The 48,971-nt window shown below is 70.1% G+C and carries 53 protein-coding genes; 29 read left to right on the forward strand and 24 right to left on the reverse strand.

Features of this window, described 5'->3' with window-relative positions; all coding sequences use genetic code 11:
• Positions 1–113: 113 nt before the first annotated feature.
• From ABTX24_RS26895 to dapE, 6 genes are all read right to left on the reverse strand, one after another.
• Positions 114–1,652: a leucyl aminopeptidase family protein gene (locus ABTX24_RS26895; RefSeq protein ID WP_350844023.1), complete on the reverse strand. Its 1,539-nt coding sequence runs from the start codon at positions 1,650–1,652 to the stop codon at positions 114–116.
• Complete coding sequence (locus tag ABTX24_RS26900) at positions 1,653–1,826, reverse strand: DUF3117 domain-containing protein (RefSeq protein ID WP_008358749.1); 174 nt, start codon at positions 1,824–1,826, stop codon at positions 1,653–1,655. It abuts the gene before it with no gap.
• Positions 1,827–1,972: 146 nt separating this feature from the next.
• Positions 1,973–3,712, reverse strand: a complete 1,740-nt coding sequence (locus tag ABTX24_RS26905; RefSeq protein WP_350844025.1) for a DUF1097 domain-containing protein — start codon at positions 3,710–3,712, stop codon at positions 1,973–1,975.
• Positions 3,713–3,727: 15 nt separating this feature from the next.
• Complete coding sequence (locus tag ABTX24_RS26910; RefSeq protein ID WP_160024763.1) at positions 3,728–4,066, reverse strand: DivIVA domain-containing protein; 339 nt, start codon at positions 4,064–4,066, stop codon at positions 3,728–3,730.
• Positions 4,067–4,069: 3 nt separating this feature from the next.
• Entirely contained in the window at positions 4,070–4,789 is a 720-nt protein-coding gene (locus ABTX24_RS26915; RefSeq protein WP_160024764.1) for an LOG family protein, read from the reverse strand.
• Positions 4,786–5,871 (reverse strand): succinyl-diaminopimelate desuccinylase, encoded by a 1,086-nt coding sequence (dapE, locus tag ABTX24_RS26920; protein WP_350844028.1) that lies wholly within the window; start codon positions 5,869–5,871, stop codon positions 4,786–4,788. Before dapE ends, ABTX24_RS26915 begins: the two co-directional genes overlap by 4 nt.
• A 137-nt stretch (positions 5,872–6,008) precedes the next feature.
• Here dapE and metX point away from each other — a divergent pair, with 137 nt between their 5' ends.
• From metX to ABTX24_RS26950, 6 genes are all read left to right on the forward strand, one after another.
• On the forward strand, positions 6,009–7,082 hold the full coding sequence (gene metX / locus ABTX24_RS26925; RefSeq protein ID WP_350844030.1) for a homoserine O-acetyltransferase MetX: 1,074 nt from the start codon (positions 6,009–6,011) through the stop codon (positions 7,080–7,082).
• A complete protein-coding gene (locus tag ABTX24_RS26930) occupies positions 7,079–8,401 on the forward strand; it encodes an O-acetylhomoserine aminocarboxypropyltransferase/cysteine synthase family protein (protein ID WP_350844032.1) in 1,323 nt (440 codons plus the stop codon). Before metX ends, ABTX24_RS26930 begins: the two co-directional genes overlap by 4 nt.
• Entirely contained in the window at positions 8,401–8,895 is a 495-nt protein-coding gene (locus tag ABTX24_RS26935; protein WP_350844034.1) for a CoA-binding protein, read from the forward strand. Before ABTX24_RS26930 ends, ABTX24_RS26935 begins: the two co-directional genes overlap by 1 nt.
• A gap of 72 nt (positions 8,896–8,967) precedes the next feature.
• Positions 8,968–9,489, forward strand: coding sequence for an OsmC family protein (locus ABTX24_RS26940; RefSeq protein ID WP_350844036.1), 522 nt, complete (start codon positions 8,968–8,970; stop codon positions 9,487–9,489).
• Positions 9,490–9,544: 55 nt separating this feature from the next.
• Positions 9,545–10,099: an OsmC family protein gene (locus ABTX24_RS26945; protein WP_160024770.1), complete on the forward strand. Its 555-nt coding sequence runs from the start codon at positions 9,545–9,547 to the stop codon at positions 10,097–10,099.
• 2 nt (positions 10,100–10,101) lie between these two features.
• Entirely contained in the window at positions 10,102–11,340 is a 1,239-nt protein-coding gene (locus ABTX24_RS26950) for an NAD(P)-binding domain-containing protein (protein ID WP_350844038.1), read from the forward strand.
• Here the strand turns inward: ABTX24_RS26950 and ABTX24_RS26955 are convergent.
• Entirely contained in the window at positions 11,337–12,107 is a 771-nt protein-coding gene (locus tag ABTX24_RS26955) for a TetR/AcrR family transcriptional regulator (protein ID WP_350844040.1), read from the reverse strand. The two genes, ABTX24_RS26950 and ABTX24_RS26955, sit on opposite strands and share 4 nt — an antisense overlap.
• Positions 12,108–12,206: 99 nt before the next feature.
• Here ABTX24_RS26955 and ABTX24_RS26960 point away from each other — a divergent pair, with 99 nt between their 5' ends.
• The 3 genes from ABTX24_RS26960 to ABTX24_RS26970 are packed head-to-tail and all read left to right on the forward strand — an operon-like array spanning position 12,207 to position 14,418.
• Positions 12,207–12,662, forward strand: coding sequence for a nitroreductase/quinone reductase family protein (locus tag ABTX24_RS26960; protein ID WP_350844042.1), 456 nt, complete (start codon positions 12,207–12,209; stop codon positions 12,660–12,662).
• A complete protein-coding gene (locus tag ABTX24_RS26965) occupies positions 12,659–13,621 on the forward strand; it encodes an ATP-binding cassette domain-containing protein (RefSeq protein WP_350844044.1) in 963 nt (320 codons plus the stop codon). Before ABTX24_RS26960 ends, ABTX24_RS26965 begins: the two co-directional genes overlap by 4 nt.
• Positions 13,618–14,418: an ABC transporter permease gene (locus ABTX24_RS26970; protein ID WP_350844046.1), complete on the forward strand. Its 801-nt coding sequence runs from the start codon at positions 13,618–13,620 to the stop codon at positions 14,416–14,418. The genes ABTX24_RS26965 and ABTX24_RS26970 overlap by 4 nt, the downstream gene beginning before the upstream one ends.
• A gap of 62 nt (positions 14,419–14,480) precedes the next feature.
• On the opposite strand, the gene ABTX24_RS26975 is transcribed toward ABTX24_RS26970, so the two are convergent.
• A complete protein-coding gene (locus tag ABTX24_RS26975; protein WP_350844048.1) occupies positions 14,481–14,957 on the reverse strand; it encodes an aromatic ring-opening dioxygenase LigA in 477 nt (158 codons plus the stop codon).
• Between the two features lie 173 nt (positions 14,958–15,130).
• Between ABTX24_RS26975 and ABTX24_RS26980 the strand changes: the two genes are divergently transcribed.
• Positions 15,131–15,601, forward strand: coding sequence for a DUF6069 family protein (locus ABTX24_RS26980; RefSeq protein WP_160024777.1), 471 nt, complete (start codon positions 15,131–15,133; stop codon positions 15,599–15,601).
• A gap of 14 nt (positions 15,602–15,615) precedes the next feature.
• Here ABTX24_RS26980 and ABTX24_RS26985 read toward each other — a convergent pair whose 3' ends face one another.
• Positions 15,616–16,296 carry a class I SAM-dependent methyltransferase gene (locus ABTX24_RS26985; RefSeq protein ID WP_350844050.1) on the reverse strand — a complete coding sequence of 227 codons (681 nt, stop codon included), beginning with the start codon at positions 16,294–16,296 and terminating at the stop codon, positions 15,616–15,618.
• Positions 16,297–16,373: 77 nt separating this feature from the next.
• Here ABTX24_RS26985 and ABTX24_RS26990 point away from each other — a divergent pair, with 77 nt between their 5' ends.
• Positions 16,374–16,856, forward strand: coding sequence for a hypothetical protein (locus tag ABTX24_RS26990; protein ID WP_350844052.1), 483 nt, complete (start codon positions 16,374–16,376; stop codon positions 16,854–16,856).
• A 56-nt stretch (positions 16,857–16,912) separates the two neighbouring features.
• Here ABTX24_RS26990 and ABTX24_RS26995 read toward each other — a convergent pair whose 3' ends face one another.
• From ABTX24_RS26995 to ABTX24_RS27010, 4 genes are all read right to left on the reverse strand, one after another.
• Positions 16,913–17,863, reverse strand: a complete 951-nt coding sequence (locus ABTX24_RS26995; protein ID WP_350844054.1) for a hypothetical protein — start codon at positions 17,861–17,863, stop codon at positions 16,913–16,915.
• Positions 17,864–17,973: 110 nt separating this feature from the next.
• A complete protein-coding gene (locus tag ABTX24_RS27000; RefSeq protein WP_350844056.1) occupies positions 17,974–18,762 on the reverse strand; it encodes a class I SAM-dependent methyltransferase in 789 nt (262 codons plus the stop codon).
• 197 nt (positions 18,763–18,959) lie between these two features.
• The gene (gene ileS / locus ABTX24_RS27005; protein ID WP_350844058.1) at positions 18,960–22,205 is read right to left on the reverse strand and encodes an isoleucine--tRNA ligase; all 3,246 of its coding nucleotides are present in this window, start codon (positions 22,203–22,205) and stop codon (positions 18,960–18,962) included.
• A 242-nt stretch (positions 22,206–22,447) separates the two neighbouring features.
• The gene (locus ABTX24_RS27010; RefSeq protein ID WP_350844060.1) at positions 22,448–22,738 is read right to left on the reverse strand and encodes a GNAT family N-acetyltransferase; all 291 of its coding nucleotides are present in this window, start codon (positions 22,736–22,738) and stop codon (positions 22,448–22,450) included.
• A gap of 214 nt (positions 22,739–22,952) precedes the next feature.
• Between ABTX24_RS27010 and ABTX24_RS27015 the strand changes: the two genes are divergently transcribed.
• The 4 genes from ABTX24_RS27015 (at position 22,953) to ABTX24_RS27030 (ending at position 26,799) form a co-directional block, all read left to right on the forward strand.
• Complete coding sequence (locus ABTX24_RS27015) at positions 22,953–23,723, forward strand: enoyl-CoA hydratase/isomerase family protein (protein ID WP_350844062.1); 771 nt, start codon at positions 22,953–22,955, stop codon at positions 23,721–23,723.
• A gap of 41 nt (positions 23,724–23,764) precedes the next feature.
• Positions 23,765–24,334 carry a DinB family protein gene (locus ABTX24_RS27020; protein ID WP_160024784.1) on the forward strand — a complete coding sequence of 190 codons (570 nt, stop codon included), beginning with the start codon at positions 23,765–23,767 and terminating at the stop codon, positions 24,332–24,334.
• A gap of 90 nt (positions 24,335–24,424) precedes the next feature.
• The gene (locus ABTX24_RS27025; protein ID WP_350844064.1) at positions 24,425–26,605 is read left to right on the forward strand and encodes a carbon starvation CstA family protein; all 2,181 of its coding nucleotides are present in this window, start codon (positions 24,425–24,427) and stop codon (positions 26,603–26,605) included.
• A complete protein-coding gene (locus ABTX24_RS27030) occupies positions 26,602–26,799 on the forward strand; it encodes a YbdD/YjiX family protein (RefSeq protein WP_350720724.1) in 198 nt (65 codons plus the stop codon). Before ABTX24_RS27025 ends, ABTX24_RS27030 begins: the two co-directional genes overlap by 4 nt.
• A 4-nt stretch (positions 26,800–26,803) precedes the next feature.
• On the opposite strand, the gene ABTX24_RS27035 is transcribed toward ABTX24_RS27030, so the two are convergent.
• The gene (locus ABTX24_RS27035; RefSeq protein ID WP_350844066.1) at positions 26,804–27,094 is read right to left on the reverse strand and encodes a hypothetical protein; all 291 of its coding nucleotides are present in this window, start codon (positions 27,092–27,094) and stop codon (positions 26,804–26,806) included.
• 68 nt (positions 27,095–27,162) lie between these two features.
• Between ABTX24_RS27035 and dapD the strand changes: the two genes are divergently transcribed.
• The gene (dapD, locus tag ABTX24_RS27040) at positions 27,163–28,092 is read left to right on the forward strand and encodes a 2,3,4,5-tetrahydropyridine-2,6-dicarboxylate N-succinyltransferase (RefSeq protein WP_350844068.1); all 930 of its coding nucleotides are present in this window, start codon (positions 27,163–27,165) and stop codon (positions 28,090–28,092) included.
• Between the two features lie 26 nt (positions 28,093–28,118).
• Entirely contained in the window at positions 28,119–28,967 is an 849-nt protein-coding gene (locus tag ABTX24_RS27045) for a hypothetical protein (protein WP_350844070.1), read from the forward strand.
• A gap of 123 nt (positions 28,968–29,090) precedes the next feature.
• Here ABTX24_RS27045 and ABTX24_RS27050 read toward each other — a convergent pair whose 3' ends face one another.
• The 3 genes from ABTX24_RS27050 to fdxA are packed head-to-tail and all read right to left on the reverse strand — an operon-like array spanning position 29,091 to position 31,589.
• Positions 29,091–30,122, reverse strand: a complete 1,032-nt coding sequence (locus tag ABTX24_RS27050) for a VldE C-terminal domain-containing protein (RefSeq protein ID WP_350844072.1) — start codon at positions 30,120–30,122, stop codon at positions 29,091–29,093.
• A gap of 37 nt (positions 30,123–30,159) precedes the next feature.
• The gene (dapC, locus tag ABTX24_RS27055) at positions 30,160–31,266 is read right to left on the reverse strand and encodes a succinyldiaminopimelate transaminase (protein ID WP_350720716.1); all 1,107 of its coding nucleotides are present in this window, start codon (positions 31,264–31,266) and stop codon (positions 30,160–30,162) included.
• Entirely contained in the window at positions 31,266–31,589 is a 324-nt protein-coding gene (gene fdxA, locus ABTX24_RS27060; protein ID WP_008358813.1) for a ferredoxin, read from the reverse strand. Before fdxA ends, dapC begins: the two co-directional genes overlap by 1 nt.
• A 79-nt stretch (positions 31,590–31,668) precedes the next feature.
• On the opposite strand from fdxA, the gene ABTX24_RS27065 reads away from it, so the two are divergent.
• Together ABTX24_RS27065 and ABTX24_RS27070 are read left to right on the forward strand one after the other, a co-directional pair.
• Positions 31,669–32,559 carry a GNAT family N-acetyltransferase gene (locus ABTX24_RS27065; protein WP_350844074.1) on the forward strand — a complete coding sequence of 297 codons (891 nt, stop codon included), beginning with the start codon at positions 31,669–31,671 and terminating at the stop codon, positions 32,557–32,559.
• 57 nt (positions 32,560–32,616) lie between these two features.
• Positions 32,617–32,775: a hypothetical protein gene (locus ABTX24_RS27070; RefSeq protein ID WP_160024790.1), complete on the forward strand. Its 159-nt coding sequence runs from the start codon at positions 32,617–32,619 to the stop codon at positions 32,773–32,775.
• 60 nt (positions 32,776–32,835) lie between these two features.
• Here ABTX24_RS27070 and ABTX24_RS27075 read toward each other — a convergent pair whose 3' ends face one another.
• Both ABTX24_RS27075 and ABTX24_RS27080 read right to left on the reverse strand, forming a co-directional pair.
• On the reverse strand, positions 32,836–33,225 hold the full coding sequence (locus tag ABTX24_RS27075) for a VOC family protein (protein ID WP_350844076.1): 390 nt from the start codon (positions 33,223–33,225) through the stop codon (positions 32,836–32,838).
• 20 nt (positions 33,226–33,245) lie between these two features.
• On the reverse strand, positions 33,246–34,076 hold the full coding sequence (locus tag ABTX24_RS27080) for an esterase/lipase family protein (RefSeq protein WP_350844078.1): 831 nt from the start codon (positions 34,074–34,076) through the stop codon (positions 33,246–33,248).
• A gap of 243 nt (positions 34,077–34,319) precedes the next feature.
• On the opposite strand from ABTX24_RS27080, the gene aspS reads away from it, so the two are divergent.
• Positions 34,320–35,609: an aspartate--tRNA(Asn) ligase gene (gene aspS / locus ABTX24_RS27085; RefSeq protein ID WP_350844080.1), complete on the forward strand. Its 1,290-nt coding sequence runs from the start codon at positions 34,320–34,322 to the stop codon at positions 35,607–35,609.
• Between the two features lie 77 nt (positions 35,610–35,686).
• Here the strand turns inward: aspS and ABTX24_RS27090 are convergent, their stop codons facing one another.
• The 4 genes from ABTX24_RS27090 to ABTX24_RS27105 form a co-directional block, all read right to left on the reverse strand.
• The gene (locus ABTX24_RS27090; protein WP_350844082.1) at positions 35,687–37,966 is read right to left on the reverse strand and encodes a VanW family protein; all 2,280 of its coding nucleotides are present in this window, start codon (positions 37,964–37,966) and stop codon (positions 35,687–35,689) included.
• A 62-nt stretch (positions 37,967–38,028) separates the two neighbouring features.
• Complete coding sequence (locus ABTX24_RS27095; protein WP_350844084.1) at positions 38,029–38,382, reverse strand: hypothetical protein; 354 nt, start codon at positions 38,380–38,382, stop codon at positions 38,029–38,031.
• Positions 38,379–39,290: an N-acetyl-1-D-myo-inositol-2-amino-2-deoxy-alpha-D-glucopyranoside deacetylase gene (gene mshB / locus ABTX24_RS27100; RefSeq protein ID WP_350844086.1), complete on the reverse strand. Its 912-nt coding sequence runs from the start codon at positions 39,288–39,290 to the stop codon at positions 38,379–38,381. The genes ABTX24_RS27095 and mshB overlap by 4 nt, the downstream gene beginning before the upstream one ends.
• Entirely contained in the window at positions 39,287–39,997 is a 711-nt protein-coding gene (locus ABTX24_RS27105) for a (deoxy)nucleoside triphosphate pyrophosphohydrolase (RefSeq protein ID WP_350844088.1), read from the reverse strand. The genes mshB and ABTX24_RS27105 overlap by 4 nt, the downstream gene beginning before the upstream one ends.
• 112 nt (positions 39,998–40,109) lie before the next feature.
• On the opposite strand from ABTX24_RS27105, the gene ABTX24_RS27110 reads away from it, so the two are divergent.
• Complete coding sequence (locus ABTX24_RS27110) at positions 40,110–41,756, forward strand: M15 family metallopeptidase (protein WP_350844090.1); 1,647 nt, start codon at positions 40,110–40,112, stop codon at positions 41,754–41,756.
• A gap of 34 nt (positions 41,757–41,790) precedes the next feature.
• On the opposite strand, the gene ABTX24_RS27115 is transcribed toward ABTX24_RS27110, so the two are convergent.
• Entirely contained in the window at positions 41,791–42,618 is an 828-nt protein-coding gene (locus ABTX24_RS27115; protein WP_350844092.1) for a thioesterase family protein, read from the reverse strand.
• Between the two features lie 45 nt (positions 42,619–42,663).
• Between ABTX24_RS27115 and ABTX24_RS27120 the strand changes: the two genes are divergently transcribed.
• The 8 genes from ABTX24_RS27120 to ABTX24_RS27155 all read left to right on the forward strand — a co-directional run bounded on the left by ABTX24_RS27120 (position 42,664) and on the right by ABTX24_RS27155 (position 48,824).
• Positions 42,664–43,041, forward strand: a complete 378-nt coding sequence (locus tag ABTX24_RS27120; protein WP_160024799.1) for a YidH family protein — start codon at positions 42,664–42,666, stop codon at positions 43,039–43,041.
• A gap of 58 nt (positions 43,042–43,099) precedes the next feature.
• Positions 43,100–44,155, forward strand: a complete 1,056-nt coding sequence (locus tag ABTX24_RS27125; protein WP_350844094.1) for an acetamidase/formamidase family protein — start codon at positions 43,100–43,102, stop codon at positions 44,153–44,155.
• Positions 44,152–45,687, forward strand: a complete 1,536-nt coding sequence (locus tag ABTX24_RS27130; protein WP_350844096.1) for an AtzH-like domain-containing protein — start codon at positions 44,152–44,154, stop codon at positions 45,685–45,687. The genes ABTX24_RS27125 and ABTX24_RS27130 overlap by 4 nt, the downstream gene beginning before the upstream one ends.
• A 76-nt stretch (positions 45,688–45,763) precedes the next feature.
• On the forward strand, positions 45,764–46,258 hold the full coding sequence (gene uraD, locus ABTX24_RS27135; RefSeq protein WP_350844102.1) for a 2-oxo-4-hydroxy-4-carboxy-5-ureidoimidazoline decarboxylase: 495 nt from the start codon (positions 45,764–45,766) through the stop codon (positions 46,256–46,258).
• Complete coding sequence (gene uraH, locus ABTX24_RS27140) at positions 46,255–46,569, forward strand: hydroxyisourate hydrolase (RefSeq protein ID WP_350844098.1); 315 nt, start codon at positions 46,255–46,257, stop codon at positions 46,567–46,569. Before uraD ends, uraH begins: the two co-directional genes overlap by 4 nt.
• Positions 46,569–47,444, forward strand: a complete 876-nt coding sequence (gene pucL / locus ABTX24_RS27145; protein ID WP_350844100.1) for a factor-independent urate hydroxylase — start codon at positions 46,569–46,571, stop codon at positions 47,442–47,444. The genes uraH and pucL overlap by 1 nt, the downstream gene beginning before the upstream one ends.
• Before the next feature lie 5 nt (positions 47,445–47,449).
• Complete coding sequence (locus ABTX24_RS27150) at positions 47,450–48,283, forward strand: MurR/RpiR family transcriptional regulator (RefSeq protein ID WP_160024804.1); 834 nt, start codon at positions 47,450–47,452, stop codon at positions 48,281–48,283.
• 61 nt (positions 48,284–48,344) lie between these two features.
• On the forward strand, positions 48,345–48,824 hold the full coding sequence (locus ABTX24_RS27155) for a nucleoside deaminase (RefSeq protein ID WP_160024805.1): 480 nt from the start codon (positions 48,345–48,347) through the stop codon (positions 48,822–48,824).
• Positions 48,825–48,971 lie beyond the last annotated feature (147 nt).

Here is a 48,971-nt window from a genome sequence, read left to right on the forward strand (position 1 = left end):
GGCGAAAGCTCATCCGACCACAGCACCGAGGCGTCCTCGATCGGCATCCGCTCGACGTCCACACACAGCTGGGCTCGCAGGTCGTACTCGGCGCCGGCGCGGGTGACGTCTCGTCAGGAACCTACGCCGGAGAGCGGGTCCGAGCTCGCCAGCCAGCTGAGGAGGACCCGGGCGCCGAATCCGGTGGGGCCGGGTGTGAGCTCGTGAACGTCGGCGTACGCATCGCCGCAGGCGACGTCGATGTGGGCCCACGGGATGCCACCGGTGAAGTGGTGCAGGAAGAGCGCGGCAGTGATGGCGCCGGGCCCGCCGGGTGCGTTGTCGGCGTCGGCGACCTTCGAGGAGAGCTTGTCCTCGTAGTCGGCGACCAGAGGCATCCGCCACAGCGTCTCACCGGAGACCTCGGACGCCTCGGCCAGCAGCGTGGCCAGCGCGTCGTCGTCGGCGAAGTAGCCGGCCATCGTCTGCCCGAGCGCCACCCGCATCGCACCGGTGAGGGTGGCGATGTCGACCAGGGCGGCCGGCTTGAGCTTGTCCACGGCGTACGCCATCGCGTCGGCCAGCACGAGGCGGCCCTCCGCGTCGGTGTTGGTGACCTCGGAGGTGCGGCCGCCGTAGTGGGTGACCACGTCGCCGGGGCGCAGAGCCGAGCCCGAGATGGCGTTCTCGGCGGCGGCGATGAGGCCGACCACCTTGACCGGGCAGCCGATCTCGGCCAGCGCCGACATCACCGCGAGCACCACCGCACCGCCGGTCATGTCGCGCTTCATGTTGAGCATGCCGTCGCCGGGCTTGATGTTGAGCCCGCCGGTGTCGAAGGTGATGCCCTTGCCGACCAGCACCACCGTCGGCACCGTCTTCAACGAGTTCAGCCGCCCCGTCTTGCGGGGCGTGTAGTCGAGCCGGATCAGCCTCGGCGGGGTAGCCGAGCCCTGGCCGACCGCGACGATGCCTCCGAAGCCCTCGGCCGCGAGCTGGTCCTCGTCCCAGACGGTGACCTTCAGGCCGGTCTCGGCCGCCAGTGTCGTGGCCTGCTCCGCGAGCCAGGCCGGGTTCTTCAAGTTGCTCGGGACCGAGGAGAAGAACCGCGCGCGCCAGCTGGCGCGCGCGATCGCCTGGGCCCGGTCCAACGCTGCCGCCTGGTCGTCGCCGAGGTCGGCCAGAGTGATCGTCTCCACCGGTTTCCACGGCGCCCCCTCGGAGCGCCAGTGGAAGAGGAAGGACCCCAGCGTCGCACCGGCCACGAACGGCTCCAGCCCGACCTCCGGGTCGGCCGCCGGGATGGTCGTGACCACCTCGGACCGATCCCGCACGGCGCGAGCCAGCGCGGCTCCCGCCCGCCGGAAGTCGTCGCGACGTTGCGCGCCGACACCGATCAGGAGGATCTGTCGCAGGGTGCCGGAGCCGGTGACGGCGTACGTCGTCACCTCACCGGCACTGCCGGTGGCACCTTCGAACTCGAGATGACCCAGGAGGTCGTGTTGGTCGCCGAGGTCGACGGCGCCGGGGCCGATGACCAACTCGTCCTCGCCCGGGATGACCGGGAGCGCGATGATCTCGGCGTCCAGGCTCTCCGGGCCGAGCGGATTGAGCGTGAAGGTGGGCGGCCCGACCTGCGACGGCAGGGCCGGTGACGGCAGCGTTGTGGTCATCTACGCGTTCAGCCCAAGGCCTTTGATCTCTTCGCCGAGCGCGGCGGCCTCTTCGGCGTTCAGTTCGACGACCAACCGGCCACCACCTTCGAGCGGGACGCGCATCACGATGCCCCGACCTTCCTTGGTGACCTCCAGCGGACCGTCTCCCGTCCGCGGCTTCATCGCCGCCATGCGGCACCTTCTTCCGTGTCTCGCGTGTCGGCGCTCACCTGCCGGATGGCCTCGGAGCGCGCATTGCACGTCCATTATCCCTCATCAGGTCAGCAGACCTGACGGCAAGGTGCGAGTTTCGGCGGGTTGACCTGCCTTCGAACCTGTCAGATGACCGAGGTTCCGTAGGCCCAGGTCAGCCAGATCGCGAGGATCACCAGCGTGAGGTGCACCACGATGGCCGCTCCGGAGGACTCGTGGAAGGCTCCGTCCGGGTCCCGACGGTCGCCTCCAACGGGCCGGTCGTAGGCGTCGTCGTAGCGCTCGTCGTAGCGATCGTCATAGCCACGGTCGTAGGCCTCGTCGTAGTCGTAGCCCTGTGCGTACGCCTGGTCGTAGCCCTGGTCGTAGCCCTGCTCGTAGCCCGCGTAGGCCGGCTCGTCGTAGCCCTGGTCCCGCTGCCGTCGACGCGGCTGCGCCTCGGGCGCGGGCGGGGTCGGGGCAGGGGGCTCGGACCGGTCGCGGCCCCGGTCACGGTCCCGGGTTCCGTAGGACTCGAAGGAGTAGGGGTCGTACGTCTCGGTCCGCTGCCCCGGCTGGCGGCCGGCGGGCCGGCTCGGCGCGGGCGGCGGCGCAGGCGCGGGTGCGGGCTGGGGCGACGGTTGGGGCGCGGGCCGGGGTGCGGGGCGCGGTGCGCGCGGCGGGCTCGGCTGCTGCTGGCCCGGGTAGTCGGAGTAGCTGCTGTCGCGCCGGTAGCGACGATCGGCGAACTCGTCGTGGCTGTCGTTGCGGCGGTCGTCGTAGCGATCGTCGTAGCCGCGCGAGCGGCGCTGCGGCGGCTCCTGACGGCGACCCCACGGGTCCTGGCCGCTCCGGCCCGGCTCGCCCTGGCTCGGCTGGGGCTGCTCGGGCGCCGGCCGCTGAGGAGCCGGACGCTGAGGGGCGGGACGCTGAGGCGCCGGGCGCTCGCGCATCGGCTGCTCCGGGGCTCGCCGCTCCTGCGCCGGTCGCGCGGGAGCAGGGCGGTCCTGCCGCGGCCGGGCAGGACCCGCCGGGGCCGGCGGCTGGGGCACGGGCTGGTGACGTACGGGCTGCTGCTGCGGCTGGGGCGCCGGCGGCTGGGGTGCGGCTGCCCGCCGAGGAGGCCGCTGCGGAGACGGCTGGGGCTGCGGTGCCGGCTGCGGTGCGGGCTGTGGAGCGGGCGGGGGCGGTGTCTGCCGCCCGGCCACGCGGCGACCGATCTGCCCGTCCCGCGTCGGAGCGGGGGCCGGAGCCGGAGCAGGCGCCGGAGCGGGGGCCGGAGCAGGCGGCGGCGCAGGCGAGGGGTCGCGCTCGATCGGCGCCATCACCGCGGTCTCGTCGACACCCGAGGCTGCTCGCCGGGGCTCGGGCCGGCGTTCGACCGGACGTCCCTGCTGGGCGACCGGCTGAGGAACGGGCTGCTGGACCGGTCGGCGCGGGTCCGCGTAGCCCGCCCGGCCGTCAGGCTCGGCGTAGTCGTCGTAACCGGGCTCGGCATAGCCGGCCTCGTCGTAGCCGTAGCCGTCCTCTGCGTACTCCTCGGCGTAGTCGTCGTAGTCGTCGTCATAGCCGTAGTCGTCGTGGCCGGAGGCTGCGGCGCGCTGCTCCTTGAGCCGGCGGGCGAGCAGGTAGAGGCCCGCGATCGCGGCGAGCCAGATCCCGAAGAGCCCGATCACCCCCGGGATGTCGCCGCCGAGGAAGAACGACGACGGCGAGGCGAGGAAGAGGACCCAGACCAGGAGGCCGGCTGCACCGGCGTACAGGTGGATCTTGGACGGCAGCCCCGCCTCCTGCGACTGCAGGAGATGTGGCTTCAGATAGGTGAGCGCGACGATCACCGCGACCAGGGCGGTCACGGCGTAGACGAGTACGGCAGCGAAGCTCACGGCAGCGATTCTGTCCTAGACGTCGGGCGAGCCCGAATCGGGCTCGGGCGTATGTGGTCTGAGTCCCCCGACTCCGACCTCGGCACCGGCATCCCCGGCCGCGGTCGACTCACGCCATTCTGCCTCCTCGGCAAGGCGGGCGATCAGAGCGTCCACCTCGTCCATCCGGTAGCCGCGGAAGGCCACCGAGAAACGTACGTGACGCAGGTCTGCCGCCTCCAGGACGCGGTCGCGGGGCACCAGAGCGTCGGGCTGGTCGCCGTACTCCTCCCCCATCGGCGCGCCTGTCCCGGCGGCTACGAGGGCGACTCCTCCGAGAGCCAGCACGATGAGTGCCGCGAAGATCCAACCCATGCGTCAGTCACGCGCCTTCAACATCAGCTCGACCGCCTCGTCCACGTCGTCGGTGAGGGTGATCATGTCCAGGTCGCTCTGCTTGATCCGGCCGTCGGCCAGCATCGTCTCGCGCATCCAGTCGAGCAGCCCCTCCCAGTGCTTCACGCCCATGAGCACGACCGGGAACTGGGTGATCTTCTTGGTCTGGGAGAGCGTCATCGCCTCGAAGAGCTCGTCCATGGTGCCGAGACCGCCGGGCATGACGACGTAGCCCTGGGAGTACTTCACGAACATCATCTTCCGCACGAAGAAGTAGCGGAAGTTGAGCCCGAAGCTGACGTAGTCGTTGAGCCTGGCCTCGAAGGGCAGCTCGATGCCGAGGCCGATCGACTCCCCACCGGCCTCGAGGGCGCCCTTGTTGGCCGCCTCCATCGTGCCCGGACCGCCGCCGGTGATCACCACGAAGCCCGCTTCCGCCAGACCTCGGCCGACAGCCTCGGCCTGCGCATAGGTCGGGTGGTCCTTCGGCGTGCGCGCCGACCCGAAGACCGAGACCGCCGGGCCGACCTCGGAGAGGTCGTTGAACCCCTCGACGAACTCGGCCTGGATCTTCATGACCCGCCACGGATCGGTGTGGACCCAGTCGCCGTGGCCGGAGCTGTCCAGCAGTCGCTGGTCGGTGGTGCTGCCGGCGGGGCGCCCCTTGGTGGGGCGCGGGCCGGAGCCGCTGCGTCGGGTCATGCGGTCAACCAATCACGAAGGGCCTGCTCGCACGCGGTGATCTCGGAGATCCGCACGTGCTCGTCGGCTTTGTGGGCGAACATCGGGTCACCTGGACCATAGTTGACCGCCGGTATGCCGAGAACCGTGAACCGCGCCACATCGGTCCAGCCGAACTTGGGTCCGACCTCACCACCGACCGCCTCGATGAACGCGTTGGCCGCCGGGCGGTCGAGACCGGGCAGCGCGCCCGGGGCCGAGTCGGTCAGGGTGACGTCGTAGCCCTCGAAGAACTCGGTCACGAACGCCAGCGCCTCCTCCTCGCTCCGGTCCGGCGCGAAGCGGTAGTTGACCGTCACCACGCACTCGTCGGGGATCACGTTGCCCGCCACTCCCCCGGCGACGAAGACCGCGTTGAGGCCCTCGTGATACTCGAGCCCGTCGATGACCGGCTTGCGCGGGACGTACGACTCCAGGCGGCGGAGCACCTCGCCGGCCTTGTGGATCGCGTTGACGCCGCGCCAGGAACGGGCACTGTGGGAGCGCTCGCCGGTGGTGCGTACCTCCACCCGCAGCGTGCCCTGGCAGCCGGCCTCGACGCCGGCGTTGGAGGGCTCCATCAGGATCGCGAAGTCTCCGGCGAGCAGGTCGGGCTCGCTGGCCGCGAGCTTGCCGAGACCGTTGTGGACGGCCTCGATCTCCTCCGCGTCGTAGAAGACGTACGTCACGTCGCGGTTGGGCGTCCGGAGGGTCGCGGCGAGCTTGAGGATGACCGCGTCGCCCGACTTCATGTCGCACGCGCCGAGGCCGTGCAGGATGCCGGCGGCCTCGTCGAGGCGGCTCGGGAAGTTGCCGTTGACCGGCACCGTGTCGAGGTGGCCGGCGATGACCACGCGCTCGGGGAGGCCGAGGTCGGTGCGCGCCACGATCGAGTTGCCCCGCCGCTCGACGACGAGGTGGTCGTACGCAGCCAGCGCCCGCTCCACGGCGTCGGCCAACTCGAGCTCGTTGAGGCTCACCGAGTTGATGTCCATCAGCTGCCGGGTCAGCGTCACCACGTCGGTCGTCAGGTCGATCTCGGGAGTGTCAGGACTGGTTGTCACAGGCGCTAGTCAACCAGCCGTCCATGAGAGATCACGCGGGGGACCTGACTGCCTGGATGCCGGACATCCATCCGCGGGCTCGACACGCACGCTACATTCTGTAGTTAACGACTCGACTTAATGGAGAGAGGGTGTCGATGACCACCGTGCGGCACGCCCGCCTCTTCGACGAGGCCGACCCGCTACACCTGTCCGGCGGCGACACACTGGGACCCGTCGACGTCGCCTACGCCACCTACGGCGAGCTGGCACCGGCCCGCGACAACGTCGTCTTCATCGCCCATGCGCTCACCGGCGACGCCGAGGTCACGGAGTGGTGGCCGACGATGGTGGGCCCCGGGAGACCGGTCGACACGGACCGGTTCTTCGTGGTCTGCGCCAACCTCCTCGGCGGCTGCCGGGGCACCACCGGCCCGTCCTCGACCGATCCCGCCACCGGCCGTGCCTGGGGGCTCGACTTCCCACTGATCTCGGTCGCCGACCTGGTCACCGTCCACCGCCGGCTGCTGGCCCACCTCGGCATCGAGAAGCTCCACGCCGCCGTCGGCGGATCGCTCGGCGGCATGCAGGTACTCCAATGGGCCGCCGACGCCCCCGGCCAGATCGAACGGGCGGTCCTGGTCGCCGCCTCAGCCCGGTTGAGCGCTCAGAACATCGCGCTCTCGAACGTCGCCCGGCAGGCGATCCTGCGCGACCCCGACTTCCGCGGCGGACGCTACCCGGACCACGGCGTGATCCCCGCCGACGGCCTCTCGGTGGCGAGGATGCTGGGCCATGTCACGTACGTCTCCGAGCCCGGGCTGGAGGAGAAGTTCGGCCGGTCGCGGCGCAGCGCCACCCCGGGATTCGGCATCGACTTCGAGGTGGAGAGCTATCTCGACCACCAGGCGAGCTCGTTCGTCGACCGCTTCGACGCGCTCTCCTACCTCTATCTCTCCCGCCTCCTCGACTACTTCGACCCGTTCGCCTCGGCGGGTTTCGCCGAGCGGATCCGCGACACCCGGTTCCAGGTCATCTCCTTCGACTCCGACTGGCGCTTCCCCACGTCCCACTCGGTCCTGATCGAGAAGGAGCTGCGCTGCGCCGGCGTCGACGTCGAGCGCCACGAGATCGCCTCGACCTGGGGTCACGACTCGTTCCTGCTCGACCCGCCCGGCTATCTCGACCTCGTCCGGAGCTTCCTCACCGATCGAACTGGAGTTGGTTCATGAGTGACCACGCGTACGGCTTCAACACCCGTGCGATCCACGCCGGCAACATCCCCGACGGCGTCAGCGGCGCCCGGGCGCTGCCGATCTACCAGACGGCGTCGTTCGTCTTCGACGACACCGCCGACGCCGCGGCGCGCTTCGCGCTGCAGAAGTACGGCAACATCTACACCCGCGTCGGCAACCCGACCGTGGCCGCGTTCGAGGAGCGGCTCGCCTCCCTGGAAGGGGGCATCGGGGCGGTCGCGACCGCCTCAGGCCTCTCGGCCGAGTTCGTCACCTTCGCCTCCCTCGCCGGCGCCGGCGACCACATCGTCGCCTCCGCCCAGCTCTACGGCGGCTCGGTCACCCAGCTCGACGTCACCCTGCGCCGCTTCGGCGTCTCCACGACCTTCGTCTCCTCGACCGATCCGGAGGCGTACGCCGCGGCGATCCGCCCCGAGACCAAGCTCGTCTTCGCCGAGACCGTCGCCAACCCGTCCGGCGACATCGCCGACCTGGAGGGGCTGGCCGACGTCGCGCACGCGCACGGGGTGCCGTTCGTCGTCGACTCGACGATCCCGACGCCGTACCTGTCTCGGCCGATCCAGTGGGGCGCCGACATCGTGGTGCACTCGGCCACCAAGTTCCTCGGCGGACACGGGACCACGCTCGGCGGAGTCGTCGTCGAGTCCGGCCGGTTCGAGTATTCGCCGGAGCGGTTCCCGCTCTTCCACGAGCCGGTCGAGCACTACGGCGGGCTGTCGTGGTGGGGCAACTTCGGCGAGTACGCCTTCCTCACCCGACTCCGCGCCGAGCACCTCCGCAACGTCGGCGCGACACTGAGCCCGCAGTCCGCCTGGCAGCTCGCCCTCGGCGTCGAGACCCTGGCGCTGCGGGTCCAGCGGCATGTGGAGAACGCACGGGTCGTCGCCGAGTGGCTCGATGCCGACGACCGGGTCGAGAACGTACGCTGGGCCGGCCTGCCCTCGCACCCGCACCATGCGCGGGCGCAGAAGTATCTACCCAAAGGTCCCGGCAGCGTCTTCTCCTTCGACGTCCGGGGCGGTCGCGCCGCCGGCGAGCGGTTCATCGAGTCGGTCGAGCTCGCCAGCCATCTGGCCAACATCGGCGATGCCAAGACCCTGGTGATCCACCCCGCCTCGACGACCCACCGCCAGCTCAGCGAGTCGCGGCTGGCCGAGGCCGGCGTCGCCCCCGGGCTGGTGCGGATCAGCGTCGGAATCGAGGACGCCGACGACATCATCTACGACCTCGACCAGGCGCTGACCGCCGCCGTACCAACGGTTTCGGGCTTCGCTTCGACCACGAAGGAGATCTGATGGCCATCCCACAGATTCCGCACGAGCCGAGCGCACGCGAGCGGCAGGGTCTGCTGCAGGCCACGAGGTCGATCGCGATCGTCGGCTTCTCCTCCAACACCGCGCGGTCGAGCTACTACGTCGCCACCTACCTCACCCAGGACACCGACTATCGGCTCTACTTCATCAACCCGAACGCCGCGGGTCGTGAGGTGCTCGGCCAGCCGGTCTACTCGAGCCTGGCGGATCTCCCGGAGACTCCCGATATCGTCGACGTCTTCCGGCGCGCGAGCGACCTGCCCGCGGTCGTCGACGAGGTGGTCGCGCTGGGCTCGCCGGTCGTGTGGTTCCAGCTCGGGCTGACCAACGACGAGGCCGCGGAGTCGGCGCGCGCGGCGGGGTTGACCGTCGTCCAGAACCGCTGCCTCAAGATCGAGCACGCCCGCTTCCACGGCGGCCTGCACCTGGCCGGGTTCGACACCGGGTTGATCACCTCACGCCGGACCGCGCGGTGAGATCCCTTCGTTAGTCGAGTTAGTTAGTCTAATATCTCGACTAAGCCGTTCCCTCGACTCCGGAGTGTTCCCATGAGCATCGATTCAACGACACAGCTCAACGACGTCGACCTCGCCGCCGTCGGCAACCTCGTCCAGGCGATCCAGGACGATCCCGCCAAGGCGCGCACCACCTGGGCCGCACACGTGACCTGGAAGGGCGCCTTCGCGTCCGAAACGAAGATCCGATCCTTCGAGCCCACGCAGTCCGACGAGCCCTCAGGTCTGGGCGGCGGCGACACCGCCGCCAATCCCGTCGAGCAGCTTCTCGGCGCCCTGGGCAACTGCCTCGCCGTCGGCTACGCCGCGAACGCCTCGGTGGCCGGGATCGAGCTCGACGACCTGCGCATCGACCTCAAGGGCGACGTCGACCTCACGGTCTTCCTCGGCCTCGCAGAGGGCCACGCCGGCTTCGACACGATCGATGCCGTGGTCACCATCGCGTCCGAGGCATCCCGCGAGGAGCTCGAGTCGCTCCACGCCAAGGTGCTCGCCAGCTCGCCCGTCGGCCACACGCTCCGCAGCGCGGTCCCGGTCAACGTCTCGCTGGCCTGACTCGCCTCCACCGCCCATCCACGCCCATCCACACCCATCGAAACGAGGAACCAACATGACAGAGACCACCGTCGACAACGGCGTCAACGTCGCCGCACTGCTCGGCGCACGCGCCGCCCTCCAGGAGACCCCGGAGGCGGCCAAGTTCACCTGGCGCGCCACCAACACGTGGATCAAGGGCACCCACTCCAAGAGCAAGGTCGAGGGCTTCTTCGGCCTCGGCGAGGAGCAGGAGTCCGAGCGGTCGTTCGAGTCCGACGGCGACCACCCGCCCCAGTTCGCCGCCGACAACCAGGGCCCCACGCCGGTCGAGACAGTCCTGGTCGCGCTCGGTGGCTGCCTGACGGCCGGCGTCGCCGCCGTCGCCCAGCAGCGGGGCATCCAGCTCAATTCCGTCACCGCGACCATCGAGGGCGACCACGACATCCGTGGCATCCTCGGCGCCGATGCGGACGTACGCAACGGCTTCACCGGCGTCCGCGTGAACTACTCGATCGACGCCGACGCCTCCCCCGAGGACGTCGAGGCGCTGGTCGCGCAGTCGCAGAAGCGCTCGGCCGTCTTCGACATCCTCACCAACCCGACCGCGGTCAGCGTCTCGGTCTCGTGAGGATGAGTGCCTCGTCTCGCCGCACCACCGTCGCGGTGATCGGGGCGGGGCACAGCGGCCTCGCAGTGAGCCACCGACTCAGCGCCGAGGGGATCGACCATGTCGTCCTCGAGCGCGGGCAGGTCGCTCACTCGTGGCGCACCCAGCGCTGGGACTCGCTCCGCCTGCTGACCCCGGGCTGGATGAACCGACTTCCCGGGCTCGCCGACCCGCTGCTCGGCCCCGCCGAGGCCGACGAGTTCCTCACCGCCGCCCAGGTCGCCTCGCTGGTCACCGGCTATGCCGACGTGATCGCGGCGCCGGTGCACGAGAACGTCGAGGTCAACCGCCTCTCCCCCAGCCGGAGCGGCTTTCTGGTCGAGACCTCCGCGGGTCCGTGGTCGGTGGAGCAGGTCGTGCTCGCCACAGGCTCCGTACGCGGCGTCGTGCCCGCCCCCGCCGCCGAGCTCCCACCGGGACTGCCCTCGGTACACGCCATCGACTACCGGCGCCCCTCGCAGCTCCCGCCCGGCGGCGTGCTGGTGGTCGGGGCGGCAGCCAGCGGCGTACAGATCGCGGCGGAGCTGCAGGCATCGGGTCGCCAGGTCACCCTCGCGGTCGGCGAGCACGTTCGGGTGCCGCGCCGCTACCGTGGGCGCGACATCTTCGCCTGGATCGAGGAGGCCGGCATCCTCGACGAGCGCTGGGACGAGCTCGATGACATCACTCGCGCTCGACGGCTCTCCTCCTTCCAGCTCGTCGGCGGCACCACCACGCTCGACCTCAACACACTGCAGGACGCCGGCGTACGCGTTGTCGGCAAGCTGGCCGCGCTGCGCGACGGCGAGGCGCTCTTCTCGGGCTCGCTGACCAACATGGCGGCTCTGGCCGATCTCAAGGCCAACCGACTGCTCAACGGCATCGACCATGCCTTCGGCGGCTCCGGCGAGCGGCTCGAGCCGACCCGCGTGCCCGAACCGCTGCTGTCGCTATCGCTGACCTCAGGCGAGATCGGCTCCGTCGTCTGGGCGACCGGCATCAAGCCCGACCACCGCTTCCTCGACGCTGACGTCTTCGACCACAAGGGCGCGATCCGCCACGACGGCGGCGTCACAGACATGCCCGGCCTCTACGTCACCGGGCTCCCGGTGCTGCGGCGCCGGCGCTCGACCTACATCGACGGCGCTCGCGACGACTCCGCCGACCTGGTGGCCCACCTGTCGCAGCGGCTCGCCGACCCTGCCCGCCGCAGCGTCGGCTAACGGCCGACGTGCGCGAGCACCCCGTCGATGATCCGGGCCAGCCCGTAGTCGAGCTCGCGGGCGGGGTCGCTGGCCGCCTGATAGGCCTCGCCGGCGGCGGTGCCGACGCGGTTGGCCAGCGGATAGTGGCTGCCCGCCATGACCTCGTTCAGCGTGTCGTAGTTGGCCTCCCACCACTCTGCCTCGGTCATCCCGGTGACCTGCTCGGCGCGGCGTTTCATGAGCTCGCTGCGGGCGATGTTGCCCGCGAAGCCGACCAGCACGGCGACCGTCTGGTCCATCTCCAGGTCCGAGAGCCCGAGACCGTCGACGGCCCGTAGCTGCCACTCGTAGCGTTCGCTCATGTTGGGACCCAGCCAGGGGCGTACGTCCTGCACCTCGAGTAGCCACGGATGGGCCCGGAGCTCGTCGTGCGTGTGGTTGGCGACCAGCTCGAGGCGCTTGCGCGGATCCTCGGGTAGCTCCGGCAGCTCGGCGCGGCCGGTCACCTGGTCGGCCATGAGGACCAGCAGCGCGTCCCGGTTGGGCACGTAGGAGTAGAGCGTCATCGCCCCCAGACCGAAGCGCTGGGCGATCGCACGCATGGTGACAGCGGCCAGACCCTCGGCGTCGGCGAGGTCGATCGCGGCGTCGACGATCTCGTCGACGCTCACCTTCTGCTTCGGGCCGCGCTTGGTCTTCGGCTCCTCGCGCGCACCCGCCCGATGGCGCCACAGCAGGCGCAGGGAGGGGTCCGACTGGTCTGGCTGGTCCGGCACGTCGCTCATCGTAACCTCCTCCGAAATAATTTCGTACATCGTACGGAACACATGCTACAGTCACTCCGTTGACATCTTCGTACAACGTACGAAATTGGAGGAACGTGTATGCCGAACGACGCGAAGCCGGTCCCGCCGCGCTGGCTCAAGCCGATGAACAAGGTCTTCATGACCCTGTCGAAGACCGGGCTCGGGATGAAGGAGCTGCCGGTGCTCACCGTGCCTGGCCGCGCGAGCGGCAAGCCCCGCAGCACTCCGCTCTCGGTCCTGGACCTGGACGGACACCGCTATCTGCTCGAGGGATTTCCGGGAGCCGACTGGGCCCGCAACGTACGTGCCGCCGGCGGCCGAGCCACTCTCCGGATCGGCAAGGCCACCGAGGAGGTGCATCTTGTGGAGGTGGAGCGCGAGGAGGCGCTGACCGTGCTCTGCGCCTGGCCGGAGCGGATGACGGACGGCGCGAAGATCATGCTCGACGCCGGTGTGGTCACGGCGGTGACGCCGGAGGCGTTCGAGGCGGTCGCCGGCCGCTGCGGCGTGTTCCGGATCGAGGTGGGCCGATGACCTCGACTCCCCTGTCCGCGCGCGGCGTGCGCAAGCGCTACCGCGACACCCAGGCGCTCGACGGCCTCGACCTCGAGGTCGCCGCCGGCACCGTGCACGCACTCCTGGGGCCCAACGGCGCCGGCAAGTCGACCGCGGTGAACGTCTTCGCGACCCTGACCCTGCCCGACGCCGGTGAGGTGCGCGTCGGCGGCCACGATGCCGTACGCCACCCCGCCCGGGTCCGCTCCACGATCGGCCTGGTCGGGCAGAGCGCCGCGCTCGACGAGGCACTTCACGGCCGGGAGAACCTGGTGATGTTCGGCCGCCTGCACGGCCTCTCGAAGCCTGATGCCGTACGCCGCGCCGGGGAGCTCCTCGACGCGTTCGGCCTCACCGAGGCCGGCGACCGGAAGGTCTCGGGATACTCCGGCGGGATGCGGCGGCGCCTCGACATCGCCGCCGGCCTGGTCACCCGTCCGCGGATCCTCTTCCTCGACGAGCCGACCACCGGGCTGGACCCGCGCGGCCGTCACGAGGTCTGGGAGATGGTGCGGCAGGTGGTCGCCGACGGGACGACGGTGTTGCTGACCACGCAGTACCTGGACGAGGCCGACCAGCTCGCCGGCATGGTCACCGTGCTCGGCGCGGGCCGGGTGATCGCCGAGGGCACCCCGTCGGCGCTCAAGAGCGACCTGGGCGGCGACCGGGTGATCATCACCGCGACCGGCCCGGACGACCTCGCCCGGATGGCCGGCGTCCTCGGCTCCGCCGCCGTCGTCGATCCCGACCGGCACGAGGTCACCGTCGAGGCGGGCGCGGCCGGCGGCGGTGCCGCGGTCGTGGAGGTCGTACGCACTCTCGACTCCGCCGGCATCACGGTCGACGACGTGCTGCTGCGCCGACCGACCCTGGACGAGGTGTTCCTCCACCTGACCGCCCCCGGCCACGTACCCGATCCTGAAGGAGCCGCCCGATGACCGCCATCGCCTCCACCCTGCGACAGACCGCGACCCAGACCTGGGTGATCACGCTCCGCGACCTCAAGCACTGGCAGCGCGAGCCGTGGGGACCGGTCTTCGGGATCCTGTTCGCGATCATGATGCTGCTGATCTTCGGCTACCTGTTCGGCGGCGCGATCGAGATGCCGGGCGGCGGGTCGTACCTGCCCTATCTGCTGCCCGGAGTGCTCGCGCTGACGATGATGTTCGGCATCGACGGCACCATGGCCGTGGTCACCGAGGACACCAAGCGCGGGGTCACCAACCGGTTCCGGTCACTGCCGATGAGCGGTCTCGCGGTGCCGCTGGGGCGGGCGATCGCCGACCTGGGCAACTCCGCGGTCCAGCTGGGCGTCCTCATGCTCGGCGGGCTGCTCATCGGGTGGCGGATCGAGGGCACCTTCCTCGAGGCGGTCGCCGCGGTCGGGCTCCTGCTCTGGCTGCGGCTGGCGATGCTGTGGCTGGGCATCTTCCTCGGCCTGACCCTGCGGATGGAGGGTGCGCTGACGATGGTGCAGGTGCTGGTGTGGCCGCTGGGGTTCTGCTCGAGCCTGTTCGTCTCGCCCGAGACGATGCCCGGATGGCTCGGCTTCCTGGCCGCCTGGAACCCGGTCTCGGCGACCGCCACCGCCTGCCGCGACCTCTTCGGCAACCCGACCGGGATCACCTCCGGCGTGCTCGCCGACCACGCCACCCTGTTGGCGCTCGCCTGGCCGGCCGTCCTGCTGGCGATCTTCGTCCCGCTCTCCGTCCGCGCGTTCCGGCGCCTGGGCTGAGAACGGGAGAACGGGCCCGGGAAGGCGATGCCTTCCCGGGCCCGTTGGCGAATGGGTGGGGGTCAGGCGGTGGCTGGTTCGAGGCCGTCGGTCTCGTCCGTGGCCTTCTCCTTCACCGGCGCGAAGGCCCGGGTCAGCGACCCGAGTGCGAAGGCGACGAAGAGCAGGACGACGCCCAGGCCCGCGACCAGCGCCGAGAGGCCGAAGGCGGTGACTGCGGTCAGCAGGGAGGCGCGTACGAACGACGACTCCGCCGCGACCGCGCGGATCGGGTCCTCCTGGTCCAGCTCGGCGTACGTCTTGCCCTTGGTGATCCCGAGGGCGTGCTTCTCGACGGTGGCCGCCTGGGCGTAGGCCGAGAACGGGCCGTCGACGTTGTCTCCGGCGAGGAAGGAGGCGTCGTCGGCGACGGTGATCTCCTGCGCCTTCAGCTGGGTGTGGGCCATGTAGTAGGTGGCAGCGCCACTGGCGATGAACAGGAGGCCGAACAGCCCGATCAGGGGGCTCAGCAGCTTCGCGATCCGAGGTTTGCGGGTCATGCCGACCAAGGCTCACTTGGTTTACGTTTGAATCATAGACATGACGGGTGTGATCTTCGTCGTGCAGAACTTTTTTCGCGGAACCTGTCGGATCGGTGTCGAGCCGTTCGTGGAGTGAGTGAGAAGCGGCCGTACGGACCGCGACACACCACCACCGGACGAGAGGCACCATCATGAGCACCAGCACCTACACCCAGGCCACGACCACCTCCCGCGGTCAGTTCGCTGCGCGGATGCCGGTCTGGCTCGTCAGCGTCACCGCCGTCCTCGTCGGCGCCCTGGTCACCGGCGTCTACGAGTTCATCGCCCGCGCGGTCGGCGTGCCGTTCAACGTCGCACTGCCCGGCACCGGAGTCGATCCCGCCGCGATCCCCGCGACCGGACTCGCTTGGGCCGTCGCCGAACTCGGCCTGATCGGCATCCTCATCGCCGTCTGCCTGGCCCGCTTCGCCAAGCGTCCGCGCTCGACCTGGAAGCGCACCGCCTGGACCCTGACCGCGCTCTCGCTGGTGCCCAGCCTGGTCGCCGTCACCGACTCCTACGCCACCAACATCATGCTGGTGATCTCCCACCTCATCGCCGCGGTCGTGATCGTCCCCGTCATCGCCGCCCGGCTGGCGGAGCGCAACCCGCGCCGCGCCTGAGGTGTCCGCGGACGTCAGCCCGGTGGTCGGCGAGCGATGATCAGCTCGCCGACGCCGGGCATCGGCGTCGTCTCGACCATGAACCCGGCGTTGGCCAGGTCGGCGAAGAGCGCCGGCCTGGGATGGGTTCGGTAGTACATGACGAACTTCGGCCGCCACACCGCGTTGCGCACCCGCATCACCAGGTCGAAGCCGGAGAGCAGCCAGTACGCCGGGTGGGTCGGCCCCGGCGCCCGACTGACCGGCAGCGCGAACACACCGCCCGGCCGCAGCGCCCGATGGATGCCGTCGAAGAGCTCCGGCCGCTCCTCCGGCAGGAAGTGCCCCAGCGCCCCGAAGCTCACCACCAGGTCGTACGCATCCTCGAACGGCAACGCGCGAGCATCCGCCCGCACCAGGTCCGCGTCGGGGTGCGCTACCCTGGCCTGCTCGAGCATCCCCACGCTGAAGTCGACCCCTGTCGGCCGCTCCGTGGTCGCCTCCGCGAGCATCTCCAGCCCCGCCCCGGTGCCGGTGCACACGTCGAGCCCTCGCTCGAACGGCCCGTACTCCCGCAGCGCGGTGATCGTCGCGGCCAGCATCCAGTCCGGCGTCCGGAACGGCGTCGCGTCGAACTTGGGCGCCAGCAGGTCGTAGCCGCGCTCCACCGACGACAACGCCTGGATCGCCAGCTCACGAAACGTCGGCCCCTGCATACCCCGACCGTAGCGTCCGGACGGTCTGAGTGTCCGAACTCATGCGAGCCCGCGCCCGGTTGCCGGACACTGGTGGCGTGACCCCGACCCAGCGAGCCTTCACCTTCGCGTCCTACTGGATCATCGGCGTCGTCGTCTTCGCCGTGCTCCTGGCGCCGTACGAACTCACCTGGCGCGCTCACGCGGACCTTCCTGCCACTCTCACCACCGCACCGGGCGCAGGATCGGAATCGCTCGGCTGGGTGGTCTACGCGGTCGTCACCGTCGCCATCCCGCTCGTCGGCGGCACCATCGGCGGTCGAGTGGTCGCGACGCTCTCCTCCGGCGCACCCAGCTCAGCCGGCACCCAGCTGGCCGCGTACGCGGGTGGTGCAACCGTGTCGATCTGCGCCGGATGGGTGACTCTGATCGCCAGCACCCTGACCTTCTCCGCCATCCCGCCCGCGACGACTCTGGCAGATGCGACCTACGCCTTCCTCGTCTGGACCGCCTACTCAGCGGTCGCCCTCGCAGTAGCGAAGTCCGCAGCCCGGCGCAACGCCGGGCTCGCAACGGCGTGAGCCGTGTCTCGCTTGAGCCTTAGGAGGCTCAGTCACAGCACGTGTGCCTGAGCCTCCTAAGGTTTCCGCGCTATCAGGCAGGCGTCGTCGCACGCCGTCGGCGACCCCGTCCAGCCGCGCGAAGCCAGGACCTTCGCGATACCCAGTGCGGTCCGGCACGACGTTTCGAAGACCTGGTGCCAGCGCAGTCGCGCGGTGACAGTGCCGGTGGTGGCGAGGTCGTCGAGCACCCGATCGGCATCGCGGGCCTGGTCGCGCCAGGTGTCATGACCCAGCGCTCCGTCGAGCTCGACGACCAGGCCGTACGCCGCATACTCCACGTCTCGGAACTGATTGCCCTCGGGCGTCGCTCGCACCGTCTGTCGCTCGGAGCGTGGCAGCGCGTGGGCGCGCTCGATCTTGGTGAGATAGCCGTGCTCGAGCACGGAGTTCGTACCGGACTCCAGGTCATCGATGATCTTGGCGATCCAGGCGCGGCGGCGCAGGGACGGGAACCGACTCAACGCCGCGCGGAGCGAGTCGGCGGTGACATAGGCACGCCCAGTGACATCGGCGAGACTGGCGATCGCGTCGATCTCCGAGCGGGCGTCATGCGCCATCGCCAGCGCATTGTCCTCCAGCTTCAGGCGAGGCGGGACACCGCCGTGGGCATGGGTCTCGAGGTTGGTGAGGCGGTGGATCACGATGCCGGGTTGAGGCGCGACCCTCCGGGTCTGGTCGATGGCGACATGGATCGGGTCGGGCACCACCCCGGGCACCATCGGCCGCTCCGTGCGGGGTGCCTCGACACTCGGGCCGCACACGTAGGCCGGGGCCGCGTACAGGACGGCCGCCCAGGCGCGCTGGTGCCAGGTGAGCGGCCCGGTGTGATCGACGTACACCCGCGGATGCACGCGCACGATCTCCTTGCGCCGCTGCATCCTGATCATGTCAGCGCGCGTCAGCCCACCGGCCGCGAGCTGCGCATGGCTGAGCACGCCATCCTGCTGACGTCGGTGCGCCTCCATCAGTCGCACCGCATGCTCTCGATCCCATGCCGCCTTCTGCTCACCGCCAGGTTCCGAGATGTCCACGTCACAGTCATCGCACGCGACGACCCAGAACGGGAGACACCTTCCTAAGGTCGTCGTCCGGTGCCGAGGAGATGGTTCGAGAGATCCTGAACACCCTTCTGCCCACCTACTGCACGCGCCATGGTCAGCGCGGCCCGGTGGAGTTCTTCATCGACCTCGGTCATCTGTTCCAACGCCAAGCCCGCAGGCCCCTCGACGCCCACCACCTCGACCTCCAGCAACCCCGTATCGCTCAACTCCGCTGACAGTTCGGCACTGGTGTGGAAATGCCCGCCCGGGAACCGTCCTCCTGCAGGCGGAGCTCCATGCTCGATCAGGTCTTCCCATCCTCGCGGCACTCCGGCCCCACCGGACAACGCGGCGAGCCTTGCCAGTCTCGGGATCGCCGCGCCGAAGATCCACCCACCCGACCGCACCACCCTGATCGCCTCGCGCAGCACCCGCAGCCGTTCCTCACGGTCGGCAAGGTGGTAGAGCGGACCGAGGAGCAGCGCCACGTCCAGACTGCTGTCCTCAAAGGGCAGATCCCGCGCGTCGCCGACCAGAGCCTCGAAAGTGCCGAACGACCGAGCTCGATCGACCTGCTCGACGACCGGGTCCAGAAGCGTGACCTGGTGCCCAGCATCCGCAAGCGCCGCGGCATGGACCCCGGTCGCGCCGCCGATATCTGCGATCCGTGATCCCGCTGGGATCCGCTCGGCTATGAGTTCCTGCGTACGTTCGAACTCCAGGACCCCTTGGGCCGACCTGCTGGTCAGCCGGGCTCCCTCGTCCCAGTCGAGGCCTCCGTAATAGGCCCGGATCTGCCGATCGATCTCCTCCTGGCTGGCCACGATCGCACCGTACCGGCAGTCAGCTCCAACGCGAGCGAACCGTAGGAGGGTGAGTCACAGCCAGCGTGACTCACCCTCCTAAGCTTCAGCAATGCTGGACGGATCTCGACCCGCTTCGCGGGTTCGCAGGCTCACCCGCTGCGCTCGCTCGATCTCTTCGCGTTGCGACCCTGCTCCTTCGTCGCAGGGTCGCAGGCTCAGACCTTGGTGACCGCGATCTGGGCCTTTTCGCCGTCGCCCAGGTCGACCGGGTTGCCCTCGAGCGAGTCGACCACGTCGTACGTCGTGGCGAGGGTCTCGCGGGAGATGAGGTCGGCGTGGGTAGTGGCTGCCTGGCGTACGGTCTCGGAGCCGGTCACCGAGAGGGTGATGCGGTCCTCGACGTTGAGGCCGGAGTCCTTGCGGGCCTGCTGGACCGCTCGGATCAGGTCGCGGGCGAGACCCTCGGCGGCGAGCTCGGGGGTGACGACCGTGTCCAGGACGATGAAACCGCTGGGCAGCATCGAGACGGCGATGTCGTCGGAGGCGGCACCGGCGACGGTCTCCAGGGTGTACTCACCCTCGACCAGCGCCAGGCCACCGGCGACGACCTCGCCGGACTCGGAGACCGACCAGTCGCCGGACTTGGAGCCCTTGATGGCCTTCTGGACGTCCTTGCCCAGCCGCGGACCGGCGGCGCGGGCGTTGACGGCGAGCCGCTGCTCGATGCCGTAGGTGCCGGCCTCCTCCGAGTCGGCGGCGAGCAGCCGTACGGACTTGACGTTGACCTCGTCGGCGACGATCTCCTCGAAGCCCGCGATGTCGGCACCGACGACCGTCAGGCCACCGAGCGGCAGGCGGTTGCGGAGCTTGCGCGCCTTGCGCAGGGCGGAGGTCGAGGAGCAGACCGTGCGCACCGCGTCCATCCGGGCGACGAGATCGGCGTCGGCCGGCAGGTCCTCGACGACCGGGTAGTCGGCCAGGTGCACCGAGCGGCCACCGGTCAGACCGCGCCAGATCTCCTCGGTGGTCAGCGGCAGCAGCGGGGCGACCAGGCGGGTCACCGTCTCCAGCACCGTGTAGAGGGTGTCGAAGGCGGCCTTGTCCTCGTTCCAGAACCGCTCCCGGCTCCGTCGGATGTACCAGTTCGTGAGCACGTCGATGAACCGCTGGGTCGCCTCGCAGGCCTCGGCGACGTAGTAGTCGTCCATCGCCGAGGTCATCTCGCCGACGTAGTCGCGCAGCTTGGCCAGGACGTAACGGTCCAGCGGGTCCTCGGACGCCGTCGAGCCGGTGGTCTCCAGGCCGGCCGCGTTGGCGTAGAGCTGGAAGAAGTACCAGCTGTTCCACAGCGGGATCATCACCTGGCGTACGGAATCCCGGATGCCCTGCTCGGTGACGACCAGGTTGCCGCCGCGAAGGATGGGCGAGGACATCAGGAACCAGCGCATCGCGTCGGCGCCGTCGCGGTCGAAGACCTCGTTGACGTCCGGGTAGTTGCGAAGCGACTTGGACATCTTCTGCCCGTCCGAGCCCAGCACGATGCCGTGGCTGATGCAGCTCGAGAACGCCGGGCGGTCGAAGAGCGCGGTCGCCAGGATGTGCAGGGTGTAGAACCAGCCGCGGGTCTGACCGATGTATTCGACGATGAAGTCGCCCGGGAAGTGGTGCTGGAACCACTCCTCGTTCTCGAACGGGACGTGGTTCTGGGCGAACGACATCGACCCGGAGTCGAACCAGACGTCGAGGACGTCGGAGACCCGGCGCATCATCGACTTGCCCGTCGGGTCGTCCGGGTTGGGACGGACCAGGTCGTCGACGTACGGACGGTGCAGGTCGGGATTGCCCTCGGCGTCCTTGGGAAGAGTGCCGAAGTCGCGCTCCAGCTCCGCGAACGAGCCGTAGACGTCCAGGCGCGGGTAGGCCGGGTCGTCGGACTTCCACACCGGCACCGGCGAGCCCCAGAAGCGGTTGCGGGTGATCGACCAGTCGCGGGCGTTCTCCAGCCACTTGCCGAACTGGCCGTCCTGGATGTGCTCGGGCACCCAGCGGATCTGCTGGTTGAGCTCGAGCATCCGGTCCTTGATCTTGGTGACCTCGACGAACCAGCTCGAGACGCCCTTGTAGATCAGCGGCTGACGGCAGCGCCAGCAGTGCGGGTAGGAGTGGTTGTAGGACTCGCGGCGCAACAGGATCGTGCCCGCGGTCACCGATCCCCCGGCCTCGCCGCGGGTGACCGCCTTGAGGTGGTCGATGATCTGCAGGTTGGCGTCGAAGACCTGGACACCGGCGTAGTCGACCACCGGCGCGGTGAAGCGCCCGTCCTTGCCGACAGGCATGACCGCCTCGATGTTCTCGCGGTCGGTCACCTCCTTGTCGACCTCACCGAACGCACCGGCGGTGTGGACGACCCCGGTGCCGTCCGTGGTGGTGACGGCGTCGTCGGCGGCCACGATCCGGAAGGCGTTCTGGTGACCGGCGTAGTAGGAGAACGGCGGCTGGTAGGTGCGGCCGAGCAGCTCGGCGCCCTTGTATCGTCCGAGGATCGTCGGCTCGTCGGCGTCGCCCTCCTTATCGGGCAGAGCGAGCTCCTTCTGGTACGCCGCGAGGCGAGCCTCCGCGAGGAGGTACTTGGCCGTCTTGTCGGTGCCCGGGACCGGGCCCTCGACCACGACGTAGTCGATCTCGGAGCCGACCATGACGGCGAGGTTGGACGGCAGGGTCCAGGGCGTGGTGGTCCAGATCAGGATGTGGGCGTTGTCGAGGACCTCGTCCTCACCGGTGGCATCGAGCGCGTAGCCGACGGTGACCGCCGGGTCCTGGCGGTCCTTGTAGACGTCGTCGTCCATCCGCAGCTCGTGGTTGGACAGCGGGGTCTCGTCCTGCCAGCAGTAGGGCAGGACGCGGAAGCCCTCGTAGACCAGGCCCTTGTCGTAGAGCGTCTTGAAGGCCCAGATCACCGACTCCATGTAGTCGGGGTTGAGCGTCTTGTAGTCGTGGTCGAAGTCCACCCAGCGCGCCTGGCGCGTGACGTAGTCGCGCCACTCGCCGGTGTACTTCAGCACCGAGGCGCGGCTGGCCGCGTTGAACTTGTCGATGCCCATCTCGACGATCTCGTCGGTCGTCTTCAGGCCGAGCTGGCGCATCGCCTCGAGCTCGGCGGGCAGGCCGTGCGTGTCCCACCCGAAGCGCCGCTCGACGCGCTTGCCGCGCATCGTCTGGTAGCGCGGGACGATGTCCTTCACGTACCCCGTCAGCAGGTGGCCGTAGTGCGGCAGGCCGTTGGCGAACGGCGGGCCGTCGTAGAAGACGAACTCGTTCTCGCCGTTCTCGCCGGCGTCACGGTTGTCGATGCTCGCCTGGAAGGTCCCGTCCTTCTTCCAGTAATCGAGAATCTGCGTCTCGATCTCCGGGAAGCGTGGGCTGGCCGGGACTGTGGCTGAGTTGACCTTCGGATAGGCCATCGACGCATCTCCTGCTGGGTGGTAGTGGGTTTGTCTTCACCACAGGGACGATCTTTCGACCGCGGTACCACCCTGCTTGTCCTGCCGGACCACTTCGTTACGGCTGTGACGGGCCACTCCCGCCGGGTTCTACTTGCCTTCGATCTACCTGGAGGCTTTCTTCCCGGGGCTCGCCGCTGATGACGGCTCGAACGCCTGTAAGGAAGAGAGTACGCCGCCCGGCGCCCGCCGCGCGAACCCGATTACACCGCGCGCCACATCCGCACGTGCGGACCGATCTCCGGGTCGTCCCACGGCTCGCCGATCTCGACGAACCCGGCCCTCTTGTAGAACGGCACCGCCGGCGTACGCGCGTTGCACCAGACCAGCCCACCGCCTCTGGCCGCGACATGGTCCAGCGCCGCCCGCAGCACCTCGGCCCCGACGCCCTTGCCGCGCCACCCGTCCGCCGTCGCCATCCCCCGGATCCGCCACCCCTTCCCGGGGTGTTCGGCGAGGTCAGGGCATGCTTCCGGGAAGAGCCCCCGACGCACCCGATCAGACTCCCGTCCATGTCCACCGCCGCGTACGTAGCGACCTCGGGACCGTCGTCCCCCGGCACTCTCGCCGCCTCCGGCGGCCCTCCGTTGCGCAACACCTTCGCCCGCAACGGATACGTCTCCTCAACCGCCACCCGGCGCACCGTGATCACATCGCGACCATATCGGTGTGCGGACACCTCGTCGGGGCACCTGGCAGGATGCGCGCATGAGCCTGATTCGCTACGAGTACGCCGACGGTTGCGCGCGCATCACGATGACCAACCCGGACCGGGGAAACGTCTTCACGCCCGAGGCGGGCGCGGAGATGCTGGCGGCGATCCTGCGCGCGAAGGCAGACTCGGCGCGGGTGATCGTGCTGGCGGCGGAGGGGAAGTACTTCTCCGTCGGGGGTGACCTGGCCGGGTTTGCCGCCGCCGACGACCTGGGACCGTTCATCCTCGAGCTCGCCGAGGGCGCCAACCGGATCATCACCGAGCTCGTCCGCTGCGACGCGATCGTGGTCAGCGCCGTCCAGGGCACCGCTGCGGGGGTCGGCTTCCCGCTGGCGGCGGCCGCCGACATCGTGATCGCCGCCGGCAGGGCGAAGTTCAGCCTCGCCTACGCCAAGGTCGGGCTGTCGGTCGACGGCGGCGGGTCGCTCCTCGTGCACACCCTGGGCCTGCACCGGGTGCTCCGGCTGACCCTGCTGGGCGACATGCTCAGCGCGACCGAGGCGCTCGAGGCCGGCCTGGTCGCCCGCGTCGTACCGGCCGAGGAGCTCGCCGCCGCGGTCGACGAGGTCGTCGCGACCCTCCTCGCCGGCTCCCCCGAGGCGCTGGCGAGCACCAAGCACCTGATCCGCGACGTCGCCGACCCCAACCCCGAGTCGGGGCTGCGCCGCGAGGCGCAGTCGATCTCCGCGCTCGGTGGCTCGACCTCCGGCCGCGAGGGCATCAACGCGTTCCTGGAGAAGCGGCCGCCCAGCTTCACCGGCTGAAATCATTGGCCGAAAGGCGCTCGTTCCGCGAGGGTGAGCCCATGAGCAGTGATCAGCGACAGGTGGGCTTCGACGGAATCTGGCTTCCCGAGGGCGAGGATCCACGCCACCAGGACCAGCAGGCCGTCGGCGAGCTGGCGACGTACCGGGACTACCTGCGCCACTACCGGCTCACCCTCGAGCTCAAGTGCCAGGACCTCGGTCCGGAGGACCTGGTCAAGCAGAGCGTGCCGCCGAGCGACCTGAGCCTGCTCGGGCTGATCCGGCACATGGCGCGGGTCGAGCACGGCTGGTTCGAGCGCGTACTCAAGGAGAACCTCGAGCTCCCCCGCCTCGACGCCGACGACCCCACCGGTGGGTTCCACAAGGTGGAGCCGACCCAGGAGTCGGTCGACGAGGCGTTCGCGAGCTGGCGTGAGCAGGTCGCGGCGGCCGACGAGTGGCTCGACTCGATCGACGACACGATGCTCGGCGAGACCCGAGACCTCGGCCGCGGCGACGAGTCGACCAGCATCCGCGACATCCTGGTCCACATGATCGAGGAGTACGCCCGCCACGCAGGTCACGCCGACCTGCTGCGCGAGGTCATCGACGGGCGTACCGGGCAGTAGCCCCTCCCCCGCCCACCAGGCGGTTTCCTGAGACTAGGCTGAGACAGCGGTCACAACGACCGTTACCGCGCGCTGAATCAGAGGGAGACCATGTCGACGTCGACCGCCAACCCCACCAGCCCGGGCCCACGGACCGGGCCCAACGTGAAGTCTGTTGTCATCTGGACCGCCGTCGCTGTCGTCGGCGCCGTCTGCTGGGCCGTGCTCGCCCTGTCCCGAGGCGAGGAGGTCTCGGCGCTGTGGATCCTGTTCGCCGCGCTGGCCTCGTACGCGATCGCCTACCGGTTCTACTCGAAGTTCATCGCCAACAAGGTGCTGAAGGTCGATGACACCCGGGCCACCCCGGCCGAGCGGCTGGAGAACGGGCAGGACTTCGACGTCACCGACCGGCGCGTGCTCTTCGGGCATCACTTCGCCGCGATCGCCGGCGCCGGCCCGCTGGTCGGCCCGGTGCTGGCCGCGCAGATGGGTTACCTGCCGGGCACGATCTGGATCATCGTCGGCGTCATCTTCGCCGGTGCCGTGCAGGACATGGTCGTGATGTTCTTCTCGATGCGCCGCGACGGCAAGAGCCTCGGTCAGATGGTGCGCGAGGAGGTCGGCACCGTCGCCGGCGTGGCCGCGCTGATCGCCGTCTTCGCGATCATGATCATCATCCTGGCAGTGCTCGCGCTGGTCGTCGTCAATGCGCTCGCGGAGTCGCCGTGGGGTGTCTTCTCGATCGGCCTCACCATCCCGATCGCGCTCTTCATGGGCTTCTACCTGCGCTACCTGCGTCCCGGCCGCGTCAGCGAGGTGACCGTCATCGGCGTCGCGCTGCTGCTGCTGGCCATCATCGGTGGCGGGTACGTCGAGGAGATGGGCCTGGCAAACGCCCTCACCCTCTCCCACGAGACGCTGGTGATCTGCCTGGTCGTCTACGGTTTCATCGCCTCGATCCTCCCGGTGTGGATGCTGCTGACCCCGCGTGACTACCTCTCCACCTTCATGAAGGTGGGCGTCATCGTGCTGCTGGCCGTCGGCCTGATCCTCGCCGCTCCGGTGCTGCAGAACGAGGCCGTCACCGACTTCGCCACCAACGGCGAGGGTCCGGTCTTCGCCGGCAAGCTGTTCCCGTTCGTCTTCATCACCATCGCCTGCGGCGCCCTCTCCGGCTTCCACGCGCTCATCTCGTCCGGCACCACGCCGAAGATGGTCGCCAAGGAGAGCCACGTCCGGATGATCGGCTACGGCGGCATGCTGATGGAGTCGTTCGTGGCGATCTCGGCACTCATCGCGGCCTCGGTCATCGACCAGGGCATCTACTTCTCGATGAACGCCGCCGCCGGCGCGACCGGCGGCACCCCGGAGACCGCAGCCGCCTTCGTCAACGGGCTCGGCTTCACGATCACCCCGGCCGAGCTCGAGGCAGCCGCGGCCAGCGTGGAGGAGACGATCATCTCCCGCACCGGTGGCGCCCCGACCCTGGCGTTCGGGATGTCGCTGATCTTCAGCGAGGCGTTCGGTGGCGGCCTGGCCGCCTTCTGGTACCACTTCGCGATCATGTTCGAGGCGCTCTTCATCCTGACCGCCGTCGACGCCGGCACCCGCGTAGGCCGGTTCATGCTCCAGGACACGATCGGCAACGTCTGGAAGCGCTACGCCGACACCTCCTGGCGGCCGGCAGCGTGGTCGGCCTCCGCGCTGGTCGTACTGGCCTGGGGCTACATGCTCTGGATCGGCGTCGGTGACCCGCTCGGCGGGATCAACCAGCTGTTCCCGCTCTTCGGCATCGCCAACCAGCTGCTCGCCGCCGTCGCCCTGACCCTGGCCACGGTGCTGATGTTCAAGCACGGTCTGGCCAAGTTCGCCTGGGTGCCCGGCATCCCGCTGGTCTGGGACCTCATCGTCACCATGACGGCGAGCTGGCAGAAGGTGTTCAGCGACAACCCCGCGATCGGCTACTTCGCCCAGGCCTCTGCCGCGCGCGAGGCACGCGACGCCGGTGAGCTCTACGGGGTTGCGAAGACCCCCGAGGACGTCGACCAGATCATCTACAACTCGACCCAGAGCGGCATCCTGCAGGCAGCGTTCGCGCTGCTGGTGATCGTGATCGTCGCCGGTGCCGTGGTGACTGTGGTCAAGTCGATCCGCGCCGGTGGTTCGCTGCCGACCACCGAGGTCCCGAAGGTCGAGTCGAAGATCGTCGCGCCTTCCGACTTCTTCGCCACCAAAGAGGAGAAGGAAGCCGTACGCGAGTGGGAGGCGTCCCAGAAGACGCCGGTCTCATGAGCCTGCTCACCGAGCGTGTCTCCGATCGCTTCTCCGGCGCCTGGCGGCTGCTCCGCCAGGCGACCGGGGAGGCGAAGTGGGACGAGTACGTCGCCCGGTGCGAGCGCGAGGGCGTCGAGCCGATGACCCGGCGCGCGTTCGAGCGCCACCGGGCCGACGAGAAGGAGCACAACCCGCAGGCCCGCTGCTGCTAGCGGACTAGCGGGGGCTGTCGTCGGCGAAGGCGGCGTCGAGCCAGGCGTACACCTGCGAGTCACCTCGGGTGACGAGCAGGACCACCTGCTTCTCGGCGTCGCTCACCGGCTTGCCGTTGATCCAGCTGCGGACGATGTCGGAGGCGGCGCGGCGGACGACCTCCACACCCTTCGCCATCGCCCACTCCGGCGCCGGGTGCCCCTTGCTGGTCGCCACCCCCGGGATCTCCAGGGTCCAGGTGCCGTCGTCGGCCTGGAGGAGCTGGGGCATCGGCGGCGCAGTCTTCTTGCTCACCTCCACATGTTCGCACGTCGAGACCGTCGATAAGGGACCGCTCAGGCTCGGCCACTAGACTGCGCCCCGTGACGAATGCAGCTTGGGGCTTCGGCCTCGTGACGTACGCCGCCGACAACTCTGTGCTCGACGTGTGGTTCCCCGCGCCGCAGCTGGGCGAGAAGCCCGCCGACGCGGCCGCGCCGGCCGAGCTGACCGCGCTCGAGGGCGCCGACGAGGTGCGTCAGGTCACCCAGCGGGTCGCCCTCGTCGAGGTCAAGGACCTCGACACGGCGCCCGAGACCACCGAGGACGTCTGGCTGCGGCTTCACCTCCTCTCCCACCGTCTCGTGCAGCCGCACGGGCAGAACCTCGACGGCATCTTCGGCCTGCTCACCAACGTGGTGTGGACCAGCGCCGGCCCCTGCGCCGTCGAGGGCTTCGAGCTCACCCGCGCCCGGCTGCGCGCCGCGGGCCAGCACGTGACCGTCTACGGCGTGGACAAGTTCCCGCGAATGGTCGACTACGTCGTCCCGAGCGGCATCCGGATCGGTGACGCCGACCGCGTCCGCCTCGGCGCCCACCTGGCCTCCGGCACCACCGTGATGCACGAGGGCTTCGTCAACTTCAACGCCGGCACCCTCGGCGCCTCGATGGTCGAGGGCCGGATCTCCGGCGGTGTCGTCGTCGGCGACGGCTCGGACGTCGGCGGCGGCGCATCGATCATGGGCACCCTCTCCGGTGGCGGCAAGGCCGTCATCTCCATCGGTCAGCGCTGCCTGCTCGGTGCCAACTCCGGTATCGGCATCTCGCTGGGCGACGACGCCGTCGTCGAGGCTGGGTGCTACGTGACGTACGGAACCAAGGTCACGCTCCCCGACGGCACCGTGACGAAGGCCGGCGAGCTCTCCGGCGCCTCCAACATCCTCTTCCGCCGCAACTCCGTCAGCGGCGCCATCGAGGCAGTTCCGTGGAAGGGCGAGGGCATCGAGCTCAACGCCGCCCTCCACGCCAACTGACACTCACCGAAGAGCAGAGTGCCGATTTGAAGAAGCTCCTCACCGCCGTGGTGGTGCTCAGCGTGATCGCCGGCGGCATCTACTGGGTCGTCCAGGCCGCGACGGACAAGCTGGACTCGATCCTGCCCGACCTGCAGCAGTGCACGGCGGTCGCGGGCGAGTACGAGGCGCGCTTCGACCCCGAGCAGATGGGCAACGCCGCCGTGATCACGGCGCTCGGGCTCAAGCGCGGCCTGCCCGCGCGGGCGGCCACGATCGCGATCGCGACCGCGATCCAGGAGTCGAAGCTCTACAACATCAGCCACGGTGACCGGGACTCGCTCGGCCTCTTCCAGCAGCGCCCGTCGATGGGCTGGGGCACCGAGGAGCAGGTTCAGGACCCCGTCTACGCCACCAACAAGTTCTACGACGCGCTGGTGAAGATCGAGGGCTACGAGGACATGGTGGTCACGGAGGCGGCGCAGGAGGTGCAGCGCTCGGCCTACCCCGAGGCGTACGCCGACCACGAGGGCGAGGGCCGCGCGATCGCCTCCGCCATCAGCGGCTACTCGCCCGCCGCGCTGACCTGCCGGATCGACGAGCCCGAGGCCGGCTCCGGTAAGCCCCAAGCGACCAAGACCGAGGTCAACCAGCTGCTCGGCCAGATGGTCGGCCGCGCCCGGGTCGAGGGCAGCACGGTGGTCATCCCCGTCGACGCCGGCGAGACCGGCCAGCGCAACGGCTGGGCCGTCGCCCACTACGTACTCGCCCGGGCCAGCGAGTTCGGCGCCACCTCCATCGCCTACGACGGCCGTACCTGGTCCGCCGGCAAGGACGAGGAGTGGGCCGACACTCCCAAGGTCACCAACGACCAGATCGTCGTCACCCTCGCCTGACCCCACCCGCCGAGGCGTCACCCCGGTCGGCCGAGGCGTCACCCCGGTCGGCCGAGATGGCATCGGGGTGCCCACTCGGCCGACGCGAGCGACCTCTCGGCCGACGTACGTGACGCCTCGGCGTCAGTCGGCTACGTCGACGTGAACGTGGTCGCGGTGCTCGAGGATGGCTTGGTCGCCGCCACGGGGCGGGACCTCGTAGTCGCGCCAGCCGGCGCCGGAGCGGAACTTGGTCCAGATGCGGTCGTCGTAGATGACGGTCTCGATGTCGAGGCGGTCGGCGTTGGCGACGAGGTACTGCGCCAGGGACCAGCCCCTGATGTTGTTGGGGGCGTTGATGGGGCGGAAGAAGTAGTCGACCGCGCGGCCCTCGTAGTGGGCCGAGCCGACCATGTGTCCGGTCGTCACGCCGCCGGGCTGGAAGCCGCCTTCGGGGAGGCCCCCGTAGACATTGCGTACGTCCTCGCGCAGCGCCTCCGCGCGCGAGGTGAGTCCGGCGCCGCTGAGCCTGTCCGGGACCTCCTCGGCACCGCCCTTGACGACGCAGGAGAATGCCTCGGGCGTGTTGCCGGTCAGTGCCGAGGCCAGGGCCCGTGCCTCGGGCTCGGCGTCGCGGTAGCCGTCACGCGAGCCGTCGCTGATCTGCTGGGCGACGCCCGGGACGGACTGCTGGCGATAGTCGGCGACCCCGGAGAGCCGGTCGTAGAGGCCGGCCGCCTTCGCCGGATCCCGCTCGAGCGAGTGGTCGGCGAGCTCGACCGCCAGTACGACGGAGGCCGCGCGGGCGGGGAGGCCGCGGCGTACGGCCTGGGCGGCGATCGCCGAGGCACGTTCGGCCTGCTCGGAGGAGAGGTCGTAGGTCTCGCCCTCGGAGGTGACGGTGCAGGCCTCGCGGGCGAGGACCGGGATGCCGCCGACCCCGACACCAAGGAGCCGCATGCCCGCGAAGACCAGGGCGACGGCGATCACGACGCCGAGGACGATGAGGTGCTTGCGTACCGGCCGCAGCTGTTTGCGGGCTTCCCGCGCCGACTTCCGCAGCGCCTCGCGCGCCGGCTCGGGGAGTCTCGGCCCGTGAGGGCCCGGCGCGGGAGGGCGCGGACCCGGGGGCGGGATGGTCGGCGGGCCCGTCGGGGTCCCCGGCTGTGCGCTCACTCCACCAATCTTCACGTATGGGGCAAACCCCGCCCGGCTACGCCGAGAGGCGGGCGACGGCGGCGTCGACGCGCTCGTCGGTGGCGGTGAAGGCGATGCGTACGTGCTGGCTGCCGGCGCGGCCGTAGAAGACGCCGGGCGCGGCGAGGATGCCGCGCTCGGCGAGCCATTCGACGGTGGCCCAGCAGTCCTCGTCGCGGGTCGACCACAGGTAGAGGGACGCCTCGGAGTGGTCGATGCGGAAGCCGGCCGACTCCAGCGCCGCCTTGAGCTTGGTGCGCCGGGCGGCGTACCGGGCGTGCTGCTCCTTGGCGTGCTGGTCGTCGCCGAGCGCGGTCACCATGGCGGCCTGCTGCGGGCCCGGCATCATCAGGCCGAGGTTCTTGCGGACCGCAAGGAGCTCGCCGAGGACCGAGGCGTCACCGGCGACGAAGGCCTCACGGTAGCCCGCGAGGTTGGAGCGCTTGGAGAGCGAGTGGACGGCGAGGATGCCCTCGTAGGAGCCACCACAGACGTCGGGGTGCAGCACCGAGATCGGTTCGACGTCCCAGGCGCACTCGATGTAGCACTCGTCGGAGATCAGCAGCGTGCCGCGCTCGCGCGCCCACTCGACCGTCTTGCGCAGGTGCTCGACCGGGAGCACCCGGCCGCTCGGGTTGGAGGGCGAGTTGATCCACAGGATCTTCGGCGCCTTCGGGCCCAGCGCGACCAGCGAGTCGGTGGCCACGGTGTCGGCGCCGACGAGAGCCGCGGAGACCTCGTAGGTCGGGTAGGCGAGCTCCGGGTAGGCGATCAGGTCACCCTGCCCGACGCCGAGGTGCAGCGGCAGTGAGCCGATCAGTTCCTTGGAGCCGATCACCGGCAGCACGTTGTCCAGCCCGAGGCCGTCGACGCCGTGGTTGCGGGCGAGCCAGTCGATCGCGGCCTGACGCACCGCGGGCGTGCCGATCGTGGTCGGGTAGCCCGGCGAGTCCGCCGCCGCGGCCAGGGCCTTCTGCACCACGACGGGAGTCGGGTCGACCGGAGTCCCGATCGAGAGGTCTACCAGCCCGTCAGCGTGCGCGGACGCCTTCTCCTTGAACGGAGCGAGCTTGTCCCAGGGGAAGTCAGGCAGCCGCTGCGAGACCGGGATCGAGGCCGGCATCAGTCCTGGTTCTGCGGGGGCAGCGCGGCGACGAACGGGTGGTCCTTGTCGATCTCACCCATGCGGGCGGCACCACCGGGCGAACCGAGGTCGTCGAAGAACTTGACGTTGGCGTCGTAGTACTCCTTCCACTCCTCCGGGGTGTCGTCCTCGTAGAAGATCGCCTCGGGCGGGCACACCGGCTCGCAGGCGCCGCAGTCGACACACTCGTCGGGGTGGATGTAGAGCATCCGCTTGCCTTCGTAGATGCAGTCCACCGGACATTCGTCGACGCAAGCCTTGTCCTTCACGTCAACACAGGGCTGGGCGATGACGTACGTCATTCGGGGCTCCTCCAAGCGGGGTATCACGAAAGTCAGAGGGGCGCGACTGGCCCTTCAGGGAACAGCCTAGTATCCCCACGTGCCTGCTCATCTCCTGGGACCACATGTCGTCGGCAAGCGGATCGTCATCCGCCGCCTCGTGCCCGGCGAGACCGGCCCCACCGGCGGCCCCGCCTTCACCGACATCCTCGGGATCTGTACGTCCTGGGCCGACGGGATCGCGGTCATCGAGCGCGAGTCCGGGGAGCAGGTGAGCGTGCCCGTCGCCGAGATCGTCTCCGGCAAACCGGTGCCACCGCGGCCGAACGTACGCCTGCGGATCGGGGTGCGCGAGGCCGAGCTGCTCAGCGCCGCGATCTTCCCGGGCACCACCTCGGAGCCGTTGGGCGAGTGGGTGCTCTTCGACCACGAGGTCTCGGTCCGCCGGCGGCCCAACTCGGCGCTGGCGATCGGCGACCCCGGTGTCGACCTGGATGCGGCGATCGATCGAGTCGAGAGCTTCTACCGGGCCCGCCACAAGCGACCCAGGGTGAAGATCGAGGTCGGCTCCGCGGCCGAGGAGGCCGTGCTCGCGCGCGGCTGGGTCGAGGACGTGACCGTCGAGTTCCAGCTCGCTGGGCTCGCCGCAACCCGGCGACTGCTGCCGCCACCCGTCGAGGACGCCCACGTCGAGACCGTGGGCGAGAGCGGCGCGCAGGTGCTGATCACCCTCGGCGACACCGCCCGGATCATGGGCACGATGGAACGCGACTGGCTGGCCATCCACGACCTCGAGGTCGCCGAGGCACACCGCCGCCAGGGCCTCGCCGGCAAAGCCCTCGCCACCCTGCTCGAATGGGGCGCCGAACGCGGTGCCCGCGCCGCCTGGCTGCACGTCGAGACCACCAACGCCCCCGGCCTCGCCCTCTACGAGGGCCTCGGCTTCACCGAGCACCACCGCTGCCGCTACTACGCCTCGCCCACGCCCTGACAGGCCTGTCGAACCAACTCAGTCGCTCCACAGCTCCAGCCGTTCTAGAGTGGCGGCGTGGAGAGCGCAAAGGCTGAGACCACGAGCGAGAAACGGTCAAACCAGCGGACTGTGGGCGGACTGCGCGTAAGCGTCCCTGATGACGCATTCGACCCGCTTCCCGAGAGTGAGATCGTCCTCTGGGAAGGCTCACTCGACGAGGACGAGACGCTCTGACAAGAGCGGTGCGACGATCGGGCGCTCACACAGCCGGCATCTGCGTGGCGGCAGTGACCACTAGCCGGACAACAGGTCCCACAAGTTCCCGAACGGGTCCCTGAAGACCTGGAGGGTGCCGTAGGGCTCCTCGCGCACCGGCCCGACGAGCTCGATCCCGGCAGCGACCAGCTTCTCGTACGCCACCCCGAAGTCGTCCACGCGGAGGAAGAACGTGACCCGGCCACCGGTCTGGTCACCGACCCTCGCAACCTGCGCCGGACCGTCGGCCCGGGCGAGCAGGAAGCCGGTGCCGCCGCCGGGTGGGCGGACGACCACCCATCGCTTCGGGCAGCCGTCATTCGTCGTCGCGGGGGCGTCCTCGGTCACTTCGAAGCCGAGGACGTCGCGGAAGAAGTCCACCGCCTCGTCGTAGTCGGGCACGACGATCGTGACCAGGTCCAGGTGCATGGGTGAACGGTACGGCGCGGTCAGCAGGTCTTCAGGCCCGGGGATGCGGGGCCTTCGTGGGTGAGGGCGTCGAGGGTGAGGGCGATGGCGGAGGTGCTCATCGGGATGAGCAGGTGGTCGGAGAGGTCGAGGGCACAGGCGTCCTGGATGCGTACGTTGGTGGTGTTCGGGCCCTCGGCGAGAAAGCCGGAGGTGTGAGGCACGACCACCTCGTCGGTGGCGGTGACGATCTGGGTGTAGGAGATGTCGCCCGGGGTCTCGTCGCCGGCGTTCAGGTCGACGAGGAACGGCGAGCCTGCCGCCTGTTGGGCACACGACTGGCACAGACCGGTGGCTCCGATCGCGGTCCCGTCCATGACGATGGTCGTGCCGTGGTTGGAGGGGGCGAGGCCGACGAGGTCCTCGACGTAGGCGGCGCCACCGAGGTTCTTGATGTAGTAGCGCGGCATCATCCCGCCCTGGGAGTGACCTACGAGGGACACCTTGTCGGCGTCGGTGACCTCGCGTACGCGCTCGATGAACTCACCCAGGTGAGCGGCCGAGTCCCGGATGTCGCCGGTCGCGCGGTTGCCGTAGTCGAACGAGTAGACGCAGAACCCGGCCCGCTTCACGGCCAGCGAGATCGGGTCCAGCAGCGAGCGGCGGTCACCGAAGGTGCCGTGCACCAGGATCACCGGCGTCGGGCGCGCTGCCGACGGCGCGCACGCCCAGTCGTTGGACCCGGCAGGGTCTCCGTAGGGCGACCCCGGCAGCGGGATCGCGGTCGGGCTCGGCCCCGCAGCAGCGGCAGGCGGGGCCGGGACGAGAACGAGCGCGACAGCAGCGAGAAGACTCAGCAGGAACGGGCGCATGACCGCTTCAACGAACGGCTGTGATCCGCGTCACGGCCAGGAAACGCGTTGGCGGACGGCCTGTGGCGAGATCTACGATCGTCAGCGGCACCGCCGAGGAGTGACGACCCTCTGCCCCGCGGCACGGCGGCACCCGCGCGTACGGCGTATCGACGAGAGGCTGATGAGACATCAGCGAAGGTGTGGTGGCACCGCGACCTAGCCCCCGCCCACACCTCCAGGGCCTCGCCACCTGGAGGAATGATGAAACCGATAGACCGTACGCTCGCCGCCCGTCTCACCGCGGCCACACCAGGCACCACCGTTCGGCTCTGCGGACACGTGCACCGACGACGCGAGCTCGCCGCCGTGACGTTCCTCGTGCTGCGTGACCACAGCGGCCTTGCCCAAGTGGTGATCAAGCCGGCCGACGGGCAGCAGACGCCACCCGAGGAGACGCCGGTCGAGGTGATCGGCATCGCCACCGCCAACCCGCAGGCGCCGGGAGGCGTCGAGGTCACCTCGCCGGTGGTCACCTCGCTCTCCGACCCTGCGATCACCCCGCCGGTCGAGCTCTGGCGACCCGAGCTCGCGGCCGGTCTGCCGACCCTGCTCGACCACGCGCCGGTGACCTGGCGTCATCCCGCGGTCCGGGCCCGATGGGAGCTCGCCGCGGCGTCCCTTCGCGGCTTCCGGCAGACCCTCGACGCCGCCGGCTTCACCGAGGTCCACTCCCCCAAGATCGTGGAGTCGGTGACCGAGTCGGGAGCGAACGTCTTCGAGATCGACTACTTCGGGCGGTCCGCCTACCTCGCCCAGTCGCCCCAGTTCTACAAGCAGCAGCTGGTGGGCGTCTTCGAACGGGTCTACGAGGTCGGGCCGGTCTTCCGGGCCGAGCCGCACGACACGGTGCGACACCTGGCCGAGTACGTCAGCCTCGACGTCGAGCTCGGATTCATCCGCGACCACCGCGACGTGCTCGCCGTCCTCCGCACGGTGGTGGCGGGCATGGTCGAGGGGATCACGGCGTACGCCTCAGACGCGGTCGAACGGCTGGGCGCAGCGCTTCCCGTGGTGCCGGACGAGATCCCGGTCATCCATTTCACCGACGCGCTGAAGCTGGTCGGGGCGGCCGAGGACGAGCCCGACCTGGCTCCCGAGCACGAGCGCGCGCTCGGGGCGTGGGCTCGGGAGACGTACGCCTCGGACTTCGTGGCCGTGGAGGGCTACCCGATCGGGAAGCGGCCGTTCTACACCCACCCGCAGCCCGGTGACGAGCGCTGGACCAACAGCTTCGACCTGCTCTTCCGGGGCCTGGAGCTGGTCACCGGCGGGCAGCGCCTGCACCGGCTCGCCGACTACGAGCAGGCGATCCGGGCGCGCGGCGAGGACCCGGCGGCGTACGCGTCGTACCTGCAGGCCTTCGCCCACGGGATGCCGCCCCACGGCGGCTTTGCGCTGGGCCTCGAACGATGGGTCGCTCGGCTCGTCCGGGCCGCCAACATCCGCGAGGTCACTCTGTTCCCCCGTGACCTGCACCGCCTGACGCCCTGACAGCACGCGCCGAGTCGGCGCAACACGGTCCTCGCTTCGCTCCGGTCCGTTTGCGCCGACTCAGCTCTCGCTGAACGCTAGTTGGGGTCGGCGGGCGGCGGCGGCTTCTCCGACTCGTCCGTGCACTCGACCTCGTCCTGCGGGATGTAGGTGGTCTTGAAGGTCTCGGTGTCGACCTTCGTGCCCGATCCGGCGTTGTAGAAGTCGCGCCAGACGTTGATCGAGAAGCCCGGGGCGCCGACGGTGTTCTCGCAGTTGCCGTCGGTGATCTTCTGCTTGCCCGGCGACTTGAAGTCGTAGCGCTCGCCGGTGCGGGCCTTGATGTCGTAGATCTTGGTGGACCACATCTCGACGGTCACCGAGCCCTGGCCGCTGGCGCTGGCGGGGTTGACCCAGGAGCGGATCAGCACGCCGTACTTGGTGTTGTTCTTGAACTTCAGGTCCAGCGAGGGCCAGGCGACGGTCGCCTCACGGCCGATCGGGTAGCGGTCGATGTAGAGCGAGTGCGCCTTGTGCTCGACGTCCTGGAGACCGGCGAAGAACATCGCGTTGAACGTGGTCGTCGCCATCTGCGAGACACCGCCGCCGTAGTCCTCGCGGAAGATCCCGTTCTGGATCATCCAGCCCTTGGTGAAGCCGTTGGCGGCCGTACGCTCCCCCACGATGCCGTTGAGGGAGAAGGTGTCGCCCGGAGCGAGCACGGTGCCGTTGACCAGCTCGGCGGCGCGGCCGATGTTGACGTTGCGGTATTCGGCGTAGGGGAAGTTGGTGGTGAAGGTCGAGACCTTCTCCTTCACGCCCCAGGCCTTGGCCTCTTCGGTGGTGACCTTCGGCTTGGCGACCTTCGACTTCACCTCGACGGTGCGCTCGCCCTGGGGCGCGGTGACGACGTCGAGGAAGACCGCCTCCAGGTCCTTCTGGTTGAAGGTGACACCCGGCTTGGCGGGGATGACCTTCGGAGCGCCGTTGACCATCTTGATGGTCGCGTCCACCGGCTTCGCGGCGTCGTCGGCGAGGGCCTTCTTGAGCACCTTCTTGAGCTTGCTGGGCGCCACCGAGGCCTGCAGCTCGCCGTCCTTGGGGTCGAACCGGATCGCGTCGCCGAACTCCTTCGGGGACAGCTCCACCGGGGTCTTCTCGAACTTCAGCGTGATCGGGCCGGAGACCGCCGGCGTGGCGACCTTGTCGACCGCCTCCTGGACATCGGCCTCGTCGACGTCGGGGGTGAGCTCCGCGAGAGGTACGTCGGCCTTGCGCTCGCCCTCGACGAGGAGCTGGCCGGCGAGCGCGGTCTGGAGCGCCTCGTCGCTGACGCCCTCGCCGGCGACCGGCTGGGTGGTCTTGATCTTGCCCTTCTTGATGACGACGTCGCCGTCCTTGAAGGGGGTGCCGGCGCGCTTGTTCACCTTGGCCGCGACCTTGGCGATCAGCTTGTCGTCGGCCTTGATGACGGGCTCGATCTCGCCACCGCCGGTGAAGTGCTTCCACAGCTTGACCGGGCTCCAGCTGCGTACGGCGTCGGCCTTCTCGATCGTCGCCTCGGCGTCGAAGCTCAGGCCCGCGTCGGCCGGGTTGACCTCGGTCGTGCTGTCGCCGGCAGTCACGTTGATCGGCTGGCTGTGGGCCGGGGCGAACTTCTGGTCCAGCAGCGGCGTCGCCTCGTCGGCCGTCATGCCGCCGATGTCCACGCCCGCGACCGTGGTGCCCTCGGGGATCTTCTCCCCGGCCACGGCGTACGCAGCAGCCCACCCGGCGAAGGCCAGGATGGCGACACCGCCAGCGACCGCGACGGCGACCTTGGTGCCGGTGCCGAGCGGCTTGCTCTCGGCCGCGACCGGCTGGGCGTAGTCGGGCTGCTCGAAGGCCGTCTCGAAAGGAGCAGGCTCGGCGGGCGCCGGCTCGTTCACGACGAACGGCCCGACGCCCATGACGGTCGCCTCGAGAGGCTCGTCATCGAAGTCGGGGACGTCCTGGACCTGGCGGTCGAAGGCGATCTCGGTCGCCGCGTCGTCAGCCAGGTCGGGGGCGGCGTCGACCGCGTCCGGCTCCGGGGCGAACTTCCGGTTCTTCGAGACGAAGAGGAAGTTCTCGTCCTCCGGCAGCGGCGCGCGCTTCGGCAGCTCCGAGCGCAGCATCGTGCTGCGCAGCAGGGTCTCCTCGGCGGGATCCTCATCGGCATCGGTCGGGACCGGCGCAGCACCCGTCGACTCGGCAACACGAGCATCGATCTCGATCTGAGGGATCATGATCGTCTCGATGGCAGCATCGTCCGCGCCAGCTTGGCTGGCGTTGGACCCGGCCGCGTCAGTTTGCTTCGCGGGCTCGGGGGCCTTGGAGGCCTCGGGCTCATGGGACATGCGGGAGAGCCTAGGACCTATACCCCCCTAGGCCGAACCCGTAGCCCATCTTGGGACGTTCGTCACTTCGCGGCGAGGTCCTGATCGGCCCGGGAAGCGGCCCTCGACACGGTCGCGGTGGCCACCACGACCATCAGCACGGCCCAGAAGATCATCAGGTATCCCGCCACGTCGCCCACGACGGCATACCCGCCCGTCGGCCTCGGCGTCGCGGCCAGCGCGACCACGATCGCCCAGGCCACGGCGTACGCGACCCTCGAGGCCCCACGCGGCAGCATGAGCAGCGTCGCCGAGGACGCGGCCAACGCGAGCAGCAGACCCCACCACCAGGGGTGGACCGCGACCGCCGCGACCCCGACGACGAGACCGAGGAGAAGACCGGCCCCACCACGAGCCAGGCCGCCGAGCGGCCTCACAACCCGGCGAAGAGGTCGGTCAGGGTGGTCCCTTCGACGTCTCCCTTGGCGATCCGGAAGTGCTCGTGGGACCACGCGGTCGTACCGAGGCTGTTGGTCATCGCGAAGATCCCCTCCTCCATGTCCATCTGGGTGGGGTAGGCGCGCATCGCGGCGACCTTCTGGTCGGCGAAGGCGGTGCCGTCGATCGCGGCGGCGATGTCGACGTCGGGGGTGGCCATCGGCAGCGGACCCTCGGGGTCCATCCCGCCGAGCGCGTCCTCGTTGCCGGCCGCGCGGGCCGCTCGCAGCCCCTCGCGGATCCAGCTCTCCGCGATCGCGGTCCAGAAGATCCGGTCGATCTCGTGGGCCTCGCCGAGCTCCTTCTTGTAGGTCGGCACGGCGGCGAGATGGGCAGCGTACGTCGCGACCCGGTGGGCCTGGATGTGGTCGGGGTGGCCGTAGTTGCCGAACTCGTCGTAGGTGACCAGCACCTGCGGGCGCACCTCGCGAATGATCGTGACGAGGTGGTCGGCGGCCTCGTTGAGGTCGGCGTACCAGAAGGCGTTCTCGCGGGCGTCGGGGTCGGGGAGCGCGTGGGTGCGGTCCTCGCTCCAGGTCATCCCGGAGTCGCGATAGTTGCCGAATCCGCCCAGCCAGCGGTGGTCGACCTGGCTGCCGTCGGGCGCCTTCAGGGCCGCCATCGCGTCCTCGATCTCGCCGCGGCGGTGATCGCCCAGGGCGTCGTCCTGGTCCGCGGCGAGGTGGGCCAGCTCGGGCACCAGGATCTCGCCCATCTCCCCTGCCGTGCAGGTCACCAGGGTCACGCGGGCGCCCTCGGCGAGATACTTCGCCATCGTCGCCCCCGTCGTGATCGTCTCGTCGTCGGGGTGGGCGTGCACGAGCAGCAGGCTCTTCTGTGAAGTCACGAACTCGATCCTAGGTCGGGGCGCTTTATCCGCTTGGGGTTGTCGGGGAGCTCGACGGGTTCGGGGGCGATCGAGTCGTCCGGTGCATCCTCGGGGATGTCGAGCCAGCCGTCGTACTGGTCCACCAGCAGCTCCAGAACCATCTCCGGGGCGTCCGTCTCCACCGACCAGGGATGGTCCTCGTCGTCGTCCTCGCCCTGGTAGCGCTCCCGGGTGACCCGGGCCGTCCAGCCCTCGCGCTCCAGCGTCGAGGCGGCCGAACGGGCATCCTCCTCCTCGAAGAAGATGCCGCGCAGGGTGGTCCCTTCGGGCACGCCGAGTACGTGGCGGAGCGCATCGAGGAACGGACGGTCGGGCTCGAGCCAGTCGACCGAGTCGAGGTCCTCGGCCGCCAGCCAGAGGACCTGGTCGTGCTCGCGCGGCCTCGGCTCCCCCGCGACCACCCGCGCGGTGGCCGCGATCAGGCGGGCCTCCTCACCGATGGGCGCCTCGCCCTGCATCCAGTCGAGCACCTCGATCAGGCAGCCGAGCTCCTCGCCGATCTCCCGGACGAGGGCCGCCTCCGGCATCTCCCCGTCCTCGACCTTGCCGCCGGGGAGCTCCCAGCGTCCGGCGGCCTCGGGCGGGAACGTGCGCCTCGCGGCCAGCACCTGCTTGCCATCGGCGCTGAGGATCGCCGCGGCCACTACGGTCTTGGGGCTGTTCACGTGTGAGATTGTTCCCTAGACACCCGGAAAGTGGTGTCTCTTGGGTACGCTCCAACGCCGTGCCTCGCCGTCTTCTGCTCATCGCCTGCCTGCCCCCGTCCGGGGCCCGATCATGAGCGATCAGCAGTGGCCCCCGCGGCGCCCCGGCGAGCCTCGCCCGCCCTACCGGGGGCAGCAGCCCTTCCCCGGCCCGCGGCAGCCCCAGCGACCACAGGCGCCGCCGGGACGGCCGCAGCAGCCGCACCCTGGTCAGCAGCGGCCTCATCCGGGGCAGCACCAGCCCTACCCGGGCGGGCAGCGCTACCCCGAGCAGCGGCCGTACCCGGGTCAGCAGCAGCCCTATCCGCCGGCACAGCAGCAGCCCTATCCGTCTGAGCAGCCGCCCTACGGCCAGCAGCCCTACCCGGATCAGCAGCCCTACCCGAACCAGCCGTATCCGGAGCAGCCCTACCAGGACCAGCCGTATCCGGAGCAGCCTTACCAAGACCAGCCCTACCAAGACCAGCCCTACCTCGAGCAGCCCTACGGACAGCAGCCTCCCCCGGCGTACCCGCAGGGTTTCGGGCCCGGCCGGTTCGGGCCGGAGCCGCCGAAGAAGCGGCGGTGGCCGAAGGTGGTCGTGAGTCTGCTGCTGCTCGCGCTGGTCGGGGTGGGCGGCTACGGGGCGTACGACTTCTACGACCAGACGCAGAAGTGGGAACAGACCACCACCGATGACCTGAATGGCGTCGGCAGCGACCTGTCGGTGGCCGTGGCGTCGCTGCGCAGCGTCGGCTGGGAGGTCACCGCCGCGGACATCGGCACGTGGCTGGAGCAGCCGGGCGCCTACGGCGAGGGCCTGAGGCTGCGTACGCTGCAGGCGGACGAGGCAGGCAACAGCTTCTCGGTGGCGGGCTACCGGACCTGGCAGGACACCTACGCCAAGCGCGACCACACCACGGTCGTGTGTGCCGACATCACCCTCGCGTCCGGGACCCAGAAGCCGCTGAGCGAGACGATCACGACCTGCCCCGAGGACGTCCCGAAGACGGCCCCGGACGCCGGCCAGACCGACGCCGACGCGAACACCGGCGGGGTCACCGGTCATCTCGCCGAGCTGGCCGTGGAGGCCTCCGAGCAGCGCGCCGCCGGCGCTGCCGAGGGCAAGCTCCTCGAGGTCGCAGCACCGACGAGGCCGGTCGGCAACGTACGCGCCGACTCGACCGCGCTGGTATGCGCGCCGGGGACGAAGGACCTCGGCGAGGGCGAGGGGTATGACGAGGGCAGGCTGATCCCGGTGCGGCTCTGCGCGGTCGAGGGGCTGCCCAACACGGGCACCGAGAGCACCAAGGGCGACCCCTACTACATCGACGGCTCCGACGGCCTGACCGTCGTCAACGCACGTATCTCCGGGGCCGCGGCAGCGCTGGTCAAGAGGGCTTCGAAGCAGGGCGTCGACCTGGTCGCGGGCAGCTCGTTCCGGACGATGAAGAAGCAGAAGGCGCTGTGCCAGGAGGACGCCACCGGCGGCTGCCCGTCCGGCGACTACACGCTGACCGCGCAGCCCGGCCATTCCTCGCACCAGCTCGGCATCGCCATCGACTTCGAGCAGCCCAGCGCGACCGGCGGCAAGACCTGCGCGACGCGGGCCTCGGAGCCGGCCAGCGCGGTGTGGCGGTTCCTGAACAAGAACGCTCTGGACTTCGGGCTGAAGCAGTACTCCGCCGAGGCCTGGCACTGGGACGCGTACGGCGGGAAGGACCGCTGCGCCCCGATGTGACCCTTCGTGGCGCCGAGTCGGCGGATCTGACCCGTCAGGCGCGCGGCAGCCGAGCCAGCTGACGCGCCTGCGCGACCAGCTTGCCCTCGGAGTCCCAGACCTCGCAGTCCTCCTCGAACATCCCGCCGGAGAGGTTGCGTGAGAAGTGGGTGACCTTGAGCCAGCCCGGTGCCGGCTTGTGACGGATGTGGCAGGTGAGTTCGAGGGTCGGCGCCCAGCCCGGCAGCTCGAGCCCGAAGGTGACCGGCGGGAGCGCGTCGAGCACCTGCAGCAGCGAGAGCGGGTCGGGCTCGCGGTCGTGGTGCCGGAACCAGCCGGTGAAGACCGCCTCGCCGGTCGGCGCCGCACCGCCCCAGACGAACTGCTCCTTCGGCACGCAGAGCTCGTAGCGGTCCAGCATCGGCACGAACTTCTTCATCTCCTCCGGCGCCGTGGTCGAGGAGAGGCACTCATCGAGCGGCGGCAGCTCCGGCTCGGTCGCGGTGACCCGCTCGAAGCCGCTGCTCTTGGCGTGGAGGCCGTCGAGGTCCGCGTACGTCGCCGTAGTGGTGATCCGCAACTCCTCGCCCTGCCACAGCTCGGCGGTCGCGATGGCCAGCGAGCCCTTGTCGCGCTTGGTCTCGATGCGGATCTCCGCCGGCCCCGGGGTGCTCGCGCCGGCGTAGAACGCGCTCAGCACGATCGGGTCCGGGTGGTTCGGCAGGTGAGCCCGCAGCGCGTTGGCGATCACCGCGAGCAGGTAGCCGCCGTTGACCCCGCCGCCGACCACCCAGCCCGGCGCGAGGTCGGCCGCGTACGTCTTCTGATCGACCCGACGGACCGCGATGTCGCGGTCGAACTCGGCCGGTTCCCTATTACCCATGGGTAGTAATCTAGATCGGGACCCGATGTGGTGGACGATGGGGGCATGACCGAGACGCCATCGAAGGAGGACCCGCGGCACCCGCACTGGGTCTACCACCACGGCTCCGAGCCGGACCCGCGGTTCACGCTGGCCAACGAGCGCACCTTCCTGGCCTGGGCACGCACCGTTCTCGGCCTGCTCGCCGGTGCGGTCGCGCTGCACTCGTTCCAGGTGCCCTCCGCGGAGGGCGTACGCATCGGCGTGGTCGCCCTGCTGGTGCTCACCGCGATCCTGTGCACGGTCCTCGCGATGGTCCGTTGGGCGCGGGTCGAGCGCGCGATGCGGGAACGGCGCCCTCTGCCGGCCTTCTCCACCGGGTTCATCCTCGCCGGGGCGCTGCTGCTCATCGCGGTGCTCCTCGGCGTCGCGCTCGTCTTCTGAGTCACCGGCCGATCCGCTCGTCACGAGCGTGAAACATCCGTTCCATACGGTTTCGACCATGACTGCCCCCACCGTGACGGCACTGCAGCCGGGAACCGGACCGATCACCTCCTCGACCTACCTCCCGGCCGAGGTCGACAACGTGCTGTGGGGACGGCTGCCGTGCGCGACGGACTCCCCCGTGCTGAGCGTCGCGCCGGGGACCTCGGTGACCGTGGACACGATCTCCCACGAGGGCATCCTCGAGGACCAGGGGCGCGATCCCGAGCGGTTCTTCTCGGCCCACGGCGTCTCGGAGGTCCTCTCCGACGCGGTCGCTCTCGCAGCCTCGGGCTACGAGCGGACCTTCGGCGTCGACGGGCCGCACGTGGTCTCGCGGCCGATCGAGGTCGAAGGTGCCGAGGTCGGCGACCTGCTCGCGATCACCGTGCTGGAGACGCTGCCGCGAGTGCCCTACGGCGTCGTCTCGAACCGGCACGGGCGCGGCGCGCTGCCGGACGAGTTCCCGCGCGGCGACTCGCCGGTGCACAGCGTCTTCACGCCCGTCGTCGACGGACGTGGGGTGATCGGGCCGGCGTCGTTCGCCCTCGACCCGTTCCTCGGGATCATGGGGGTCGCCGTGCCGGGGTCTGAGCGGCCGCACTCGGTCCCGCCCGGTTCGCACGGCGGCAACATCGACATCCGGCTGCTCACGGCCGGGGCGACCCTCTACCTGCCCGTCCAGGTCGCCGGGGCACTGGCCTACGTCGGCGACCCGCACTTCGCGCAGGGTGACGGCGAGGTCTCGCTGACGGCCTTGGAGGCGTCGCTCCGGGCGACGCTCCGTTTCGACCTGGTCGCGCGCGAGGAGGCCGCCACGCGGTTCGGCGAGCTCGCCGGTCCGCTGGCGGAGACCTCTGAGTTCCTGATTCCCACCGGGCTCGACGAGTCCCTCGACGTGGCCACGCAGAACTGCGTCCGTGCCGCGATCGCCCTGCTCAGCGCGCGCTTCGGGATGGAGCCGGAGGCTGCGTACGCCTATCTCTCGGCGGCCACCGACTTCCGGATCTCTCAGGTCGTCGACGTCGTCAAAGGCGTACACGCCACGATCCGCAAGGCAGACTTCGCCCTATGACCCCTCGACATGCCGGCGCCCAGCTCAAACCGGTCCCGCACGGGCTGCTGCAGGCCTTCCGGGCGTACGAGAGCGCGCTGATGTCCGACGACGTCGCCGCCCTGGACGCACTCTTCGCCGACTCACCGACCACCCTGCGAGGCGATGCCGCCGGTCTGCTCGTCGGGCACGAGCAGATCTCCGCCTTCCGTGGGTCGCGCGGTGGCGCGCCGAAGCGGCGCATCGTGCAGACCCACGTGCAGGTGATCGACGACGACCACGCGCTGATCGTGGCCGTCACGGAGCTCGACCGCGGCGGACGCGGGCTCCAGACGCAGCTGTGGGCGCGGGACCCGGTGCGGATCGAGTACGGCGGCTGGCAGGTCACCGCGGCCCATGTCTCGACGCCCGCGCCGGCCTTCGACACCCGGATCTGGCGGGTCGTCGGGGACCCGCTCGTCTCCTCGCACACCGCCGACGGCGCGCTCTCGGGAGAGACCGTCGCGGTCAAGGACCTCTTCGCGGTCGCCGGTTTCGCGGTCGGCGCGGGGAGCCCGGCCTGGCTGGAGCAGGCGCCGACGGCACCGTCGCATGCCGCCGCCGTCGCCGCGCTGCTCGATGCCGGGGCGTCGGTGCGCGGAATCGCGCGCACCGAGGAGTTCGCCTACTCGCTGTCGGGGCTCAACGCCCACTACGGGGCGCCGCCGAACCCGAAGGCTCCCGGACGGATCCCCGGCGGCTCGTCATCGGGGTCGGCGACCGCGGTCGCCCTCGGCCAGGCCTCGATCGGGCTCGGCACCGACACCGGCGGCTCGATCCGGGTCCCGTCCGCCTATCAGGGCCTCTACGGGATCCGTACGTCGCACGGGGCCGTCTCGCGCGAGGGCGTGCTTCCGCTCGCCAAGGCCTTCGACACCGTCGGGTGGATGACGCGTTCGGCGTTCCTGCTGCAGGCGGTGGGGGACGTACTGCTGCCGGAGGCTCCGGCGTCGTCCGTCTCGGTGGACGAGGTCCACCTGGTGCCGTCGCTGGTCGGGCTCGCCGCCGAGGAAGTCGCCACCGCGGTGAACCAAGCGCTGCCCGAGGCCAAGCCGCTGGACTGGGAGGCGGCCAGACTGGACGAGTGGCGCCAGGCCTTCGTCATCGGACAGGCCTACCAGGCGTGGCAGGCCCACGGGGCCTGGCTCGAGACCCGGCTCGACACGCTCGGCGAGGCGGTGCGCGGGCGGTTCGAGATGGCCCGGTCGGTGACCCGGGAGCAGGCCGCCGAGGCGCGCACCGTGCTCGCGCAGGCGCGTACGGAGATCCTCGACGTCGTCGGCGACCGCATTCTCGCCTATCCCAGCGCCTCGTCGGTGGCACCGACGGCGGCCGACGCTGCCGGGGCGCGCGACGACACCATGCGCCTCACCTGCGTCGCCGGGATCGCCGGCCTGCCCGCCGTCTCGATCCCGGTACGCACCTCCACCAACCTCCCGGCAGGGCTCTGTCTGGTCGCGGCACCCGGCCGCGACCGCGACCTTCTCGCCCTGGCCCAGAGCTTCGCGGGGTAGCCTGCCGGGGCGTTACACAAAGGCAACCTGCGTTGCGGACGCCGAAACGCTCGTTTCATAGGCTGCCCTGGTGACCATGACGCTCGCCGAGTTCCATGCGCTGCCCGCCGACGAGGCGGAGAGCGTCGTCGCCCCCTGCGTCGCGATCCCCTCGTGGGCGGCCGGACTGGTCGCGGGGCGGCCCTACACAGACATCCCGGACCTGCTCGCCGCCGCGAGGCAGCTGGCCGCGGCCTGGACCGACGAGGAGGTCGAGGGCGCCCTGGCCGACCACCCCAGGATCGGGGAACGGCACTCCGGAGACGGGGCGAGCGCGGCGCTCTCCGCCCGTGAGCAGGCCGGCGTCGACCCGGCCGACGCCGAGGTGCAGGCCCGGCTGAGGGCGGGCAATGCCGCCTATGAGGAGCGGTTCGGGCAGATCTATCTGGTGCGCGCGGCCGGACGCAGCGCCGAGGAGATGCTCGCGCTGCTCGAGGAGCGGCTGGAGAACGACCCGGCTACCGAAATCGCGGTGACCAAGGGCCAGCTCGCCGAGATCGCGCTGCTCCGGCTGCGAGGCTTGGTGGCATGACCACCGTCTCCACGCACGTCCTCGACGCCGCCCTCGGCCGGCCGGCCGCCGGGCTCGCCCTCTACCTCACCCTTCCCGACGACAGCGCGCGCACCGCGACCACCGACGCCGACGGGCGGGTGCGGTTCGATGGCGAGGTGCCGCCCGGGCCGCACATCCTGACCTTCGAGACCGGGCCGTGGTTCGCCGAGCAGGATCGCGAGACCTTCTTCCCCGAGGTGACCGTCGGGTTCACCGTCACCGCCGGCGAGCACCACCATGTCGCCCTCCTGCTCAGCCCGTTCTCCTACACGACCTATCGAGGAAGCTGATGTCGATCACTCTTGGCCCCAACCAGCACGGCAAGGCGGAGGTACGCCTGGTCAAGGTCGACCGGGAGGGCGCGCGGCACACGATCCACGACCTGAACGTGTCCACCCAGCTCAGGGGCGACTTCGCGACGGCGTTCACCGAGGGTGACAACGTGCACGTGCACGCCACCGACACCCAGAAGAACGTGGTCTACGCGAAGGCCAAGGAGCTCGGCATCACCTCGCCGGAGGCGTTCCTGCTCGACCTCACCGCCTACTGGGCCGATCAGCCGTGGGTCACCGGGTCGGTGATGAAGGCGGAGTCGTACGCCTGGGACCGCCTCCCGGCCAACGAGTTCTCGTTCGCCCGGCGCGGTCAGGAGACGCGTACGGCGGTGGTCAACAGCTACGGCGAACGAGAGTTCGTTCTCTCGGGCCTGACCGACCTGGTGGTGCTCAAGTCGACCGGTTCGGAGTTCCACGGCTTCCCGCGCGACCGCTACACCACCCTCGCCGAGACGACAGACCGGATCCTGGCGACCTCGGTCACGGCCTGGTGGCGCTGGGAGACGCATCCGGAGGACTGGAACGAGGCCTACGACCGGATCCGCGCGATCATGCTCGACACCTTCGCCGAGGTGCACTCGCTCGCGCTGCAGCAGACCATCTATGAGATGGGCAAGGCCGTGATGGAGGCCTTCGAGGGGATCGCGGAGTTCAAGATCTCCTGCCCCAACAAGCACCACTTCCTCGTCGACCTCTCCCCCTTCGACCTCGACAACCCGAACGAGGTCTTCTTCGCCGCCGACCGGCCCTACGGGCTCATCGAGGCGACCCTGCAGCGCGACGGATCGACCGAGCCGGACGCCTGGGCCTCGGTGCCGGGCTTCGCGTGATCGACATGACCGTGAGCACGACTCGGGCGGATCAGCGGATCGACCGGCGGATCGCCGCGAACTACCAGACGCTCTCGCCCCAGGAGCGCAAGGCGGCCGACACGCTGCTGGAGCATCTCGACGACCTGGCGACTTACCGCGCGGCCGAGCTGGCCTCGCTCGCGGAGGTGTCCAAAGCGACGATGAGCCGGCTCTTTCGCTCGCTGGGCTTCGACGGCTTCGACGAGGTACGCGACCACCTGCGGGGGCTGCGTACGGCCGGCGAGCCGCGACGGGTCGAGGGCGCTCCGGACCTGAGCGCCCACGCCGAGGGTGAGGCAGCCGCGATCACGCGGGTCGTGGAGCAGGCCGGCATCGCCGAGGCGATCGAGGCCATCGCCAAGGCGAGCGACGTGATGGTCGCGGGCTGGCGCAACTCCTACCCGGTCGCGCTCCATCTGCGCCAGCAGCTCACCCAGACCCGCGAGCGGGTCACGCTCGCGCCCGCTCCCGGCCAGGTCATCGGCGAGGAGCTGGCCGAGCTCGGCGAGGGATCGGTGGTGGTCGCGGTCGGGCTCCGGCGCCGGCCGCCGGGCTTCGGCGAGTTCGTCGACGCCGCCGCGGCCTCCGGAAGCACCGTGATCGTGATCGCCGACCCGACCGGAACGGTCCACCTCGGCCGTGCCGACATCGCGCTGGAGTGCCCGGTCCAGGGCGCTCTCGCCTTCGACTCCCTGGCCGCGCCGATGTCGCTGGCGAGCGTGCTCGCCGACGGCGTACTCCACGAGCGGGGACGGGCCGGACGCGACCGCGTCTCGACCATCAGCGCCACCTATGACCGGCTCCACGAGGTCGAGTGATGTCGAGGAGCAGAATGACAGTAGGAACATCGATCCTCGGGCCTGTGCGAGGGGACTAGGCATGACGGACACCATGTGGCTGGAGCAGGCCGTAGCGCTGGCCGTGCGCAACGTGAACAACGGCGGCGGCCCGTTCGGCGCCATCATCCTGCGCGACGGCATCCTGCTGGGCACGGGCCAGAACCGGGTCACCCGCGACCTGGACCCGAGCGCCCATGCCGAGATCGTCGCGATCCGTTCCGCCTGCAAGGAGGCCGACAGCTTCTCGCTGGCCGGCTGCACGCTCTACACCTCGTGCGAGCCCTGCCCGATGTGCCTGGCGACCGCGCTGTGGGCGCGCCTGGACCGGGTCGTCTACGCGGCCGACCGTGACGACGCGGCCAAGGGCGGGTTCGACGACCGCGCCTTCTACGACCTGTTCGGGACCGGCCGCGCCAACGAGCACCACGACTGGCCGACCCGCGTCGACGAGCTGCGGATCCCGCAGGCGTACGACCCGTTCGACGCGTGGCTCGCGAAGCAGGACCGCACCGACTACTGACCCGTCGAGACGTCACTCCGGTCGGCCGAGTGGGCATCGGATTGCCCACTCGCGCCACGGACCCCTACTTCAACAACGCCCCGACCTCGCAGATCCTGGCCAGCCGCGCCGAGGCCGTGCCGGCGGGCGTCCCGTTCAAGGGTGACA

It is taken from the genome of Nocardioides sp. NPDC127514 (assembly GCF_040302125.1).
Taxonomy (GTDB): domain Bacteria; phylum Actinomycetota; class Actinomycetes; order Propionibacteriales; family Nocardioidaceae; genus Nocardioides.

Coding starts and splice junctions, on each gene's coding strand:
- ABTX24_RS27155 (WP_160024805.1), top strand. CDS start 48,345: ATGACGGACACCATGTGGCTGGAGCAGGCCGTAGCGCTGGCCGTGCGC.
- ABTX24_RS27080 (WP_350844078.1), bottom strand. CDS start 34,076: ATGCGCCCGTTCCTGCTGAGTCTTCTCGCTGCTGTCGCGCTCGTTCTC.
- dapC (WP_350720716.1), bottom strand. CDS start 31,266: ATGCCGGCCTCGATCCCGGTCTCGCAGCGGCTGCCTGACTTCCCCTGG.
- ABTX24_RS26980 (WP_160024777.1), top strand. CDS start 15,131: ATGAGCACCAGCACCTACACCCAGGCCACGACCACCTCCCGCGGTCAG.
- ABTX24_RS27025 (WP_350844064.1), top strand. CDS start 24,425: ATGTCGACGTCGACCGCCAACCCCACCAGCCCGGGCCCACGGACCGGG.
- ABTX24_RS26975 (WP_350844048.1), bottom strand. CDS start 14,957: ATGACCCGCAAACCTCGGATCGCGAAGCTGCTGAGCCCCCTGATCGGG.
- ABTX24_RS26965 (WP_350844044.1), top strand. CDS start 12,659: ATGACCTCGACTCCCCTGTCCGCGCGCGGCGTGCGCAAGCGCTACCGC.
- ABTX24_RS27110 (WP_350844090.1), top strand. CDS start 40,110: ATGAGCGATCAGCAGTGGCCCCCGCGGCGCCCCGGCGAGCCTCGCCCG.
- fdxA (WP_008358813.1), bottom strand. CDS start 31,589: ATGACGTACGTCATCGCCCAGCCCTGTGTTGACGTGAAGGACAAGGCT.
- ABTX24_RS26985 (WP_350844050.1), bottom strand. CDS start 16,296: ATGCAGGGGCCGACGTTTCGTGAGCTGGCGATCCAGGCGTTGTCGTCG.
- ABTX24_RS27130 (WP_350844096.1), top strand. CDS start 44,152: ATGACCCCTCGACATGCCGGCGCCCAGCTCAAACCGGTCCCGCACGGG.
- ABTX24_RS27120 (WP_160024799.1), top strand. CDS start 42,664: ATGACCGAGACGCCATCGAAGGAGGACCCGCGGCACCCGCACTGGGTC.
- ABTX24_RS26935 (WP_350844034.1), top strand. CDS start 8,401: ATGGCCATCCCACAGATTCCGCACGAGCCGAGCGCACGCGAGCGGCAG.
- ABTX24_RS26950 (WP_350844038.1), top strand. CDS start 10,102: ATGAGTGCCTCGTCTCGCCGCACCACCGTCGCGGTGATCGGGGCGGGG.
- pucL (WP_350844100.1), top strand. CDS start 46,569: ATGTCGATCACTCTTGGCCCCAACCAGCACGGCAAGGCGGAGGTACGC.
- uraD (WP_350844102.1), top strand. CDS start 45,764: ATGACGCTCGCCGAGTTCCATGCGCTGCCCGCCGACGAGGCGGAGAGC.
- ABTX24_RS26930 (WP_350844032.1), top strand. CDS start 7,079: ATGAGTGACCACGCGTACGGCTTCAACACCCGTGCGATCCACGCCGGC.
- ABTX24_RS26940 (WP_350844036.1), top strand. CDS start 8,968: ATGAGCATCGATTCAACGACACAGCTCAACGACGTCGACCTCGCCGCC.
- ABTX24_RS27115 (WP_350844092.1), bottom strand. CDS start 42,618: ATGGGTAATAGGGAACCGGCCGAGTTCGACCGCGACATCGCGGTCCGT.
- ABTX24_RS26915 (WP_160024764.1), bottom strand. CDS start 4,789: ATGACCCGACGCAGCGGCTCCGGCCCGCGCCCCACCAAGGGGCGCCCC.
- ABTX24_RS26945 (WP_160024770.1), top strand. CDS start 9,545: ATGACAGAGACCACCGTCGACAACGGCGTCAACGTCGCCGCACTGCTC.
- ABTX24_RS26970 (WP_350844046.1), top strand. CDS start 13,618: ATGACCGCCATCGCCTCCACCCTGCGACAGACCGCGACCCAGACCTGG.
- ABTX24_RS27075 (WP_350844076.1), bottom strand. CDS start 33,225: ATGCACCTGGACCTGGTCACGATCGTCGTGCCCGACTACGACGAGGCG.
- metX (WP_350844030.1), top strand. CDS start 6,009: ATGACCACCGTGCGGCACGCCCGCCTCTTCGACGAGGCCGACCCGCTA.
- ABTX24_RS26960 (WP_350844042.1), top strand. CDS start 12,207: ATGCCGAACGACGCGAAGCCGGTCCCGCCGCGCTGGCTCAAGCCGATG.
- ABTX24_RS27030 (WP_350720724.1), top strand. CDS start 26,602: ATGAGCCTGCTCACCGAGCGTGTCTCCGATCGCTTCTCCGGCGCCTGG.
- ABTX24_RS26955 (WP_350844040.1), bottom strand. CDS start 12,107: ATGAGCGACGTGCCGGACCAGCCAGACCAGTCGGACCCCTCCCTGCGC.
- ABTX24_RS26910 (WP_160024763.1), bottom strand. CDS start 4,066: ATGGGTTGGATCTTCGCGGCACTCATCGTGCTGGCTCTCGGAGGAGTC.
- ABTX24_RS27020 (WP_160024784.1), top strand. CDS start 23,765: ATGAGCAGTGATCAGCGACAGGTGGGCTTCGACGGAATCTGGCTTCCC.
- ABTX24_RS26995 (WP_350844054.1), bottom strand. CDS start 17,863: ATGGAGGCGCACCGACGTCAGCAGGATGGCGTGCTCAGCCATGCGCAG.
- aspS (WP_350844080.1), top strand. CDS start 34,320: ATGAAACCGATAGACCGTACGCTCGCCGCCCGTCTCACCGCGGCCACA.
- uraH (WP_350844098.1), top strand. CDS start 46,255: ATGACCACCGTCTCCACGCACGTCCTCGACGCCGCCCTCGGCCGGCCG.
- ABTX24_RS26900 (WP_008358749.1), bottom strand. CDS start 1,826: ATGGCGGCGATGAAGCCGCGGACGGGAGACGGTCCGCTGGAGGTCACC.
- ABTX24_RS27150 (WP_160024804.1), top strand. CDS start 47,450: ATGACCGTGAGCACGACTCGGGCGGATCAGCGGATCGACCGGCGGATC.
- ileS (WP_350844058.1), bottom strand. CDS start 22,205: ATGGCCTATCCGAAGGTCAACTCAGCCACAGTCCCGGCCAGCCCACGC.
- ABTX24_RS27090 (WP_350844082.1), bottom strand. CDS start 37,966: ATGTCCCATGAGCCCGAGGCCTCCAAGGCCCCCGAGCCCGCGAAGCAA.
- ABTX24_RS27015 (WP_350844062.1), top strand. CDS start 22,953: ATGAGCCTGATTCGCTACGAGTACGCCGACGGTTGCGCGCGCATCACG.
- ABTX24_RS26895 (WP_350844023.1), bottom strand. CDS start 1,652: ATGACCACAACGCTGCCGTCACCGGCCCTGCCGTCGCAGGTCGGGCCG.
- ABTX24_RS27125 (WP_350844094.1), top strand. CDS start 43,100: ATGACTGCCCCCACCGTGACGGCACTGCAGCCGGGAACCGGACCGATC.